The sequence below is a fragment of the Gordonia paraffinivorans genome (genome assembly GCF_900683595.1).
Classification (GTDB): domain Bacteria; phylum Actinomycetota; class Actinomycetes; order Mycobacteriales; family Mycobacteriaceae; genus Gordonia; species Gordonia paraffinivorans.
The window spans coordinates 1090538-1147249 of the sequence record NZ_CAACYD010000006.1; the positions used below are offsets into that span (position 1 = coordinate 1090538).

Below are 56712 nucleotides of genomic sequence, written 5' to 3' on the forward strand. Positions count from 1 at the left end.
CGCACTCTCGCAGTCCACGCTGATCCGGCTGTGCAGCGTCACAGAATCTCTTCTGGCCGCACCGATGTGGCCCTCTCCGCCCTCACGGGGCATGATCGGCACCGTGTACGACGTGACGATCCGCGACGAGTCCATCCGCCTCGGTCAGTTCCTGAAGCTGGCCAATCTCATCGAGTCGGGCGCCGAGGCCAAGGAGGTCATCGCCGATGGCCTGGTGACGGTCAACGGCGAGGTCGAGACCCGACGGGGCCGGCAACTGGCAATCGGCGACGTGGTCGAGATCGGCGGGATGAGCGCCCGGGTCGCAGCGGAATGAGATCCTCCTCGCGACGGTGATCGAAAGCAGAGAGGGCGGCGACCCGTCGTGCGGGTCACCGCCCTCGTCGGCGTCTCGGATTGATCAGGAGCGGACGCCGTAGCGTCTCAGTTCCGCCGGGGTGATCAGGCGCTCGGCCTCCGCGGGGAAGTTGGGTGCGTGTGTGCGGCGTCCGCCGAGTCGCCCCCCGATGAGCGAATTCAGCAGCGATCCCCTGCGGGATGTGTGAAGGGTGTCAGCCAACTTCATGACCAATCACTTCCTGGTGCGATCCACATTCAGTTCAACGGACTCTGACTTTGCTCTACTGTAGCGGCATTTCTCGGCGGCCGGCCCCGGAGATGACGTGGTCTCGGCCACGATCATCCGAAGCCCGCGCCGACATGTGAGTTCACGGCCGCGGCTGGTTCGGGCTGTGATCGCCGTTACACACCGGCTAGATCGATCATGGCACGCGAGGCGTTACATCCCCGGTAGCGACGCGTTCTCTACCAGGAACTATGGTATTCCGCCGGCGGTCGGTCGTATGCCATCCGGTCGGACCACATCCGGCCCGATCCCGGTTCACACGGTCGCGGCGCGGAGTCTGGTGGGTGACCGCCCGATCCAGTAGGTTCACGTGGACCTTCACTGTTCTTGACCGAAAGGCAGCGCCTTGTCCGACATCGACGACCTCTTGTCGCGCCTCCCCTACGGCTCCCTGGCCACGCAGCTCGGCGTCGACGAGGACTCCGCACGCGCAGCCGCTCGGCAGGCGGTGCCCGCTCTGCTCGCCGGCCTGCAGACGCAGACCACCGACGAGGAGGCGGCCCAGAAACTCGTCGGCGCCCTCGCCCAGCACGACAACGATCTCGCCACCGGTGAGATCGACGTCGACCAGGTCGACACGGCCGACGGCTCGAAGATCGTCGCGCACATCTTCGGCGACAAGACCCCGGAGGTCGCGGGCGCCGTCAGCAACCAGGTCCCCGCCGCCGCGGTCGACCCGGGCGTGGTCCAGAAGCTGCTGCCGATCCTCGCGCCGATCGTGCTGAGCTACCTCACCAAGAAGGTTCTCGGCGGAGCCGGCGGCGGCGCCCCGACGCAGGCCGGCAGCGGCGGCCTGGGCGATCGGCTCGGCACCGTGCTCGGCGGCGGCAAGGGCGGCGGTGCCGCCGGCGGGCTCGGCGACCTCCTCGGCGGAATGCTCGGCGGCGCGGCCGGAAGCGGCGCCAAGCAGGGTGGCGGCGATCTCCTCGGCAGCATCCTCGGATCGATCCTGGGCGGCAAGAAGTAGCCCCCGAGGCCACAGACGACGACTCCCGCACACCCGATCGGTGTGCGGGAGTCGTCGGTTTCCGGGGTCGTTCACCGCAGCGCGGCGAGTTGTGGCGGCGGGTTCGGGACGTCCCCGGCCGTCGGCTCAGGCCAGGCCGGCGAGATACCGGTTCGCCCACTGGACGGCGGTCACGCCGGGCTTCACCTGGTCTATGGGCGCACCGGCAGCCGCGTGAGGCGATTGACCCGCCCGCCGATGCACCTCTCGAACCCCGAAAACCACGAACTCCCGCCGACCCTGCACGGGTGCGGCGGGAGTCCGCGATCTCGATGTGTCAGATCAGCGCTGGGCGACCGTGGTCGGCTCGATGGGCGCCGGCAGGAACGAGGTACCGGTCAGGTACTCGTCGGCCGCCGCGGCCGCCGAGCGGCCCTCGGCGATCGCCCACACGATCAGCGACTGGCCACGACCGGCGTCGCCGGCGACGAACACACCCGGCAGTCCGACGGCGGCGAAGTTGTCGTCGCGCTTGACGTTGCCGCGGGCGTCGTAGGCGACGCCGAGCTTGTCGAGCAGGTCCCCGCGCTCCGGGCCGACGAAGCCCATGGCGAGGAGCACCAGGTCGCACTCGAGCTCGAAGTCGGTGCCCTCGACCTTCTCGAAGCGACCGTCGCGCATGACGACCTCGTGCGCCTTGAGCGCCTTGACCTTGCCGTTCTCGTCGCCGATGAACTTCTCGGTGTTCACCGAGTAGACGCGCTCGCCGCCCTCCTCGTGGGCCGAGGAGACGCGGAACATCAGCGGGTAGGTCGGCCACGGGGTCGACTCGGCCCGCTCGATCGGCGGCTTGGGCATGATCTCGAACTGGTGCACGCTCTCCGCGCCCTGGCGCAGCGAGGTGCCCAGGCAGTCGGCGCCGGTGTCGCCGCCGCCGATGATGACGACCTTCTTGCCCTTGGCCGTGATCTGGTTCTCGACGGTGTCGCCGAGCTGGACCCGGTTGGCCTGGGGCAGGAACTCCATCGCCTGGTGGATGCCGTCGAGCTCGCGGCCCGGGATCGGCAGGTCGCGACCGATGGTCGAACCGTTGGCCAGGACGACCGCGTCGAAGTCGGCGCGCAGCTGCTCGGCGGTGATGTCGACGCCCACGTTGAACCCGGTCTTGAAGACGGTGCCCTCGGCCTCCATCTGCGCCAGACGGCGGTCGATGTGGCGCTTCTCCATCTTGAACTCGGGGATGCCGTAGCGCAGCAGGCCGCCGATGCGGTCGGCGCGCTCGAACACGGTCACGTCGTGACCGGCGCGGGTGAGCTGCTGGGCGGCGGCCAGGCCGGCCGGGCCCGAGCCGACGACCGCGACCTTCTTGCCGGTCTTCTTCGACGGCATGACCGGGGTGACCCAGCCGTTGTCGAAGGCGTTGTCGATGAGCTCGACCTCGACCTGCTTGATGGTCACCGCCGGCTGGTTGATGCCGAGCACGCACGACGCCTCACACGGAGCCGGGCACAGGCGACCGGTGAACTCCGGGAAGTTGTTGGTCGCGTGCAGACGCTCGATGCCGTCGCGCCACCGGTCCTTGTAGACCAGGTCGTTCCACTCGGGGATCAGGTTCCCCAGTGGGCAGCCGTTGTGGCAGAACGGGATACCGCAGTCCATGCAGCGGCTGGCCTGCGTCTGGAGGTGGGACCGGTCGAAGTCGGTGTAGACCTCTTTCCAGTCCATCAGGCGCAGGTCCACCGGACGGCGGTCGGGCAGCTCCCGCTCGGTGTGCTTCAGGAATCCTCTGGGGTCAGCCACGTGCGGCCTCCATGATCGCTTCGTTCACGTCTCGCCCGGTCTTCTCCGCTTCGGAGATGGCCAGCAGCACGCGCTTGTAGTCCCGCGGCATGACCTTGGCGAACTTGGTCTGGGCAGTGTCCCAATCGGCGAGCAGCGCTGCGGCGACCGGGGATTCGGTCTCCGCACGATGCTCCTCGATGATGGCGGCGAGGAACTCTACGTCCTCTTCCTCGAGCGGCTCGAGGTCGACCAGCTCGGTGTTGAGGTTGGCCGCGAACTTCTGCTCCGGGTCGTACACGTAGGCGATGCCGCCCGACATGCCGGCCGCGAAATTGCGCCCGGTGTCGCCGAGGACGACGACGCGCCCGCCGGTCATGTACTCACAACCGTGGTCGCCCACGCCCTCGACGACCGCCGTCACGCCCGAGTTGCGGACGCAGAAGCGCTCGCCGACGATGCCGCGCAGGAAGATCTTGCCCGCGGTGGCACCGAAGCCGATGACATTGCCGGCGATGATGTTGTTCTCCGCGACGAAGCCCTCCGGGGCGTTGCGCGCCGGACGGACGACGATGCGGCCGCCCGACAGGCCCTTGCCGACGAAGTCGTTGGCGTCGCCCTCGAGGCGCAGCGTGATGCCCTTCGGGACGAAGGCACCGAAGCTGTTGCCCGCCGAACCGTTGAAGTCGATGATGATCGTCCCGTCCGGGAGTCCCTGGGCGCCATAGGTCTTGGTGACCTCGTGGCCCAGCATCGTGCCGACCGTGCGGTTGACGTTGGTGATCTTCGACGTGAAGGACACGCGGGTCCCGTGGTCGATCGCCTCGCGCGCCTGGGCGATGAGCTGCTGGTCGAGCGCCTTGTCCAGCGAGTGGTCCTGGACGCCCGAGCAGTACAGGTCCTGGTTCATGAACGGCGATTCCGGCATGGTCAGGATCGTCGACAGGTCGAGCTTGCCGGCCTTCTCGTTCTTCCAGTGCGCGATCGCCTTGGAGGTGTCGAGGGCCTCGACGTGGCCGACGGCCTCCTGCAGCGTGCGGAAACCGAGGCGCGCCAGCAGTTCCCGAACCTCTTCGGCGATGAACATGAAGAAGTTCTCGACGAACTCCGGCTTGCCCGAGAAGCGCTCGCGCAGCAGCGGGTTCTGGGTCGCGATGCCGACCGGGCAGGTGTCGAGGTGGCAGACACGCATCATGATGCAGCCCGAGACCACCAGCGGCGCGGTCGCGAAACCGAACTCCTCGCCGCCGAGCAGGGCGGCGATGACGACGTCGCGGCCGGTCTTCATCTGGCCGTCGACCTGGACCACGATGCGATCGCGCAGGCCGTTGAGCAGCAGGGTCTGCTGGGTCTCGGCCAGGCCGATCTCCCACGGCGCGCCGGCGTGCTTGAGCGACGTCAGCGGCGACGCGCCGGTGCCACCGTCGTGGCCCGAGATGAGCACCACGTCGGCGTGTGCCTTCGACACACCCGCGGCGACGGTGCCCACGCCGACCTCGGAGACGAGCTTGACGTGGATGCGCGCCTTCGGGTTCGCGTTCTTCAGGTCGTGGATCAGCTGCGCGAGATCCTCGATCGAGTAGATGTCGTGGTGCGGCGGCGGCGAGATGAGGCCGACGCCCGGCGTCGAGCCGCGCACCTCGGCGACCCACGGGTACACCTTGTGCGGCGGCAGCTGGCCACCCTCACCGGGCTTGGCGCCCTGCGCCATCTTGATCTGGATGTCGGTGCAGTTGCTCAGGTAGTGCGAGGTGACGCCGAAGCGTCCCGACGCGACCTGCTTGATCGCGCTGCGACGCCAGTCGCCGTTCTCGTCGTGATGGAAACGACGCGGATCCTCGCCGCCCTCACCGGAGTTCGAGCGGCCGCCGAGGCGGTTCATGGCGATGGCGAGCGTCTCGTGAGCCTCGGCCGAGATGGAACCGAAGCTCATCGCGCCGGTCGAGAAGCGCTTGACGATCTCGCTGGCCGGCTCGACCTTCTCGATCGGGATCGGGTCGCGATCGCCGAAGTTGAAGTCGAACAGGCCGCGCAGCGTGCCCAGACGGCGCGACTGGTCGTCGACCATCTTGGTGTACTCCTTGAACACCTTGTACTGGCCGGTGCGCGTGGAGTGCTGCAGCTTGAAGACCGTGTCCGGGTTGAACAGGTGGTACTCGCCCTCGCGGCGCCACTGGTACTCGCCGCCGACCTCGAGCTCGCGGTGCGCGCGCTCCGACGGCCGGTCGTTGAAGGCCAGGGCATGGCGCTTGGCGACGTCGGCGGCGATGTCGTCGAGGCCGATGCCGTCGAGCTGGCTGTTGAGGCCGGTGAAGAACTCGTCGACGAGCTCCTGCGACAGGCCGATCACCTGGAAGAGCTGCGCGCCGGTGTAGGAGGCGATGGTCGAGATGCCCATCTTGCTCATCACCTTGAGCACGCCCTTGGAGGCGGCCTTGATGTAGTTCTTCTTCGCGGTCGCGAAGTCGATGTCGCCGAGCACGCCGCGCTCGATCATGTCCTCGATGGTCTCGAAGGCCATGTACGGGTTGACCGCGGCCGCGCCGAAGCCGACCAGGGTCGCGACGTGGTGGACCTCGCGGCAGTCACCGGACTCGATGATCAGGCCGGCGCGGGTGCGCTTGCGCTCGCGCACCAGGTGGTGGTGCACCGCGGCGGTCAGCAGCAGCGACGGGATCGGCGCGTAGGTCTCGTCCGACTCGCGGTCGGACAGGATGATCAGGTTCACGCCCTCGTCGATGGCGGCGCTCGCCTTGGCCCGGATCTCGTCGAGGGCCTTGCGCAGGCCGTCCCCGCCCTCGGCCACCGGGTAGAGGCCGTGGATGTGGATGCTGCGGAAGGCCGGCAGCTTGTCGTTGTCGTTGATCTCGACCAGCTTGGCCAGGGTGTCGTTGTCGATCACCGGCTGGGGCAGCGAGATCTGGCGGCACGACTCGGGGCCGGGGTGCAGCAGGTCGGCCTCGGCGCCGATGGTCGAGCCGACGCTGGTGACGACCTCCTCGCGGATGGCGTCCAGCGGCGGGTTGGTGACCTGCGCGAAGAGCTGCTGGAAGTAGTCGAACAGCATGCGCGGGCGCTTCGACAGCACCGCGATCGGGGTGTCGGTGCCCATCGAGCCGAGCGCCTCCGCGCCGGTCTTGGCCATCGGCGCGATGAGGAGGTTCAGTTCCTCGGTGGTGTAGCCGAAGACCTGCTGACGCAGGGTGACCCGGTCATGCGGCATGTGGATGTGCGGCGGGGCCTCGATGTCGTCGACGGCGACCATGCCCTGCTCGAGCCACTCCGCGTACGGGTGCTCGGCAGCGAGCTCGTCCTTGATCTCCTCGTCGTCGACGATGCGGCCGGCGGCGGTGTCGACCAGGAACATGCGGCCCGGCTGCAGGCGCATCTTCTGCACGACCTGGGAGTGGTCGATGTCGAGGACGCCGACCTCCGAGGCCATGACGACGAGTCCGTCCTCGGTGACCCAGATGCGCGACGGGCGCAGGCCGTTGCGGTCGAGCACGGCGCCGACGACGGTGCCGTCGGTGAAGCAGACCGACGCCGGTCCGTCCCACGGCTCCATGAGCGCCGAGTGGTACTCGTAGAACGCCTTGTGCTCGGGCTTCATCGACTCATGACGCTCCCAGGCCTCCGGGATCATCATCAGCACGGCGTGCGGCAGGCTGCGGCCACCGAGGTGGAGCAGCTCGAGCACCTCGTCGAAGCGCGCGGTGTCCGAGGCGCCGGGGGTGCACACCGGGAAGATCTTCGACGCGGCATCGGGACCGAAGGCGCCGGTGTCGATGAGCGACTCGCGGGCGCGCATCCAGTTCTCGTTGCCGGTGACGGTGTTGATCTCACCGTTGTGCGCGACGCGGCGGAACGGGTGCGCCAGCGGCCACGAGGGGAAGGTGTTGGTGGAGAAGCGCGAGTGGACCAGGCCGAGCGCGCTCTCGACGCGCGAATCCTGCAGGTCCACGTAGAACTCCCGCAGCTGCGGGGTGGTCAGCATGCCCTTGTAGACGAAGGTGCGACCCGACAGCGACGGGAAGTACACGGTCTCGCGGCCCGGGCCGTCGGCGCCGGCACCCTTGTTGCCGAGTTCGTACTGGACGCGCTTGCGCACGACGTAGGCACGGCGCTCGAGCTCCATGCCCTCGGCGCCGCCGATGAAGACCTGGCGGAAGGTCGGCATCGCGTCGCGGGCGAGAGCACCGAGCGAGGTCTCGTTGGTGGGGACCTCGCGCCAGCCGAGGAGGGTCAGGCCCTCGGACTCGATGACCTTCTCGACGCCCTCGCAGGCCTGACGCGCGTCTTCAGAACCCTGCGGCAGGAAGGCGATACCGGTTGCGTAGCTGCCTTCCGGGGGCAGATCGAAGTCGACCGTCTCGCGGAAGAAACGGTCGGGGACCTGGATCATGATGCCCGCGCCGTCGCCGGTGTTCGGCTCGGCGCCGGCGGCACCGCGGTGCTCGAGGTTGACCAGGGCCATGATCGCCTTGTCGACGATGTCGCGACTGCGTCGTCCGTACATGTCGACCACGAACGCCACGCCACACGAGTCGTGCTCGTAACGCGGGTCGTAGAGACCAACCGGTCCCGGAGCCTGCTTCATATTCGCCTCACTTATGCGTGCGGAGGGTGCACGCACTACCCGTCGTAGATGTCTGGGGGGCCACTCGGCCGTGCACGTCGCGGACCTCGATGTCCGCTGACGGTCGTCGTCTTCCACCCCCTGAGGGGCTGACCTGGGCGGAACGACCACAAAGGCGGTGTCCCCGTCAGCGCCGTTGCTGACAGTCCCTTCGGGCCGCATCGTCGGGGCCCGAACACATGCTCGTCGGCGGCGTGCGCGCAGCGCTGGACAGAGCGCCTGCGGGCAACCGCATGAGCATTGTGGGCCATTTTTCCACGTGGGGGGTCCACTCTCGAAATCCGGCTAGCACAATCGCCACGATTCTGCACGTCAAGGGCCGATCCGGCGTGTGCGGACGCCCTGCATATGTCCGCGGCAAGGTAGGAGTCCGCGCCCTTCGGCGATCTCCCGCGGCGGCCGCGACCGAACCCGCGACCGCGGTGTCGGGGTCGCGAGGGCGAGGTTCTCGGGTACCGGTCCGGTCGCAGTCCGGTGTCGTCCCGGGTGATCAGACACATCGGACATCACCCGCGGCTACCGTCGGAGTGATGAGCGTCACCTCGATGGCCGGCGGTGCGCCCGCCGGTGTCCCCGACCCGCGATCCGGAGCCGACCTGCCGTTCGGACCGCTCGGGGTCGACCCGCGCGGTTCCCGCCGATCCCGGGCGGTCAACGCCTACCTCACCCGCGCGACGTGGCCGCTGATGGCCGCGGCGGGCCGCAGCCATCCACGCATCACCGCGCAGATGATCCAGCGGGCCCGGCCCGGCCTCAACCGGACCATCGAGCGGCTCGGTCCCCCGCCCCGAGAGACGCGCGTGCAGCCCGTCCGGGAGTCGTTCCGCGGCGGCCAGGTGCGGGGCGAGTGGGTGGTCGGCCGGCGCGCCCCGCAACCCCGACCCGGCGAGCGGATCGTCTACTACCTCCACGGCAGCGGATACGTCGTGTGCTCCCCGCGAACACACCGCGGACTCGTCGCGCGGATCGGCAATCTCGCCGAGGTCCCCGCGTTCAGCCTCGATTATCGTCTCGCGCCGGAGTATCCGTGGCCCTGCGCGGGAAACGACACCATCCGCGGTTACCGCTGGCTGCTCGAACAGGGATATCGCGCCGAGGACATCGTCATCGCCGGGGACTCCGCGGGCGGGCACCTCGCCCTCGACCTGCTGTACGTCAACCACTGCACGGGCACGCCGCAGCCCGGTTCGATAGTCCTATTCTCCCCGCTGTACGACCCGACCTTCGAGCTGGCCGTGCAGAACCAGCTCGGCGGGGTGCGCGATCCGATCATCAACGCGGTGTCGGCACGCAAGATCCTGAGCCTCTACACCCGCACGGCCGAGGCCGACCACCCGCGCATGCGGGTCCGTCTCCGTCCCGACATGACACTGCCCAAGACGCTCATCCAGTACGGCGCCCTGGAGGTCATGGGTGCCGACGCCCGGGCCCTGCACGGCGAGATCACCTCGGCCGGAGGGCTTTCGGTCCTGCAGGCGTGGCCGGACCAGGGGCACGTCTTCCAGCTGATGCCGCGGTTGTCCTCGGAGGCGCGGCACGCGGTCGAGACCGCGGCCCGCTTCATCACGGTGACGGCGCCGGAGCGTGCCGGCGGCTGAGGCGTCCGCGCCGAAAACCCTCTGCCCGGCAACGCGAGCCGCCGTATCCTCAGACGATGGATTCACTGGTGACCGTGGTCGTCGTCGACGACCACCCGTTCTTCCGGGATGGGGTGTCGCGCGGCTTCACGCAGAGCGGACGCATCCGGGTGGTCGGCGAGGCCTCCGACGGCGCGTCGGGGCTGGAGCTGATCCGCCGGGAGCACCCCGACGTCGCGGTCGTCGACCATCAGATGCCCGGCATGACCGGCGTCGAACTGGCGCACGCGGTCACCCGTGACGAGTTGCCGACCCGCGTGTTGCTGCTGTCAGCGATCACCGACGGCCCGATCGTGTTCCGCGCGCTGCAGGAAGGCGCGGCCGGCTACCTGCCGAAGGACTCCGACCGCGACGAGATCGTCGGCGCGGTGACCCGGGTGGCCAAGGGCGAGACGGTCGTCCCGGCCGCGCTCGCCTCGGCGCTGGCCGGCGAGATCCGCACCCGCACGCAGCCCGACGCCCCCGTCCTGAGCGAACGCGAGCGGCAGGTGCTGACGGGTTTCGCTCGCGGACGGTCGATCCCGCAGATCGCGGCCGAGCTCTACATCGGCGCGGCGACCGTGAAGACCCCACACCCAGCGGCTCTACGAGAAGCTCAGCGTCTCCGACCGGGCCGCGGCGGTGGCGGAGGCGATGCGTCGTGGGCTCCTCGAGTGACCGCGTGGCCCGCAACTCCGATCTCGAGATCGCCGGTCTGACCGTCTATCTCGGCTTCGGGAGGTTTGCCGACGAGCCGCGCATCCATCGGATCCTCGTCGAACACGCGGTGCGCGGCGTTCGCATCCAGGCCCTGCTGCGGGTCTTCCTCGCCGCGTTCGTCCTGCTCACCGTCTGCCTCGACCCGCCCAATTCGGCGATGGCCGTCAGCGTCGTCACCGGAATCCTGTACGCCGCATGGTGTATCGCGGGTTGCTGGGCGGTGATGCGCCACGCGCGATTCGCGGTGCGATGGTCGTGGGTCGGGCTGCCCGTCGACCTGCTGCTGATGACGATCCTGGCGGTCATCGCGAGCATGTCGAACGACGTCAGCTGGACGATCAACGCGCTGATCGCCGGGTTCGCCCTGATGCCGATGATCGCGGCGGTGTCGCTGCAACCGCGGCTGTGCGCGCTGGTCGTCGCCGCGACGGTCGTCGTCTATGCGGTCTCGACCGCGTTGTCCCGGGAGGCCAACGGCGAGCCGTGGTCGGTCGTGGTGCTGCGGGTCCTGGTCATCGCGGCGCTCGCGGTCGGCGCGGTCCTGCTGGCGCAGCTCAACCGCTCCCGGGTCATCACCATCGGCTCACTCGCCGCCGAGCGGGCGCAACTGCTCGACGAGACGATGACGATCGAGGAACGCGAGCGCGGCAACCTCGCCGAGAGTCTCCACGACGGCGCGTTGCAGTACATTCTCGCCGCGCGACAGGAGCTTGCGACACTGCGTGATTCGGCCGACGAGGAGACCCTCGACCGTGTCGACGGCGCCTTGCGCGAGTCGGCCCGGTTGCTTCGGACGACGCTGAGCGAGCTGCATCCGGCGGTCCTCGAACAGGCCGGCCTCGCCGTCGCCCTCACCGACCTCTCGTCCTCGTACGGCAACCGCGCGGGGGCACCCACGATCGCCGTCGACACCGCCGCCTGGCCGTCGGACCTGCGCACCTCCGCGGACTCGCTGCTGTTCGCCACCGCCCGCGAGCTGCTCACCAACGTGATCAAGCACGCCGGAGCCGAGAACGCGGAGGTCACCGCCGAATTCGAGGACAGCGTCGCGCGGCTGGTCGTCCTCGACGACGGCGTCGGCCTGCCCGGAGACGTCGACGTGGAGGATCTGCTGCAGCGGCGTCAGGCGTCGGGCCATATCGGCCTGGCGTCCCGCCGGGTTCGCATCGAGGGCCTCGGCGGCCGGATGCGCCTGGAGAACCGTCCTACCGGCGGTCTCGCGGCGATCGTCGAGATGCCGGCACGGAGGCTGTGAGTTCTTCGCGGCCGATGTCGCAACGGATGCCGTAGGGTCTGCTCGGCGTCACGCGAGTAGAGGCGGGTCGGATTTGGGCGGCACATGGGTGGTGGACGATCGCCGGCTTCTCGGTCCGAAGGCGCTGCTCTCGTCCGCGCTGTTCCTGGTCGGCTCGCTCGTCGGGCTGTACTTCGCCCTCGACATGTGGTTCGAGCCCGACCAGTGTGGCGGCGATCCCATGGGTGTCGACGACCTGTGCCTGCACAAGCGGGCCGGCCGCAGCCACTCCGAGACGCTCCTCCCCGACCTGCGGACGGACCGGGAGTCCTGGCCCTCCGACGGGCAACTGGCGGACCTCTGGGCCCAACGCAGACACAACCGCAAAGAGGGTCGAATCGTCACGCCGATCGCCGTCTGTCTCCTCACCCTCGCGGTCTGGGTGATCGTCCTGCAGGGGCGGGCGCTGATACGCAGGCGGGCGGACAGGCGCCCCTGACCTCGCCCCTCACCAGGGGCGCCGATGCCGTGTCGCCATCCGCTTCGCACACAAGGCGGACACATCCCACGGGCGGTTCTCCGTGCTCGCTACCCGGCCATGTCCACCGATCGGTGGATGCGCGATTCCACCGGTGCATCACCCCGGCGGCGGAGTCCGGGGCAGGCGTTCTCCGAGGAGAGTCAGTGGTGTCGCCGGGAGAGCCCGGAACACCAGATCCCAGAACAGAATCCACCCGGAGAGTCGGAGAACACCATGAAGATCGCATCCCGCCTCGCCCTCGGAACCATCGGCATCCTCGGGATCGCCGGACTCGCCCTCGGCGCCGCCGGCGCAGCCCACGCCGGCACCATGCCGATCGTCCGCCCCGGCGAACCGACCGTGGCGATGACGATCACCAACCACACCAATCAGCCCGAGTACCTGATCGGCTCGAGCGCGGCCGGCGGCGAGTGGGTGAACGCCCCGGCCAAGGTCCTCTACCCCGGCGCGTCCCAGACCATCACCGCCACCGCCCCTCTGAGCGGCCGCCTCGACGTCAACGCCATGTACCGCATCGGCGACGACGGCCCCATCGCCCGGTACCAGGTGAACAACCACCGGGCCGGCACCAACACCGCCATGACCGGGATCTCTGGGCGCCACGCCCAGCGGTACTGGATCAACAGCAAGATCGACACCGGCTTCCCCCAGGCAAACGTCTGTTTCGACCAGTGGTGAGTGGAGGATGATGCCTGCTGACCACCGGAAACGGCCGGGCCCGCGACCACACGTCGGTCGCGGGCCCGGCCGCGTTCGGCTCTTCTCGCCCGTCGTCAGGACGGCAGCACGTTCTCCAGCGAACCGCCGCCACCCCCACCACCGCCGGTCGCCTTGAAGTCGGTGGTGCAGCCGTTGAAGCTGATGCTGTCCACGTTCACCCGGCCCGGCAGGTTGTTCTCGCCCGGATTGCTGGAGATCCCGTAGCAGTCGATCACCGTGTCGCTGCCCGCCTTCGCGTCCTCGAGAGTGGTGTACGTGTTGCGCGTGTACCCCGGAAGGTCTCGGGTCGCCCGCCACGAGGTCGAGTTCGTGGCATCGGCTTTCCCGGCGGTGGAGGGCGCAGACCACACCAGCGTCATGAATCCGTTCTCTCCCGGAACGCCGGTGTCGCGACCTCCGCACAATTCGTCGGCGACACCGGTGCCGCCGACGCGGATGCAGGCGCGAACAGTGCTGCGACCCCGAATGCCACCCCCACGGTGGCAACCCGAACGACGTCGCGGTTCATACGATTGCCTGCCTCCACCATTGTCCCGGCCGGTTCGGTCCGTATTCTCCGTTATCGCCGAAAATACGGGACTAATCGCCCTTTCGGCGGTTCGTTTGGGTGACAAAACATATCAACCCAGAAATCCCGCGATCGCGGAATGATTGCTGACGGAAAAGCACCTCCGATTTCCACCCGCACCGGCAGCGTCGACTCGTATCGTCATCCGCTTCGCCCGTGAGGGCGCTTCCCGGGGGTGCCTTTCCGTGCGCACCACCCGGCCGGGTCCACCGATCGGTGGACACGCGATTCCCCCGGCCCATCATCCCGTCGGCGGAATCCGGGGCGGCCGTTGTCGGAGGAAGGTCATTGGTGTCACCGGGACAGCCCGGAACACCGAGAAACCTTCACCCCCGGCCCACGGGCCGCCCCGCAAGAGATCGGAGACCACCATGAAGAAGATCGCCACCCGCATCGCAGCCGGAACCATCGGCGCCCTCGGTGTCGCCGGAGTCGCATTCGGCGCCGCCGGCGCGGCACACGCAGGCACCATGCCGATCGTCCGACCCGGCGAACCGACCGTCACGATGACGATCTCCAACCACACCGACAAGCCCGAATACCTGGTCGGTTCGAGCGCAGCGGGTGGCGAATGGGTCAACGGGCCGGCGCAGGTCCTGTACCCCGGTGCCACGGAGATCGTCTCTGCCGCCGCCCCGCTCAGCGGCCATCTCGACGTCGGCGCCACCTACCGGATCGGCCTCGGCGGTCCGACCGCCGAGTACCAGATCAGCAATCTCCGCTACGGGGTCGACACCTCGATGACCGGCGTCTCGGGCCGGGGCTCGCAGCAGTACTGGATCAACACGTCGGTCGCCACCGGCTACCCGCAGGCCAACGTGAGCTACGACCTGTGGTGAGTGGAGGACGCCCACTGATCACCGGAAGGAACGGGCCCGCGACCGGAGAAGGATGGTCGCGGGCCCGTTGCGTTCAGGTGTGGCGTCTCGTCATCAGAACGGGAGGATGCCCTCCAGCGAACCGCCACCACCGTCGTTGGTGGCCTTGAAGTTGGTCGTGCAGCCGTTGAAGGAGACGTTGTCGACGTTCACCTTGGCCGGCTGGACGTTGCCCGGATCACTGGAGATGCCGTAGTGGTTGATGACCGTCGTGTGCCCCTCGCTGTTGGCCGCTTCGAGCAGTTGCTCCAGCGTTCCCGGGCTGTCCTGCCTGTTCGGGTGGTTCGGCAGCGGGCGCGTCGCCCACCACTGTCCGGAGTCGGTGGCGTCGTAGGTGCCTGCCGCATCGGGCGCAACCCACACCAAGGTCATGAAACCGTCCCCGGAGCCGGTGTTCGCGCCGGTGACGCGGATCTGCCAGTTGGCCTGGCCTTCAGACTTCTGGAAGGTGAGCCGACGGTCGCCCCCCCCTTCTTGTCGACCAGTTCGGCGAGCGGGAGTCCGCCTGCCTCGTGATAAGACGCCTTCCTCTTCAACTCTTCGGTCGTGTTGAATTCGAGCGAGCCGTCGTCGTCCACGACAGTGGTCGTGACGATCTCGCCGGCCCGACCCGCCTCATCCGGGAAGGTATTTCCCCAGCCGGCAGGGTTCGACGGGGTCGCCACCTTGGCGCAGTTCGTCGGCGACACCCAGTCCCCCGGTGCCGCAGAGGCGGCCGCCGGTGCGAAGATCGCTGCCACCCCCAGGGCGGCTCCAACGGTGGTCACGCGAATGGTATTTCGATTCATACGAAGTCCTGCCTCCACATTCATTTCGGCTGATGGTGTCGTCTGATATTCAATTCGTCGGGATTCAGCGAACGTAACAGAGGAAATAGCGTCGTACCACCCGCGCGTGCTGCACATAGTAACCGTGCACTATCTGCAATAACACATCAAAAAAGGGACAGATCCACCATTTCGTAAAGTGATGGATCTGTCCCCAGAAATGGGGGGTTAATCACTCGATATCCGCACCCCGCCGCGGCGGACAAGCGTCCAACCAGGCATTTTCCTGCTCGTCGAACACGCGGGACCGGGACAGGAACCGCACGCCCTCGGGCGCTTCGAGGCTGAACCCGGCACCCCGGCCCTTCACGACGTCGAGGATCAACTGCGTGTGCTTCCACAGCTCGAACTGGTCGCCGTTGATCCAGACGCGGACCGCCGGAAGTGGTTCCGGCAGCTCGATCTCGCCGACGAGGACGTCGCGTTGGCCGACCCGGTAGTCCCCCACGGGGTAACACATGGGGGCCGAGCCGTCACAGCATCCACCGGACTGGTGGATCATGAGTCCGCCGTGCAGCTCCGACAATTTGGTCAGGAGCTGCACGGCGGCGTCTGTGGCGACCACCCGATCAACGGCGTTGCGTTCGGTGGTCATTCTCAATCACCTTCTGTGACTTGATGAGTGGCTCAGAAGAAGCCCTTCGCGTTCTGAGCGTAGCCGACCAGGAGGTTCTTGGTCTGCTGGTAGTGCTCGAGCATCATCAGGTGGGTCTCGCGGCCGATGCCGGACTGCTTGTAGCCGCCGAAGGCCGCGTGAGCCGGGTAGTCGTGGTAGGTGTTGGTCCACACACGACCGGCCTGGATCTCACGACCGGCGCGGTAGGCGGTCGAGCCGTCGCGGCTCCACACGCCGGCACCGAGGCCGTAGAGGGTGTCGTTGGCGATGTGCATCGCGTCGGCGAAGTCCTTGAAGGTGGTGACCGCGAGGACCGGGCCGAAGATCTCCTCCTGGAAGATGCGCATCTTGTTGTTGCCCTGGAACACCGTCGGCTTGATGTAGTAGCCGCCGGACAGGTCGCCGCCGAGATCGGCCGGTTCGCCGCCGATGAGGACCTCGGCGCCCTCTTCCTTGCCGATGGCCAGGTAGGAGGTGATCTTCTCGAACTGGTCGTTCGACGCCTGGGCACCCATCATGGTGTCGGTGTCGAGCGGGTTGCCCTGCTTGATCTTCGAGACGCGGTCGACGGCCTTGGCGATGAACTCGTCGTAGATGTCCTGCTGGATCAGCGCGCGGCTCGGGCAGGTGCACACCTCGCCCTGGTTGAGCGCGAACATCGAGAAGCCCTCCAGCGCACGGTCGAGGAAGCCGTCGTCGGCCGCCATGACGTCGTTGAAGAAGATGTTCGGGCTCTTGCCGCCGAGCTCGAGGGTGACCGGGATGAGGTTCTCCGACGCGTACTGCATGATCAGGCGGCCGGTGGTGGTCTCACCGGTGAACGCGATCTTGCGGATGCGGTTGCTCGAGGCGAGCGGCTTGCCCGCCTCGACGCCGAAGCCGTTGACGACGTTGAGGACACCCGCGGGCAGCAGGTCGCTGATCAGGCTGACCAGGTAGAGGATCGACGCCGGGGTCTGCTCGGCCGGCTTGAGGACCACCGCGTTGCCGGCGGCGAGGGCCGGGGCCAGCTTCCAGACGGCCATCAGGATCGGGAAGTTCCACGGGATGATCTGGCCGACGACGCCGAGCGGCTCGTGGAAGTGGTAGGCGACGGTGTCCTCGTCGATCTCGGAGATCGAGCCCTCCTGCGCACGCAGCGCACCCGCGAAGTAGCGGAAGTGGTCGATCGCGAGGGGGATGTCGGCGGCGAGGGTCTCGCGGACGGCCTTGCCGTTGTCCCAGGTCTCGGCGACGGCGAGCTTCTCGAGGTTCTCCTCCATGCGGTCGGCGATGCGCAGCAGCGCGAGGGAGCGCTCGGCGACGGAGGTCTTGCCCCAGGCGGGTGCGGCCTTGTGGGCGGCGTCGAGGGCGAGGTCGATGTCCTCTGCGGTCGATCGCGCGACCTCGCAGAAGACCTTGCCGTCGACCGGCGAGGTGTTCTCGAAGTACTGACCCTTCACCGGCGGGGTCCACTGGCCGCCGATCCAGTTGTCGTAGCGCGACTCGTAGCTCATCACCGAGCCTTCGGCACCCGGCTTTGCGTAGACGGTCATGGTCACTCCTTGCGTGTGGGCCTCAGGGGCCGCCTGTACATGTCACACCGGACACCCTGGCGTTCCGATGTGATCTGTTGCACACGGTAGGGGTGCATTCGTTGCACATGGGTTGCAACGAATGCAACGCGCGATGACCTGGGCCTTTCAGAGCCCGTAGCGCTTGTCGAGCAACCTGATGCGACCTCCGGCGAGGGGGCGGTCGGGGTGTCCGACCGGGAGGCGATGCTCCAGCCGGCGCCAGGCGACGAGGTCGTCGCGACCATGCACCGACGACGTCCACTTACGCAGCGCGGCGACGTCGCCGCTCGCGATGAGCCGCGACCGCAGGTCCTCGCGCAGCTCTTCGAAGATCTCCACGATGCCCGGGGCGGTCGACTCGGCCAGGAGCCCGCCGCGGCCCACCTCGTCGACCACGCTCGCCAGGTCGGTGCCCGATTCGATGCGGGTCCGGATGTCCTGGAGGTCCGACGACACGTCGAGCGTGAGGCGATAGGGACGGCTGGCGAGGACGTCGGCACCGAGGTCTCGCCGCAGCCGCGAGATCTCGGCCCGCACGCTGACCGGGTCGAGTCCGTCCTCGGCCAGCTTGAGCGCGAGCTGCTCGGTGTTGAGCCCTTCCGGGAAGGCCTGCAGCAGGACCAGGATCTCCGCGTGACGCGGCGACAGGGTGCGCGCGCTCGACGGGTCGGTGGTGCGCCGCCAGCGGTGCGGGCCGTCGCCGAGGACCGAGAAATGTGCCGCACTGGTGCGCGGACCGCCGAGCGAGAACACCGACGGATCGGCGAGATCAACTGCGCCCGATTGCAGTTCACGTTCGACGGCGGCGACGACGGAACGGACGGCGGCGAGCGCGAAGGGCGCGGCGACCTCGCGGCCGCCGGTCACGTCGATGACGCCGATGACGTGACCGGTGAACGGGTCGTGGACCGGGGCCGCGGCGCAGGACCATTCCTGCACCGGTCCGGCGAAGTGCTCGGGACCCACGACCTGCACACCGCGGTCGACGGCGAGCGCGAGTCCGGGCGCGTTGGTGCCGACGACCTCCTCGGCCCAGACCGACCCCTCGACGAAGTTGATGTGCCCGGCCTTGTCGCGCGCGTCCGAGTCACCCTCGACCCACAGCAGCCGTCCCACCTGGTCGGTGAGCGCCACCACCACACCGGTGTCGGCGATCGCGTCGACCATGAGCGACTGCACCAGCGGCCGCACCGCGGTGATCGGATGGGCCGCCCGGTACTCGGCGAACTCCTCGGCGGACATGGCCGGCACGGTGACGCCCGACGGCAGCTCGTCGACCTGGTGGACGTCGGAGGGGTCGACGCCCCGGCTGAGAGAGCGCGCCCAGGACTCGCGCACGATCGACCGGACCGCATCGGTGGGAGGCATGTTTCCCGAGAGGAACTCCTCGTACGCACGACGGATACGCGTCGCCACTGCAGTCGCGTCTGTCATGCGCCCTCCGTCGCTGTTCATATGGGGACGATTCTGCCTGGCCACGTGTGATTCCGGCAACAATCGGACGTTTCGGGTGACGCGAGAGGGCCGCGGGTGCGCTAGCCGAACCGTCCGGAGAACTCACGCGGGGTCATCCCCGTGACGGCCTTGAAGTCGCGGCCGAGGTGCGCCTCGTCGGCGTAGCCGAGTTCGGCCGCCAGCGCGGCGAGCGTGTCCCCGGGCTCGCGGAGCCGCTCGGCCGCCTCGTGGAGGCGTCGACGCTGGATCAGCCACTTCGGGGTGAGGCCGAGGCGGCGTCGGGTGAGCCGCTGCAGGCTGCGCTCGGTGAGGTGGAAGCCGTCGCAGATCTGCGAGACCGCGGTCACCGACGAGTCGTGCTCGACCCGGTCGACGATCGCGTTGACGAGGTGCCCGTCGTCGTCCATCGGCAGGTACCCGCGCAACCAGGCCTCGACGAGACCGGTCGCCTCCCGCTGGACCGACTCGTCGAGCGGATCGTCGTCCATCACCGCACGCACCCGGCGGGCGAGGTCGGCGCCGGCGTCGCCGAAGACCACCGACAGCTCGTCGTGCCGGTCGGTCCACCGGCCGACGTCGCCGACCAGCAATCCGCCCGCGCCCGGGGTGAGCATCACGCCCACGCCCCACCCGTCACCGGTGAGGACCGTCTCCGACAGTCCGGTGGCCACACCGTAGAAGCGGGCGTAGGTGTCGGTGACGATCATCAGGCAGACCGGGTACTGCAGGACTCGTTGCGGCGACTCCGACCCCGGCGGCACCGACCACACCGGCACCCAGAACCGCCGGACCACGTCCGCGAGATCGGGGCCCGGCCCCCAGCGGCCGATCCGGTAGGTGGCGTCGCGAGGGTCCACGAGATGAGCGCGTTCGACGTCGTCGACGCGCGCGCTCCCCGGATTGTCGGGTTTCATCAATCCCCATCCCGTCCCACGGCGGTTGACTCTCATCATGACCACGACAACCGACAACACACCACTGCTCGACCGCTACAACCGCTACGCCGACGGGTTCTCCGCGGTGATCGAGAGCCTGCCCGCCGACGCCTGGGACAACGCCTCGCCGTGTGAGGGCTGGACCGCACGCGACGTCGTCGGACACGTCATCGAGACGCAACGACAGTTCCTCGACGGCCACGGCATCGACCTCGGTACGGCCCCGCCGCTCGACGACCCGGCCGGCGCCTGGCGGACCCACCGCGACGCCGTCGCCGCTCGACTCACCGATCCGGGCGTCGGCCGGCGACGCTACGACGGCCACTTCGGGCCGACGACCATCGGCGAGACACTGTGCCGCTTCTACGGGTTCGACATGATCGCCCACCGCTGGGACATCGCCGCCGCCGCCGGGATCGCGCACCGGTTCACCGAGGACGAGCTGACCGAGATGGAGAGCGCGGCCGACGGATTCGGCGATGCTCTCTATGCCGAGGGGGTCTGCCGGAGGATCGACGTCCCCGCCGGCGCCGATCGCCAGACGCGGCTACTGGCGAGACTGGGTCGCCTCACATGAGGCGACGGCCCGTCACGGAATCCAGCCGTTGCGCCGCGGGTACCGGACGCGCAGGAGGCTGTAGACGTAGGTGGACACCAGCAGCCCCGCGCCGGCGCCGATCACAGGCCAGAAGTAGTCGTTGACGATCGAGTCGCGGACCGCTGCCGCGGCCCAGCCGAGAACGAGCAGCACGAGGGCGATCGTCGCCACGACGCGCACGACGAGGACCAGTGCGGTGGCCACCGACCACACTGCTTCCCGTGTCCGTTCCGACTGAATCGTCATACCACCATGGTAGGCGCGTGACCAGCACGTTTCCCAGATCGATGCTCGTCACAAAGGTGCACGAGATGTAATGGCGCACACAGCCCGCCGAAGGCCTCGACGGGCGACAATGGACGGATGAAGACCATCCTCAACGTCATCTGGTTGCTGTTGTGCGGCCTGTGGATGGCGATCGGCTATGTCGTCGCCGGGATCATCTGCTGCATCCTCGTCATCACCATCCCGTTCGGCATCGCGTCGTTCCGCATGGCCAACTACGCCCTGTGGCCATTCGGCCGCACGGTGGTCCGCAAGCCGTCGGCGGGCACGCCGTCACTCATCGGCAACATCATCTGGATCGTCGTGGCCGGTCTGTGGCTGGCGATCGGACACATCACCACCGGTCTCGCCATGTGCCTCACGATCATCGGCATCCCCCTCGGCATCGCGAGCTTCAAGATGGTCCCGGTGTCCCTGCTGCCGCTCGGCGCGGAGATCGTCCCGACCGACCAGCCGATGGCCGCTGCCGCCCCGCCGCGCTACTGACCCCCTCCCGGTCACGGCCCAGCGTCCACCCGGGCGGCCATCCGGACGGGCGTCGGGTCCGAACCACATGCATCGAGACAGCACTGTCCGGCGCTGTCCACCGCGAGGACAGCAGCAGCAGGTGAACGCAGTACGACAACGGCAGGAGGGGCGTGATGAGTGAGCATCTCGATCCCGAGGCCGCCGAATTGCTCGAGCTCGCCCCGGTGGTGGGACTCGACGCAGCCTCCGACGACGAACTCCGCGACATCGAGGCCCGCCTCGCCGCGGCCGACGACGAGGTGCGCGAGCTGTTCGCGCGCCAGGTCCGCGCCACCCGGGAGGCGATGGCCGCGGTCAGCGCCGTGACGGCCACACCGGCGCCGCCCTCGTTGCGCGGCCGGGTGCTCGCCGCAGCGCAGGCCGAGGCGGGTCTGACCGGGCCCCGGCCGGCCGCAGCGGACGCCCCGCCGCTTCCGCCGATCGGTGCCGTCGAAGCGGCCTCGATGGGACGTCCCACCGGCGGATCTCCTGCGATCGGGTCGCTCGACGATGTACGCCCGGCAGACCTCGCGAGCAGGCGATCGCGACCCTCGCGACGTCTCACGTTCCTGACGGCGGCGGCCGTCGCCGCGGTGGCGATCGGCGCCGTCGGGTGGGCGGTCGGCCTGTCGGCCGCCGACGACCCGGCCGCTCCCCCGCCGACGGCGTCACCGGCCGAACGCGTGTTCTCCGCCGAGGACCTGCGCTCGACGAGTGCGCAGGTCGCCACCGGCAGCGCAACCGTCTACCTCGCGCCGTCCGCGGACACCGCTGTGCTGGTGATGAACTCGGTTCCCCCGCCCGCACCCGGGACGGTTTACCAGATGTGGCTCGTCGGTCCCGCCGGGACGCGCTCGGCGGGCACCATGTCGGCCGACGACGTCGAGCCGGTGACCACCGCCGTGCTTTCCGGGATCAACGCCGTGGACGCACTGGCCTTCACCGTCGAACCGCCGGGCGGCAGCGAACATCCGACGAGCCCGCCCGTCGCGCAGCTGACGCTGGGCTGAGAGCGCCCGCGCCAGCGTCCACGCACTGTCGTCTCAGACGGCAGATCCCCGATGGATCGAGGTGATCTATCGGGGATCTGCCGCGTGTCCGCCGCTGAAGGCTAGGAGCCTGTCGACCCGAAGGGCGCGGAACGCTCTGGCGTGGTTTTCGGCGCGGCCTTCTTCCATCTGATCGTCCAACTGGCGAGTTGCTCACCCAGCGGGCCTTCGTAGATCACCTGGTTCGGCTCCGGGCCACCGGCCACATCGAGGACGACGGTACCCCGGGTCTTCTGCCCGGCAGGCAGCTCGCCGGAGTGCAACGTGCTGTCCCCCGTCCACGAGTACTCCTACGTGGTTCCGTCGGGTGCTTTCGCGATGAAGTACAGCGGGTTCACCGGTATCCGCCCCTTGGTGGCCTGAATCGTGACATCGACTGTCATCTCTCGACTGTTCAGGCTTGCCCCGTTCAGGGTCACATAGCCGGCCCAGTCACCCTCGTAATTGACGTACACAGGGTCCGACGCGGCCTTCGCAGTGGCCATCGTCGGAGCGAAAAGAGCTAGCACACCCAGGAGGGCAACCACGGCAACGCGTTTCACAAATACCCTTGTTTCTCTTTTTCAGCCAATGGACCAAAGAAATGCCCGGCACTTCGCACCAAATAGGAAGCGCTCTTCCTCAACTGCGCTGAACCTGGAGCACTCTCGAGCCTAGCCTCGATCTTTCGTGAGGTGGCGGTCGTCTGTTGGGTGGCCCGGGTGGGTGGTCTGAGGACCGGATCTCCGGGCGTAGGCCGTGAGAGGTGCCCGACGCGTCGGTGGGCGTCGGGGTTCACGGCCCCGAGGTGGAACGTCCTTTCTGGATCAGAGGTCAGGTTGGCTTGATGTCAGGCAGGTGCGGGAAGTGCTGCGAGTCTTGAGATCCCGTCGAGCAGCAGTCCAACATGTGGTGCGTGGGCGGCAAGCTTCAACCGGGTTCGGCGGGCGTGGCGGCTGATCTTGGCGGCGATCGAGAACACGCGGTGGCGCAGTCGTTTGGGTTCCCACCGGCGAGCGGGATGATCAGCGAAGGCCAGCAGCTGGGTCCAGGCGATCAGCTCGCAAGCGAGCATCACGATGGCACACCAGATGCGGTTCTGATCGAATCCGTGCAACGGAAGATTGGTCAGGCCACAGTCTTTCGCCGTGCGGACCCGGTCCTCGCAGCGTGCGCGTCGCCGGTGACGCAGTTCCAGATCGGCGAGTTGGCCACGAACGGTGTTGGTGGCGAACGCGGTCACCCGCAACCCATCACGATCGGTGAAGCGTAGCTGCGCACCTGGATGCGGGCGCTCCTTGCGCACGATCACTCGCATGCCTTCGGGCCAGCCCGATAGGTCGATCAGCCCGGTCAACTCGGCCACCCACGCCCCGTCGCGCTCGATGCCCTCGGCGTCGTAGGCCGGGGTCCAGGCCTCGGGACTGATCCGGTCGATCGCGGTTGCGGTCGCTTCGGTGAGCCCGAACCCGACCGAGTACGCCAGGCGTCGTCGGGTGAGGTAGTCGACGAACTCGTGGGTGCCGCCGGCCGAGTCGGTGCGCACCAGCACCGACTTGCCAACCCGATAGCCCGCCACGTGCGGTAGCTGCTCGAGTGCGGCGGCGGTGACCGCGATGTGATCGGCAGCGGTATTGGCACCAGCATTACCCGGGCGCAACTCGATCGCTAGGGGTTCGCCGGTGCCGTCGCTGCCGTGATCGACGAACGCACACAGCGGGTGAAAACCGAACCCCCGCTTGTAGGTTGGTGCCGCATCCTGTTTCTCCGAGTGCGCGGTCACCAAAGTGGCGTCGAGGTCGACGATCACCGGGTCAGCGACGTCGGCGTCATGGTCGGGAGCAGTGGCACCGGCTGCTGACCAGCACGCTGCCCGCGCGGCAGCACGCGCGGTCGCAATCGCCGACAGCGCCGCCGGCGCATCATCGGCCAACGTCGAGATCAGGCGCGACACCGTCGGATCAGAGGCGACCTGACCGAACACCGCCGGGTCGGCGCGTAACTGGTTGATGTCGGCCAAACAGTCGCCACCGATCGCGACCGCCACGGCCAGGTCCGAGATGATCTTGCCCGGATCATGAGTCGCCAAAGGTTTGCGCCACGGCGCCAACGCCTCGGATAATCGGCTGGTCAGACCCGTTTTCTCCGCAGCCCGGAGTAACACCGCGGCGCCGGCGTGCGACACGACCCCGGTTCCGGTGCCATCTGCAGACAGCGTGGGGTACGGCGACGTAGACTTGCTCACCTGAATGGTGCTCCTCGATCTGGTCCGATTGATACCTTCGCAAGTTCAATCATCCCAGTTCAGGGCACCATTCTTTATTCACGACACGAATTCAGCGTGAAAGCGCGAGGCTAGACTCGCCGGAGACCGATGACTATCGGCTGGAGGTACGACATTCCTCCACCCGAATCGCGTCTCGCCGACTGCTTCACTTCAGGAGCGCGCGGATCGCCTCGATGCTGTCTGCCTGGGCGGGCGTCTTGTCCGGCCGGTACCGCACGACACGGGCGAATCGCAGTGCCACGCCGCCCGGGTAGCGCGAACTACGCTGGGCGCCATCGAGTTCGATCTCGACGACGATCTCCGGCCGTAGGTACACGGTGTGGGAGTCACGGCGGGTCTCGTGCTTCGGGAACTCCGCTGTCTGCCACTGCAGGAGTTCGTCGGTGAGGCCCTTGAACGTCTTGCCGACCATGATGGCCTCACCGGTGTCCGGATCACGCGCGCCCAGATGCAGATTCGACAACCAGCCGGTGCGGCGACCCGACCCCCACTCGGCGGCCAGCACCACCAGGTCGAAGGTGTGCGTGGGTTTGACCTTCTGCCAGGCCTTTCCGCGACGACCCGCGACGTAGCGGCCGTCGAGGGACTTGACCATCACGCCCTCGTGACCGTCGGCGAGTGCGGCGTCGAAGTGGCGCCGGGCCTCCTCCGGGGTGGGTCTGGTGACCGCGGGGATCCGCAGATGCGGTGCGATGGAATCGATCGCGGCGAGGCGATCGCTCAGCGGACGGTCGATGAGGTCGTCGCCGTCGAGGTGCAGGCAGTCGAAGAAAAACGGCTTCAGCAGTCGTTCGGCGTCGTCGGCGGCGGTGGGCCCGGACCCGAACCGGCTCATCGTGTCCTGGAAGGAACGCGGGCGACCGTCGTCGGCGAGCATCAGCGTCTCGCCGTCGAGGATGACCGAGTCGCACGGCAGTCTTGCGACGACCTCGACCAGATCGGGCACGTTGGCGGTGACCTCGCGCAGGGTGCGGGTGTACACCGCGATCTCGTCGCCGTTGCGATGCACCTGGATGCGGGCGCCGTCGAGCTTGTAGTCGACGACGAGGTCCGGGCCGAGCAGTCCCAGCGCCGCGTCGAGATCGTCGGCCGGGGTCGCGAGCATCGGCGCGACCGCGCGCCCCACCTCGAGTCCCACCCCGGAGAGCGCATCGGCTCCGGCGCGGGCCAGCGCCGCGGTCTCCGGCAGCGACCCGGTGAGCATGTGGGCCCGGCGGACGGCGGTGAGCGCCTGCCCGTTCGCCTTCGCGATGGCGTCGGTCATCACTCCCGCGAGCGCACCCTGCCGCAGTTCCCCGGTGAGGAGTGCGACGAGGAACCTCTGCTCCGGTTCGGTCGCGGCGCCGAACATCGACGCGAGGATGTCGGCGCGTCGCCGCGTGGAACCCGGTCCGTTCGCCGACGCGAGCGCCGAGAACGCGGCATCCACCTGCGCCACCTCGAGGGAAGGCTCGGACGCCGGGACGGGCGCCGCCTTCGACAGCGAGCGCCATCCGACGCCGAGCCGACCCTGGGGGATCTCACCCGAGAGCCAGGCGACGACGATCGGGAGTTCGGCGTCGCCGGCACCGCCGAGCAGCCCGGCCAGCACCTCGGTCTTGCGCGTGCGGGACCGATCGCGCGCGACGTCGGCCGACGTCTGCACCACTTCGATCAGCCTCACGCGTCCGACGGTACGCCGGGCGCCCGACGGTCCGGCTCCGAACGGAGCCGATCAGATCTGCGTGAGGTCCACCGTCTTGGTCTCGCGCACGCTCAGCAATGCGGTGAACGTCGTGCACGCCGCGACCGCCAGGTAGACGCCCACCCAGCCGACGCCGAAGTCGGCCACGATCCACGTCGCGATGAAGGGGGCGACCGCCGCGCCGATGATCGACGAGACGTTGTAGGAGATGCCGGAACCGGTGTAGCGGACGTTGGTCGGGAACAGCTCCGGCAGGATCGCGCTCATCGGGCCGAACGTGAGGCCCATCAGGGTCATGCCGAGGATCAGGAACAGCAGCATGACGCCGTTGTTCATCGTCGACGGGTCGAGGATCCACTTGAAGCAGAGGCCGAAGACGATGATCAGCGCGGTCACCACGAGGAGGAAGGCGCGCCGCCCGAATCGATCGGCCATCCGTCCCGAGACCATGACGAACACGGCGAAGAACAACACCGCCAGGATCTGCAGCTCCAGGAAGTCGGAGTAGCTGAACGAGAGCTTCTCGCCGGACGCGTCGCTCACCTTGCCGGTGCCGTAGGAGACGATCCACGTGGTGACGATGTAGAATAGCGTGTACGTGGCGACCATGATGAATGTTCCGGCGATCAGCTGGCGCCAGCTGCTGCGGACGACCTCGGCCAGCGGCGCCTTGACCTTCTTGCCCTCCTGCACCGCCTTCGCGAAGACCGGGGTCTCGGTGAGCTTGAGGCGCACGTAGAGGCCGACGATGACGATGATCGCGCTGGCCAGGAACGGGATTCGCCAGCCCCAGGTGAGGAACGCGTGGTCGGCGGGCGAGGTCTTGGCGTCGAAGTCGAGGGTGTAGATCAGCAGCAGGAACAAGCCGTTGGCGAAGAAGAAGCCGATCGGCGCACCGAGTTGGGGCCACATCGCCGCCCACGCCCGCTTGCCCTTCTCGGCGGTCTCGGTCGCGAGAAGCGCTGCGCCGGACCATTCTCCGCCGAGTCCGAGACCCTGGCAGAAGCGCATCAACGCCAGCAACGCCGGCGCCAGATATCCGACCTGGTCGAAGGTCGGCAGCAGGCCGATGATGAAGGTGGCTATACCCATCGTGAGCAGTGAGCCGACGAGCGTCGCCTTGCGCCCGATCCGATCACCGAAGTGGCCGAACAGAACCGAGCCGATCGGTCGCGCGACGAAGGCGAGACCGAAGGTCGCGAACGACGACAACAGCGCGGCGGTGTCGTCGCCGGACGGGAAGAACAGTTTCGGGAAGACGAGGACCGCGGCGGTGGCGTAGATGTAGAAATCGAAGAACTCGATACTCGTACCGACCATCGAGGCGATGACGATTCGGCTACGGGGCACCGGCGGTTGATCGGGATGGTCGATGTTGCGAACCGCGGATTGGATCATTCGTCGCAGATTACGCCTGACTGCTGCGTCACGTGGTCCGGAGTCCCTGGAAACCCAGCGTGGGGGTGCAGCAGATTCGGAGCCCCGCCTTTTGGGTATGCGATCTCATCCCGATCCCCGCCCCGAGGAGGCCCGAAATGGATACCGCGATCTGGATCGTCGTCGGCGTGGTCGTCGTGCTGATCCTGCTTGCCGTCGCGCTGATGCTGATGCGCCGCCAACAGGAAGCCAGACGATCGAAGGCCCATCAGATTCGCGAGACCGCGACCGAAAAGGCCTCTGAGCTGCGCAAACGCGAGGCGGTCGCGGACGAAGCGGACGCGCGAGCCCGTCAGGTGCAGGCCGAGGCCGACGCCAAGGCCGCCGAGGCCCGTCGTCTGGGCGAAGATGCCCGCTCACATCAGGGAGTGGCCTCCGAGACCCGGGAGGAAGTGGAGCGCAAGCTCGCCGAGGCCGACCGCCTCGACCCCGACGTGCGGCCCCGCGGCAAGACTCGGGACGGCGAGAGCGCATTGCGCGACAACGCATTGCGCGACAACACTCCCCATGGCCGGCACGAGCCGCCGGCCGGGATCTGAGAAGCCCGGAGCACGAAGAAACCCGGCGCGGGCGCCCGATGGCGGCCCGCGCCGGGTCGTCTCATGCCCGGGATCTCGTATGTGGCGTCAGTGGCCGCGCTTGATCCACTCTTCGAGGTGCGGCGCCTCGGCGGCGATCGTCGTGCCGTCGCCGTGGCCGGTGTAGACCTTCGTCTCGGGGTCGAGGGTGAAGATCTTCTCCTTGATCGAGGAGATGATGGTCGGGAAGCTCGAGAAGGAGCGACCGGTGGCACCCGGCCCGCCCTGGAACAGGGTGTCGCCGGAGAACAGCACACCCGCCTCGGGCAAGTGGATCACCGACGAGCCCGGTGAGTGGCCGGGGGTGTTGATGACCGTCAGCTCGGTGCGGGCGACGGAGATCTTCTGACCGTCCTCGAGATCCTCGTGCGCGACCCCTGGATGCGTGTCGTTCCAGAGCATGTCGTCGCCCGGATGCAGATAGACCGGCGCACCCGTCTCCTTCGACAGTTCCGGCGCCACGGTCACGTGGTCGTTGTGGCCGTGGGTCAGCACGATCGCCTTGACGGTGCGGTCGCCGACGCCCTCGAGGATCGGCGCCGCCGAATGCGCGGCATCGATGATGATGACCTCGTCGTCGTCACCGACGATCCAGACGTTGTTGTCGACGTCCCACGTCCCGCCGTCGAGGCTGAACGTGCCGGAGGTGACGACCTTCTCGACGCGCAGGTCCCCCGACATCAGAGCACCACCACCGAGCGCAGCACCTTGCCGGCCTCCATGGCCGAGAACGCGGCCTCGACGTCCTCGATGCCGATGCGTTCGGTGACGAACTTGTCCAGCGGCAGGCGGCCCTGCTCGTAGAGGTCGATGAGCATCGGGAAGTCGCGCTCGGGCAGGCAGTCGCCGTACCAGGACGACTTGAGCGCGCCGCCGCGGGAGAAGAAGTCCACAAGCGGCATCTCGAGCTTCATCTCCGGCGTCGGAACGCCGACGAGGACGACGACGCCGGCGAGGTCGCGGGCGTAGAAGGCCTGCTTGTAGGTCTCCGGCCGGCCGACCGCGTCGATGACGACGTCGGCGCCGTTGCCGTCGGTGAGGTCCTGGACCGCCGTGACCACGTCCTCGACCTCGGTGGCGTTGATGGTGTGGGTGGCCCCGAGTTCCTTGGCCCACTGCAGCTTTCCGGGGTCACGGTCGATGGCGATGATCGTGGTCGCCCCGGCGAGGCGGGCACCCGCGATCGCGGCGTCGCCCACGCCGCCACAGCCGATGACGGCGACCGAGTCACCGCGTCCGACGTTGCCGGTGTTGACCGCGGCGCCGAGGCCGGCCATCACACCGCAGCCGAGCAGGCCGGCGACGGCCGGATCGGTGTCGGGATTGACCTTGGTGCACTGCAATTCGTGGATGAGGGTCTTCTCGGCGAAGGCCCCGATGCCCAGGGCCGGGGTCAGCTCGGTGCCGTCGGCGAGGGTCATCGGCTTGCTGGCGTTGAAGGTGTCGAAGCAGTACCACGGACGACCCCGCTTGCAGGCGCGACACTCGCCGCAGACCGCGCGCCAGTTGAGGATGACGAAGTCGCCGACCTCGACGTGCGAGACGTCCGAACCGACCGATTCGACGACACCCGCCGCCTCGTGTCCCAGGAGGAAGGGGTACTCGTCGTTGATGCCGCCCTCGCGGTAGGCGAGGTCGGTGTGGCAGACCCCGCAGGCCTTGATCGAGACGACCACGTCCCGGGGTCCGGGATCGGGGATCACGATGTCCACGACCTCCGTCGGCGCCTTCTTGCTGCGCGAGATCACTCCCTTGACCGTCTGAGACATGCGTTGTTCCTTCCGCAATTGCTTTGTGGCGACACCGTGTTCGCGCCTTGTCGATCCGTGTCCGTCCGCCGGTCGTCGTGCGGGGTCGGTCGTGGCGGACACATCGTCACAACCTTATCCGCGGTCCCACAGGTGGTCCACTCGTAGTCAACGACGTTCACTACAAGTGGTTCGGGCCGCGGGCGACGGACGTGCACAACCGTAGGCACGGGGTCGTCTCGCGCGAGCGGGTTTCGCGGCATCGGAAAGCGGGCACCCCGTCGGAGATCGACCACAGACGTGGACCGTCGTCGAATCGAAGGAGGCGACCGTGGCGGAGAAGAAGCGCGACCCCGGCCCGTCGGTCAAGGACGACGAGCTGTACGAGAAGCTGCGCGACGAGGGCAACTCGAAGGAGAAGTCCGCACGCATCGCCAACGCGGCGGCCAACAGCTCACGGTCGGAGGTGGGCCACAGCGGCGGCACCTCGGGCTCCTACGAGGACTGGACCGTCGACGAGTTGAAGAAGCGGGCCAAGGAGCTCGACATCAGCGGCTACTCGGATCTGAAGAAGGACGAGTTGATCGAGAAGCTGCGCAACCACTGAGCCGGAACGCACTCATCCGGATCCGCACGAAGACCGAAGCCGCCGTCCCTTGTGGGGTCGGCGGCTTCGGTACGTGTGGACGATGCCGGTCAATGCGCCTCTCGGCGAGTGGCCGCTCGAAGCGGCGAAGGGGTGAGGCCCGGGGCTTGAATCCGCCACCGCCGGGTCTGTCAACGGCACCCGCGCCGGATCTATTCCGATGCCGCCGACGTGATCTCCGACACGGCGATCGTAGAAGGAACACGCGCCATGACCCGTTGTTCGCTACGAATCGCCGGAGGGTCAGGGCAGTAGGCCCGATCGGCGGGCGGTCACGACGGCCTCGAGCCTCGACGACGCGCCCAGCTTGCGCATCGCGTCCTTCATGTAGCCCTTGACCGTGTGGACGGTGATGCCCAGCGTCTCGGCGATGCGCGCGTTGGGATACCCGAGTGCGGCCAGCGACAGCACGTCCTGCTCCCGTCCGGTGAGTTCGACCGTGGGCTCCTCTGCGGGTTCCTCTCCCGCGATCAGCACCCGGGTGATGGCCTCGAGTTCTTCGGCGATGCGCGCGTCGTCGACCGTGCCGGCCAGGTCGCGCAGCCGGGCGAACGCCGCGGTCATGCGGTCGCGCATCTCGTTCTCGCCCTCGGCGGCGTGTTCCATCCGCGCCCGGGCGGCCACGATCTCCTGCTCGACCGCTCGCGCCTCACTCGCGAGGGCGTCGAGCATGCGTCCGCCGATCGGCGTCGGCGTGTGCATCGCCCCGTAGATCACCGCGACCGGCGAGCGGTCGACGATGACCGGTGCGGCCATGACCGCCCGCAGTCCCTCGCGCTCGATGAGCGTGTTGTAGCGGTGGGTGATCTGCGGGGTGCGCAGGTAGTCGTCGACGGCGAGGAGCCTGTTCAGGGCGACGACCTTGCCGCCCAGACCGTGTCCGACGTCGACCGACAGTCCGCTCAGCGCGCCCACGTGCTGACCGACGAAGTGCTGCAGCCGCAGGGTCGTCGGACCGGTGACCACCCCCGCGAACGCCAACGGCACCCCGCTCGAGGTGCGCACGCGACGGATGGCGTCGGCGACGATACCGTTCACCTTCTCGGGCATCTCACCTCGCTCTCCCCCTCTTCGGAGGGTGGTAGGGCCTCACAGGGCTGGGCACACTGTGATCCAGCTTACCCAGTTCACAGCGAGGTTCACGATGACACAGGCCACCCTGTCCCCGACCGACATGATCGACCGTTGGTTGGGAATCTACGGCGCCGCCGACGCCGATGCCGCTGCGCTCCTCGTCGATCGTCACGATCCCGACGCGGTCGCGTTCACCGTGATCGAGGTCGAGGACTCGGCCGACGCAGATGCGGCGCCGAAGCCGATCACCACCGACATCACCTACGGCGAGCTGGCCGAGCGCTCCAAGCGCTTCGCGGCCGCCCTCGCCGAGCTGGGCGTGGGCCGCGGCGACACCGTCGGCGTCCTGATGGGCAAGCGCGAGGAGCTCGTCGTCTCGCTGCTGGCCATCGCCCGCCTCGGCGCGGTCTACATCCCGCTGTTCACCGCGTTCGCCACCCCCGCCATCGAGATGCGCCTGCGGTCGGGCAACGCGAAGGTCGTCATCACCGAGCCGAGCCAGGCGGCCAAGCTCGACGGGGTCGACGGCATCGAGAAGATCGTCGCCGGCTCCGCCGCCGGGAGCGAGGCGAGCGGGCCGGATTCGGCACTGCGGTTCGAGGACCTGATCAGCTCGCACGAGCCGGTCTCCGAGTCGGTCGCCGTCGGCGGCGACGGCGCGCTGATCCTGCTGTTCACCAGCGGGACCACCGGCGCCCCCAAGGGCGTGCCGGTGCCGCTGAAGGCGCTCGCCTCGTTCGAGGCCTACATGCACTACGGCCTCGACGTGCGCGAGGACGACGTGTTCTGGAACGCCGCCGACCCGGGCTGGGCCTACGGCCTCTACTACGGCGTCCTCGGACCGCTGGTCACCGGTCGACGGAACCTGCTGCTGCACGCGGGCTTCTCCCCCGAGCTGACCGCGCAGATCCTCGGCGACCTCGGCGTCACCAACTTCGCCGCCGCACCCACCGTCTACCGCTCGCTCAGCAAGGACCCGCGGATCTCCGGCTTCACCCTGCGCCGCGCGTCGTCGGCCGGCGAGCCGCTGACCCCCGACGTGATCGGCTGGGCCAAGGAGGCCCTCGGCACCGAGGTCCGCGACCACTACGGGCAGACCGAGCACGGCATGTTCATCAACAACCACTGGCACGACGACGTCCGCGAGGAGCTCGTCCCCGGTTCGATGGGCAAGCCGATGCCGGGCTTCGCCACCGGCATCGTCGACGGCCAGATCGCCATCGAGGTCGCGGCGAGCCCTCTGATGTGGTTCTCCGGCTATCTCGACGCCCCGGACAAGACCGCCGCCCGGTTCACCGAGGACGGACGCTGGTACCTGACCGGCGACACCGGTCGCGCCGACGAGGCCGGCCGCTACTACTTCAACGCACGCGACGACGACGTGATCATCATGGCCGGCTACCGGATCGGCCCGTTCGACGTGGAGAGCGTGCTCATCACCCATCCGTCGGTCGTCGACGTGGCGGTGGTCGGTCGTCCCGACGAGCTGCGCGGCGAGGTCATCGAGGCGTTCGTCGTCCTCGCCGACGGCGTCGAGGGCACCGAAGAGCTCGAGAAGGAACTGCAGCAGCTGGTCAAGACCGAGTTCGCCGCCCACGCCTACCCGCGCACGGTGCACTTCGTCGACGCCCTGCCGAAGACCCCCAGCGGCAAGATCCAGCGATTCGTGCTGCGCAAGGGATGAGAACCTGCCGTGCCCCGGTGATCCCGGGGCACGGCACCTTGACACGCGGCTCGCCGAGAGCCCCCCACCTGCGGGCCGCGTCACTCGTCGAACACCCCGGCCGGGTAGTCGCAAACCGGCCCTTCCGGGTGTCTCGACCGAGGTTCGCAATGACGCGAACGACTCGGCCGGCGGACCGTGCCCCCCCTGAGGTCCGCCGGCCGAGTGCTCTATCGTCTCGTCGAATCCACCAGCGCCAGCACCGAATCCGGCGGCGTCTCGCCGGAGTGCGTGACCGGCGGGTCGTACACGGTCCGCATCGGCACCACGCCCGTCCACTCCGTCGACGGCGAACTCGGGCCGCCCTGGCGCCCCTTCACGATCCACTGCCCGTCGACGATCGGGAGTCGTAGCGCCATCGTCGCCGCGAGCTCCTTGGACGTCATGTCCCGCACCTCGGCGACGCGGCCCGGGATCAGCTTGTCCGACAACACCTCGAGGACCGCCTTCGCGTCGTCGGCGGGTTCGAGCGCCCCCGCACGACCGCCGACCGGTAGTTGGCGGAGTGATCGAACAGGCTGTCCGCCACCACGAGTCCGTCCATCGCGAACACGGTGAAGGTGACCGGTGCCCCGGCGGCCACATGCCGCAATGCCCCGGCACCGGTGGAGCCGTGCAGCAGGATGGCGTCGCCGTCGCGCGCGAAGAGCATCGGGACCGACCAGGGTAGCCCGTCGACGACCGTGCTGAGCGTGCCGACCTTCACCTCGTCGAGCAGGGCGTCGAGCATGGCGCGGTCACCCGCGCGGTCGGGTTTCCGGGTGAGGGCGTTCAGCACTGAGGTCATGGAGTGCATTGTCGACGCGAAAAGCTCGCCCCGCAAACGGATTTCACCAACCGTCAGGCCCATTTCCGGACGCAAATGGTTCACGGGGAGAACAGAGGAGAACGAGGACCGAAGATGTCCCCGTTGGCTCGTAGCGTGGCATTCACCAGCCAGAACACCACCTCAGGGAGCACACCATGGCCACCTACACCACCCCCGAACTCGGCGTCGACGTCAGCGGCGAGAAGCGCGAACTGCTGACGCTCCTGCAGGACCAGCGGAACATGCTGAGGGTCGCCGCCCGGAACCTGACCGACGACCAGGCGCGCAAGCAGACCACGGTCAGCGCCCTGACCATCGGAGCCCTCGTCAAGCACCTCGCCCGCGGCGAGGAGAACGCCGCACGCGTCATCGTCGAACGGGACGAGAACGCCGAGTTCGACATGAGCCGCCTGGCGGGCGAATACGAACTCGGCACCGACGAGACGCTCGACGGATGGCTGGAGGCCTACGAACGCAACGCGGCCGGCTTCGACCGGGTGATCGCCGAGGCCGCCGACCTCGACGACCTCATCCCGCAACCGACGGCGCCGTGGCAGCCGGAGCGCGAGTGGGCGAGCATCCGGACGATGATCCTGAACCTCCTCCGCGAGACCGCCCACCACTGCGGACACGCCGACATCATCCGCGAGGCGCTCGACGGCCAGACCACGATGGGCGCCATCTCCGAAGGGCAGGCCTGGGCCGAGGGCGAGTGGTGGGAACAGAGCTGATCCGCTCCCGTCGGCCGGTCACCCATCCGGTTCGGACACGGCGGCGAATGCGCTTGTGAGGCTGGGCGTACCCGCACAGCCGAACCTCTCCAAGAGACAAGGATCAACGATGATCAAGCGTGTTCCCCGTGTGGCCGGAGCGGTGACCGGTCTGGTCCTCGCCGTCGGCGTGATCGCCGGATGCTCGAGCGACGACACCGACTCGTCCACCACGACCACCAGCGCGGCAAGCGGGATGACCTCGATGAGCGAGACCGCCGCCGATCCGGCCGCGAACCTCGTCGGTCCCGGCTGCGCCGCCTACGCCGAGGCCAACCCCACCGGACCGGCCTCGATCGCCGGCATGGCCACCGTGCCGGTCGCCACCGCCGCGTCGAACAACCCCGAGCTCACCACCCTGACCGCGGCGCTCTCCGGCAAGCTGAACCCGGACGTGAACCTCGTCGAGACGCTGAACACCGGCGAGTACACCGTCTTCGCGCCGACCGACGACGCCTTCGCGAAGCTGCCGCCGGAGACCGTCGAGCAGCTGAAGACCGACACGGACCTGCTCACCAAGATCCTCACCTACCACGTGGTCGACGGCCAGGCGACCCCCGACAAGGCGCTCGGCGAGCACACCACCCTCGAGGGCCAGAAGCTCACCGTCAGCGGCGAGGGCGACAACCTGAAGGTCAACGACGCCGGCATCGTCTGCGGTGGGGTCACCACCTCCAACGCTCAGGTGTACCTGATCGACGCCGTGCTCATGCCGCCGGCGGAGTGACGCCGACCCCGACTGTCCCCGAACAGGTTTGACCCGCCCACCGGGCGGGTACCAACCGATCGCATCCGGTCAGGCCCCGAACGCGGAAGAGCACATTCTCCGAAGTCGGGATGACGCACCGATGCACCCACGCCGACGGACCTGATCGGCGAGACCTGCCGGCTCTCCGGCCCCGCGACGTCGCGGAACCCGGGAGCCGGCTTTCTCGCGTCATCGCACGTTCCCCACCCGCACGCCGACGGCCGCGACCTCGTGCCCGCGACCTTTCGAAGTGATTCCGTTCACACCGGGCAACGTTTGTTGCATGATGACCACCGAGCCACCCCACCGAGGCGAGGAGGTCCGCGTGACCGAGATCGACGCCATCGACGACACCCGGTCCGGCGAGAAGCCCGAGACCCCACTGCGGGACGTCATCATCATCGGCGCCGGACTCTCCGGCATCGACTGCGCATACCGCCTGCGCGAAGAGAACCCCGACGTCGACTACCTGATCCTCGAACGCCGGGAGCGGATCGGCGGCACCTGGGACCTCTTCCGCTACCCCGGTGTGCGGTCCGACAGCGACATCTACTCGCTCAGTTACCCGTTCGAGCCGTGGCCGAAGGTCGCGGCGCTCGCCGAGGGCGCCGACATCCGGGACTACATCGAGCACACCGCCGACAAGTACGGCATCACCGACCACATCCGGTTCTCCCGGCATGTCCTGGGCGCCGACTGGGATTCGACGACCGACACCTGGACGTTCGACGTCGAGGTCGGCGAGGGCGAGGGCAAGCGCCGCGAGACCCACCGCAGCCGGTTCGTCGTCTTTGCCACCGGCTACTACGACTACGACAACCCGTACACGCCGCGGTTCGCCGGCGCCGAGGATTTCAGCGGCACGATCGTGCATCCCCAGCACTGGCCGGAGGACCTCGACTACCGCGGCAAGCGGATCATCGTCATCGGCAGCGGGGCGACCGCGGTCAGCCTCGTCCCGAACCTGGCCGAGCAGGCCGCGCACGTGACGATGCTGCAGCGCTCGCCGTCCTACATCTTCTCCTCGAAGCAGAAGCAGTACCTCGCGCCGTTCCTCAAGAAGGTCCTGCCGCCCAAGGCCGCCCACCAGGCGATCCGATTCCGCTACTCGACGCAGACCGCGGCGATCGTGCACCTGACCCACAAGTTCCCGAAGCTCGGGCGCAAACTGCTGCGTCTCAACGTCGCCGCCAACCTGCCCGACGACTATCCGATCGACGTGCACTTCAACCCGACCTACAACCCGTGGGACCAGCGGATGTGCCTGGTGCCCGATGCGGATCTGTTCAACGGGATCACCGAGGGCTCGATCGAGATGGTCACCGACCACATCGACCGCTTCGACGAGACCGGCATCCGACTGGCCTCGGGCCGGCATCTCGACGCCGACATCATCGTCACCGCGACCGGCCTGCAACTGCTCGGCTTCGGCGGCACGCGACTCCGCGTCGACGGCGACGAGGTCAAGCCCCACGACCGGTTCGTGTTCAAGAGCCACCTGCTCGAGGACGTCCCCAACCTCGCCTGGTCGGTGGGCTACACGAACGCGTCGTGGACGCTGCGCGCCGACATGACCGCGCGCGCGGTGGCGAACCTGGTCCGGTACATGCGGGAGAACGGCTACACACACGCCTATCCGCATCTCGGTCCGGAGCCGATGCCGGCGCAACCGCTGTGGGATCTCAAGGCCGGCTACGTGGAGCGGTCGCCGGACGCGCTCCCCAAGTCGGGCACGCGCGGCCACTGGAAGGTACGGCACAACTACTACCGCGACGCCATCGACCACCACCTCGGCAAGGTCGAGGACTCCATGGTCTTCGGTCGCGTCTGACACCGGCGGATCCGACACCCGCGGTACTGACGCCTGCGGCTCGGTCGCGCCGCGGCACCGGTCGCCGCCACCGCGGCAAGGTCCGTGGCCCGGCCGGCCGCGGCGTACGTCCGATCGGATCATTCTCGCTGGTCAGCGCTTGCCGGGTGCCGACCACCTGCTGATACTTGGGCCGAGCGGGCCGCTCCGCTCGCCATGATCGGGCCGTGACGCCCGGCGCATCGGCAGGAGGAGTTCGTGCCATGACCCATCCGCCCGGTCCCCCGACCCCGCCCGACTTCACCGCGCCGTTCGCTGCGAACGGTCCGCAGCCCGACAACCGGCGCACTCTGACGATCGCCCTCGCCGCGGTCGTCGTCGTGCTGGCCCTCGTGCTTGCGGCGGGAATCGTCTTCGTGGTCAAGGCCCGCAAGGGTGACATCTAGATCCCGGGGCTGACCCTCACCGCCGCCAACGATCCCGGGATCGCCCCGTTCACCGACCCCGTGGTCGCCGCCGGCGCCGGAGAACTCCCGGGCAACGTCGCGCTGACCGCGAACGTCGGGGCGCCCGACATGGGCGGCCGCGCGGTCAACGGCACCGAACCCGGGCTCTACGCGACGGGCGACTCGGCCGCCTGCGACACCGCCGCACTCAGCAACCGCCTGATGGCCGATCCCGCCGCCGCAGCGGCCTGGGCCGGTGTCTTCGGGATCAGCACCGCGTCGATCCCCTACTACCTCAACACGCTGACCCCGGTGGTCCTCACCGCCGACACCTGGGTCACCAACCACACCTTCGCCTCGGGCCGCGCCAATCCGTTCCAGGCGATCCTGCAGCGGGGCACCGCCGTCTACGTCGACGCCGCCGGCGTGCCGCGCGCGGTCTGCTCGTGCAGCAATCCGCTGGCCCCGCCGGCGGCCGCGCCGGTCCTGCAGGTGCTGAACTTCCTGACCGGACTCCTCGTCGAGCTGCCGGCCGGCGGATCACTCGACCTCTCCGGGCTGCCTCCGCTGACCGAGCCGCTGCCGACGCCGGCGTCGCTGAACACCCCGTTCGCGGCCGAGACCGAGGACGACGCCGAACGCAACGGCCTCGCCGCGGCGCACAACCCGGCCGCCGCACCGGCCGTCGAGCAGCGGTCCGTCGAGGACGGTGGGCTGCCGGTCGGCGCGCCCGAGTCCGATGTCCCTGCCTCCGGTGCCGATGGCACCGACCCCTCGGCTCCCGCGGCCGGCGCCGAGAGCGGCGCCCCGGGTGCCGAGCCGTCGGCACCCCAGAGCCCGGCCGCCGGGTCCGTTCCCGGTGGTTCGGAGGTTCCCGGCGCGCCCTCGGCCTCGGGAGCACCGCCGGCGCCCACCCCGACCGCCTTCAGCGGAACCGGCGACCTGATCGGGAGCTTCGAGTTCCGCGACGCCGGGGCGTCCGTCGGCTGCACCGTCCCCGCGGACGGGACCGGGACGGTCACGCTCACCTGTGGCGACGGGGTCCCGCAAACCGTCGACATGTCGGCGCTGCTCCGCCCTGCGGTCCTGGCCGCGACCGATCCGGGCGGCGTCTGGACGCTCACCCTGTCGGGGCCGGCGGGGTGCGCAACCCGTGGCGGTCGTGGCAGCATCGTGGATCGTCCCGCCGCCGGCGGTCACCACGACGACGCCCCCGCCCGCGGGGACCGAGGAGGCCCCGGCTCCGGAGGAGACCCCTGCGGAATCCCCCGCCACCTCCGAGACACCGCCGACGTCCGAGATGCCGTCGACGTCCGAGGCACCCGCACCCGAGTCCCCCGCGGCGCCGGAACCTCCCGCGGATTCCCCTCCTGCGGACCCCTCGAACTGAGCGGCGCACCGCCCGTGAGCTGCGGTTCTTCCCCGGCGCCCGGGAGAACCGTTTTCTGACTCGGACGTAAGCCCGACACCGGGGTACCGTTCGATCAGAGGATCATCGTTCGGGTCTGATCAACCGACCGACGATGTCGTCCCGGTCACCTAACCTGAACACGAGGCAGCTTCGCCCGTCGGCCATCGTGCGCCCCATCCCCGAGGAATCGCATCGACGCCCCGACACACCGCCGCTCCCCTGCGGCGCCCGCACACACCCCGCAGCACTGCGCGAACCCGCACCACCCGCGCAGGAGAAAGGAAGTCGCATGACGCCCGACTTCACCGTGGACTCGAACATCGACGACTCCTGGCGGCGTTTCCAGCACCATGTCGGCGACCGCCTCTCCGGGCTCGAGCCCGGCTCGACCCTGACCATCCAGCAGGATCCCGACATCCCCGAGGGTCCCCACGGCAGGCTCACGTTCACCGTCACCGGGGCCAACCGCCTGCGGTGCACGATCCGCGACTCCGACCTGCACCCGACCGAGGAGTACTTCACCGAGCATCTGCAGATGCTCGACGAACTCGGCTGGCGGCGACTGCGCAACGGCACCCACATCTACGAGGTGGGCCGGCGCCGCGTGGACGAACTCGCCCACGTCGCGGTGGCCACCCTCCGCCGGGTCTGGGAGGTCGTCCACCCGGCCTTCCTCGACCACTCGCCCTCGGCGCGGGCCGAGCCGCAGATCGAGGTCGCGGTCCAGCCACACGACATCGATCACCTGCGCGCGCTCCTCGTCAGCTCTCTGGAGGACCTGACCGGCTGCGAGATCCGAACCGACGCCGACGGCGACATCGCCCTGCCGACCAAGCCGGTGTCGTCGTGGCTGAGCCCGCGATCGGACTCGCCTCGTCTGGAGTTCTTCGCACGCCTGGCCGGCGACATCGCCGACACCCGGCATGCCGCCGACATCGTGGCCGCGCAGCCGACCATGGGGTCGGCGGTGCGCCTGCACCTGCTCAACGACGAGGTGTTCGCGACGCTCACGCTCGAGTGCGCCGTCTACCACCCGCACAACCTGAGCGCGTCTCTCGCCGAGTGGTTCAGCTTCCTCGCCGACTGCGCGCCGAAGATCATCGAGCAGATCACGCAGACCGAGCCGGTCCGGGCCGAGACCGACGAGCGGCTCCCGGACGCGCTGCAGACACTCCTCGAACTCGACCCCGACGGCCGATCGCTGAGTGCCCGGGAGGTCGCCAAGATCTGCCGGTACAGCCAGGCCGACATCCTGTCCTACATCCACACCTGCGAGGAGCAGTACCTCACGTGGCGTCGCTCCGCGGTCGACGCCGCAGCGGCGGCCGATTCCGCCGAGGCCGACGCCTGCCGTCACGAGGCCGACGCCTGGCGGGCGACGACGCACAACCTCCGCGCGGCGCTGCGCGTCGTCGTGCTCTCCGACGACGCACCCGATCGTCGGCCCTCCACCAAGTGACGGCCGGTGGGGTGGGCCCACGACGGGCGATCCCCCCGGTGACCGATCGCCCGGCGTCGTCCATCCGCTGAGGTAGTCCGCACGGACGATTCCGGTCCGGAGCCCGGACCGGGGCGCGTCGATTCCGCTATATCGGTAGGGAACCGGCCTCGTGGCGACCACGCGTCACCGATCGGAGGATCGCATGACCCTCATCACCGACCGACGAGCCCTCACGTTCGCGTTCCCGGATCTCGGTTCCGACGCCCGCCTGCACGTGACGTTCCGGCGCACGCCGCGCACGGCCGATCTCGACGACCTCCCCCGGCTCACCTCCGACACCACGCTGCCCCTGGCACAGGGTTCCCCCACCGGCGACGCCGACGCGGTGCTCCCGATGTGGCAGTCGGAGGCGATGTGGATCGATTTCTCCTCCCCGCACCTGCACCCGTTCCTGGTCATGATCGGCGTCGACGGCGTCAACGCCATCACCGGCACGCCGTTCACCGGCGAACCCGACTTCGACGCCGACGACTACATCGAGGTGCCGACGCAGCAGGCACTCGCCACGCACCGCCGCCCGTACGGAGATCTTCGTCAGTTCGTCCCGCCGTCCGTCCACGTCGGCCCGGACGCCGCATCCCAGGGGCACCTCCTTCAGTTCACCGTCACGCCGATGCGCGCCGAGGCGTGGGCCCGACGGCGACACCACGCCGCCGACCGCCCGGACTGCGTGCTGTGTGACATCTCGCGGGCCGAACGGATGCGAGCCGTGCCGCGGGCCACCCCCTCGCGGGTGCTCGGGCCGCTGGAGTCGCCCGACACCTGGCAACCGTCGCTCTCGCGCTCCGGCGCCGTCCTGGTCGTGAACTCGGCCACGTGGCGCGAGCTCACCGGCGGGTCCCCTCGGCACCACCCGCTGACCTCGACGGACTACGACGCCCACCGCCTCCGGTGGCATCCCACCTACAGTGAGACACCGATGCTCTCGTCGCCCATCTGACGAGGGTCGGGGCCCTCCGCGGATCTCACGTGGGTGTCAGGAAGGCGTCGTAGTATTCGGTTTCCACGCGTGTGCCGGACGGCGTTCGACCCGCCGGACACCGATCGCCGAGAAGCCCCGGAAGCCACGAAAAGCCCGGAAGCGCCGAAGACCACACACAACGAGGAGCACGGATGTCCCCCGATTTCGATGCCGTCGTCGAAGCGGCATGGCGGGACTTCACCGACACCCTGGCCGATCGCGTCCTCCAGCTCGTCCCCGGACAGACCCTCACCGTGATGGAGGCCGCCGCCGGCGGTTGGCGTCGGCGTATGACCTTCGCCGTCGCGGGTCCCGACCGGCTCCGGTGCACCATCTCCGCGGGCGACCTGACATGGACCGACAAGGACCGGTGGATGCGTCAGGCGACCCACATCGTCGACCGCGGCTGGTGCCGCCTCGAGGGCCGCAGCTCGTTCTGCTACGAGGTCGACACACGGGTCCACGGCGACCTCGCGCGGGCGGCGGTGCGCGCGCTGCGCGATGTGTGGGGCGTCATCCACCCGACCTTCGTGAGCATCGGGGATCCGTCCTATGCCCGGCACCAGTTGACGCCGACCCCCGATCTGGAGGCCACCGACCCGGAGGCCACCGGTCCCGTCGACACCGGCGCCATCGCCCGCGAGGCCCGGCGTGGCGGAGCACACGCCCTCGACCCGGAGTCACCCACCGCCGACACGATCCGATTCCAGCCCCTGCCCCGGCCCTCCGACGGACCGGTCGACAGCGGGGTCGTGCCCAGGTCCAAGAAGCACCTCGTCGAACTGGTCCGCGCGGCGATGGAGGCGGCGGGCCGGCCGGTGGTGATCAGTCCCCGCAACACGATCTCCCTGCGTACGTCGGTGACCACCCTCATGCGTCCCGCACACAACCTGAAGGCCCTGGAGATCGTCACCATCCTCAGTTCGTCGGTCCCGCCGCCGTCGGTGCTGGGGCTGCTCGTCACCGAGTTCTCGCCGCGCTGGCCGGAGATCTCGGTGGTCGTGAAAAACGGCCTCGTCTACGCGCAGCGACTCCTCGACGTCGCGGTGTTCAGTCCCGTCAATCTCGAAGCGGCGCTGCGCCACTGGGAGAGGTTCGTGCAGACCGCACGGACCGAGATGATCGAGCGGATCGAGGGCGGCCGGCATGCCGCGGTGCGGTGCCGGGGCGAGGAGCTGCCCATCGTGCTGCGCCTGCTGGTCGAATCGAAGCGCAACAACCCGAACTCCCCGCTGACGACGAACACGATCCTCGCCGCCTGCCGGCGCGATCCCCACCGCGTCTACGAGTACTTCGACATCTGCGCCGCCGAGATGCGCGAATGGATGGACAATCTCGAGGCCGCCCGGAAGAACGAGCTCGGCGAGGAGGAGATCGCGGCCTGCATCGCCGAGCACCGCGCCTACGCCGAGGTGGCACAGCTGCTGCTCAGTGCGATGGAGCTCATCTGACGCGGATTCCCCTGTCCGGCAACCGTCGTCGCGGCGATCACGAAAGCCGCCCCGCGCGCGTGTGGTTCCACTAGGGTTCGGCGCAACGGGTATCGCGACGACGCGTCTCGCCGAGGAGGTTCACGACCGATGGCCACCGTCCATACCGTGACCGGACCGATCGACTCCGCAGACCTCGGGAAGGTCCTGGTCCACGAGCACATCTTCATCGTGGGCGAGGAGTTCCGGCAGAACTATCAGGACGACTGGGACGAGGACGAGAAGGTCGCCGAGGCCGTGACCGCCCTGACCGAGCTCGAGCAGCTGGGTATCGACACGATCCTCGATCCGACCGTGCTCGGTCTCGGCCGCTACATCCCGCGGATACAGCGGATCGCCGAGCAGGTCGAGCTGAACATCGTGGTCGCGACCGGGCTGTACACCTACAACGACATCCCGTTCCAGTTCCACTACGCCGGCCCCGGACTGCTGTTCGACGTCCCCGAACCGCTGGTCACCCTGTTCACCAAGGACCTCACCGAGGGCATCGCCGACACCGGCGTGCGCGCGGCGTTCCTCAAGTGCGCGATCGAGGAGCAGGGGCTGACGCCCGGCGTCGAGCGGGTGATGCGCGCGGTCGGGCGGACCAGCGCCGAGACAGGGGCACCGATCACCGTGCACACAAATCCGCACACGCAGTCCGGACTCGTCGCCCAGAAGATCCTCGCCGAGGAGGGCGCGGATCTCACCAAGGTGGTCATCGGGCACTCCGGCGACAGCGTCGACCTCGACTACCTGATGAAGCTGGCCGACGCCGGATCGATCCTCGGGATGGACCGCTTCGGCCTGGACCTGTTGCTGCCGTTCGAGAATCGAGTCGACACCGTCGCCGAGCTCTGCCGGCGCGGCTACGCCGACCGGATGGCGCTGGCCCACGACGCGTCGTGCTTCATCGACTGGTTCGACCACGACGCCAAGGTCGCGGCGCTGCCGAAGTGGAACTACCGCCACATCAGCGAGGACGTGCTGCCCGCCCTGCGCGAGCGCGGGGTCTCCGACGCCGACATCACGACGATGCTCGTCGACGTCCCGCGCCGCTACTTCGACTAGGACCGCGAGCGGGCTACCCCTTCAGCGAGCGCTGGTAACGGCGCATGCCGCGCAGCCAGCGGTCGTAGTCGGCGCCCTTCTGCCGGTACATGTCGAGCACCTCGGGATGCGGCAGGATGAGGAACCGCTCCTCGGCGACGGCCTCGAGCACGATCGCGGCGACCTCGTCCGTGGTGAGCACCGCGCCGGCGGTCTCCACGGCCTTCTGCATCAACTGCTGGTCGGGGTTGACCTCTTCGGCCTCCGGCCGCAGCAGTTTGGTGTCGACGCCCATCGGGCACAGGCAGCTGACGCGCACACCGTCGTCGCCGTGGGTGATGTTGAGCCACTCCGCGAAACCGACCGAGGCGTGCTTGGTCACCGAGTAGGGCACGTTGCCGATCTGGGTGAGCAGGCCGGCGGCGGAGGCGGTGCTGACGAAGTAGCCGCTCCCCCGCTCGATCCACTCGGGAACCAGGCGCCGCGCCGCGCGGACGTGGCTGCGCAGGTTGACGTCGAGCACGAGATCCCACAGCGACTCGTCGGTGTCGAGGCCGCCGCCGCGGCCGATGCCCGCGTTCGCGAAGTACATGTCGACCGGGCCGAACTCCTTCTCGGCGAGGCGGACCGTCGCGTCGATGTGCTCGTCGCTGGAGGCGTCGCCCGCGATCGCGACCGCGGACTCGCCGAGCGAGTCGGCCACCTGCTGTGCCGACGGGGCGTCGAGGTCGGTGACCACGACCTTCGCGCCCGCTTCCACCAGTGCGCGTGCGAGCGCACCACCGATTCCGCCTCCACCACCGGTGACGATGGCGACCTTGCCCGCGACGTCCATGCGCTCTCCCTCGATCGTTCGGTTCTGTACAGACCTACCAGACTCCTCCGGGCCCGCTGCCACCGGGCCGAGCGAACGGTCGGTCGGTCGATGTTCGGTTCCGCCCGGCGAGCGCTTCCGACGCGGGGCACGAGCTGCGAGCCGGCGTGCCCGAACCCGTGCTGATCAGCGCCGATCTGCCCGAATCCGGGCCGGAGATCGTATGGCGGTGTCACACTGGCCCGATGACGGGTCCGACCTCGACCTCTCCCCACACCACGTCTCTGGGTCGCGCCGCCCCGGCCTTCGAGAACGACCTGGGCAGTGTGCAGGTCGTCGACGCGGAGACGCTCCCGATCCTGCGCCGCCTCTCGGCGAAGCGGATCGTGCTGCGTCCGGGGGGCGATGCGGGAACCGCAGTGGAACGTCGACGCCAACCAACTCGCCTACGTGGTCCGCGGACAGGTGCTCGTCGCGATGCTCGGCGACGTCGACGAGTTCAGCTCGTTCATCGTGGAGCCCGGGCAGATGTACCACGTGCCGTCCGGCGCGGTCTATCACATCGAGAACGTCGGCGACGAGACGGCCGAGATCGTCCTCGCGCTGAGGAGCGAACGCCCCCATCACTTCTCATTGCGGGACAGCATGTCCGCGATGACCGACGCGGTACTGGGCAACACCTACGACCTGCCGGCGTCGGCGTTCTCCGCCTTCGCGCGGCCACCGGCCGAACAGATCGTGTCCCGGCGCAGCGGCACCACACCCACGGTGACCGATCGGCTGCCCAACGCCCATCTGTTCGACGTCGAGGGGCAGAACGCGCCGCTGTCCTACGCCTACGGCTCGGCGCACCTGGCCCGCCGGCAGTTCTGGGCGGCGCTCGACGACATCTCCATGTACTCGCTGCGAATCGCCGACGACGGCATGCGCGAACCGCACTGGCATCCGGTCACCGCGGAGATGGGGATACGTGGTCAGCGGGGCGGCTCGGATGCGCGTCCTCGCCCCGGACCTGACGTGCGACGACTACGAACTGCACCCGGGCGACGTGTATTTCGTGCCGCGCGCCTACCCCCACCACATCGAGGTGCTCGGCGCCGAGGGCTTCCACTTCGTCATCTTCTTCGATCGGCCCACACCCGGCGACATTCGGCTACCGCGCGACCGCGAGCGCGTTCTCCCGCGAAGTCCTCGCCGCCACGTTCGACATCCCGGAACGGGAGCTGCCCGAGTTCCCGTTCACCCCGATCGACCCGCTGATCGTGCAGCGCCGCAACAGATGACGGTGAACCGGCGGTCCCGTGGGCGGGCCGCCGCACTCACCCCTGGACGTCGTCGACGTCGTCGATGTCGGCCGCCGACGCATCGGTGATGATGTCGAGGACCTTCGGGTACTCGGGCGCGGTCGAGGTGACCACGGACCCGTGGTCGCCGTTCGGGATCAGCACGGCCTTCGCCTCGCCGCCCTTCTTCTGCACGGCGGCGACGTAGCGGCGCGAGTTCTCCGGCGACACCATCCGATCGGCGGTGCCGTGGATGGCGATGACCGGGGTGTCGGGGTCGATGTTCTGGATCGGGTCGACCGAGGTGTACCGGTCGGGAACCTGTTTCGGCGTCCCGCCGAGGACCTTCACGATGCGGTCGTCGCCGTGGGTGGCGGCGTACACCATGTCGAGCGGCCCGGCGAGCGAGACCACGCGCGTCGGCCGGAAGGCCGGCCGCGAACCGACCTCGTCGTCCTCCAGCTTGTGCCGGGTGCCTCCCCACACGGCGAGCTGGGCGCCGGCGCTGTGCCCGACCACGAGCTCGTCGTCGGTGGTCAGCTGCGGGAAACGGCGGTCGACGGCGACGACATGGTCCAGGGCGTTGGCGACATCGCGGAACGTCGTCGGCCACCCGCCGCCGGACCCGACGCGGCGGTATTCGACGTTGTACACGGCCATCCCGCGGCCGGCGAGGTCGCGCGCCAGCGGCTCGAAGATCTGCGCACCCAACTGGCTCTGCCAGGCGCCGCCGTGGATCAGCACCACCAGCGGGATCGAGTCCACCCGCTGCTCACCGGCCGGCAGGTACAGGTCGGCCCAGTTCTGCTCCGGGTCGGCGTCCTCGGTCGGGTACTGGATGCGCTGGACGGTCACCTCGTCGAGGACCTCGACCTTCTCCGAGGTCGTGGGGTTCGCGGCGGCCGAATCCCCGGCGCGAGGCGCGGCCGGCGCCGGGTCCTCGCCACCGCATGCGGTCAGTCCGAGAAGCGCGAGCGACACCGCGCCCACGACGCCGTAGGCCACCGACGGGCGGCGATCACGTCGAGATCTGCGAAATGTCAACGAGGGGAACAAATCCGTGCCTGCCTCTCCGGCCAACAGGCCGTTTCCGTCTGCATACCCTAAGGTAAAGCGAACGCAATACCAGGGGAAACTCGATTGATCAGTATGCGCGACACGCGGACGATCGCAACAACTGCCGTCGCCGCGGTTCTCTCTCTGTTCCTCGCCGGCTGTGCGACATCGGCCCATTCGGCCGTCAGCGAGTCGACCCCGAGCATCCAGACCAGCACCTCGCCGGCCCCGCCGCCTCCGCCGACCCGTCTCGCGTCGAACGTGCCGATGAAGCGTCTCGCCCCAGGTGAGAAGCCACCCCAGTTCATCTTGTTCTCGTTCGACGGGGTGGGCGTGTCGAAGAACTGGGATCTCTTCCTGCGCACGGCAGCCGAGTCCGATGCGCGTTTCACGGCCCTGATGACGGGCCTGTATTTCCTCACCGACGCGAACAGACGCGAGTACCAGGGTCCCGGTTATCAGCCCGGCGAGGCCGCGATCGCCTTCGGCGGCACCAAGAAGAACGTGATCGAGCAGATCACCTATCTCAACCGGACCTGGTACGGCGGACACGAGATGGGAACCCATTTCGTGGGTCATTTCTGTGCCGGGACCCGCAATCCGGGCAAGTCCTGGACCAGCGCCGAATGGCGTCACGAACTGGCGCAGTTCTTCCGGCTCATGACCCAGTGGCGCGCGCTGAACGGCATCCGCACCGGACCCGACCTCGCGTTCGGTCCCGAGGTCGTGAAGGGCGCCCGCACACAGTGTCTGGAGGGGTCCATGAAGACCATCTTCCCGGCACTGCGCGCCTTCGACATGACCTGGGATTCGTCGATGCCGGCATCCCGGCCGGGCGTGTACTGGCCGACCAAGATCAACGGCATCTGGGAGTTCCCGGTGCCCTATGTGTGGTCGCCGGCGCTCAAGCAGCGACAGACCGCGCTCGACTACAACTTCTGGTATAGCGTCAACCAGGCCACCGACCGGCCCGCCGACCGCAAGCGGATCGCCCACGTCGTCACGAGCACATACGACTACATGCTCCGGCGCGCCTACGAGGGCAATCGTGCCCCACTGGTCATCGCCAACCATCTGAACACGTGGAACGGCAACGCCTTCAACCCCGCGACCGCCGCGTTCATGAAGCGTGCCTGCACCAAGCCGGACGTCATCTGCGCGACGCACCAGGACGTCATCGCGTGGATGGAGCTGCAGGACCCCGCGGTCCTCAAGAAGTGGCGGTCGATGGCGCCGGTGGCGGTGGACGCCCACCGATAGGCCACCCGGCACGTCGTCGTCGCCGACCCTCACCCGGCGCGTCCCCCGGCGCGACGGCCTCACTTCATCGTCAGCGGCACGATCGTGGTGGAATTGCCCGCGCGCACCGTGGCGGCGATCGGGTTCCAGCCGGTCCACAGGTTCACCGGGACATCGACCTTCGCCCCCGGCCGCAGGGTGATCGGGGCCCGCGTGACGGCGTTCCGGTCGGCGATGGTGTCGCTGCGCTCCACGGCGATCGAGACCTTCTGGGCGCGTCCCTGCGTCTGCAGGGTGACACCCGTCAGGGAGTTCGCGCCAACGGAGACCGCGGAACCGGGACCGATCGCCAGTTGCGAGGTGTCCACCGAGACCGAGCGCAGCGAATCCTCCGTCGCCACCTCGAAGTCGGCGGTCGTCGGGGCCGAGGAGGTCACCCGGACCGAGTGGCGCACCGGGTCGATGTCGAGAGCCGCCGTGGCCCCGGAGGGGACCTCGAGGTCGCCGACGCCGACCGCGCCGCCGGCGCTCATCGCCACGGCCCGGATGTCCGCGGTCTTCCCGGCCTCGACGCCGTCGACGACGACCCGGAATTTCTTGCCGGCCGGCACCGTGAACTGCGCCGCGTTGTCGTTGTTGAGCAGCACTCGCTGTTCGACCCCGCGGATGGGGTTGCCCGACAGGTCGGTCACCCGGACCTTCCAGTCGACGTCACCCGCGCCTCGGGCGCCGCCGTTGGTGTCGGTCACCATGACGAACGTGTCGTCGCTGCTCAGGTCGGGGTCGTGGTGGCGGGCGAGCGCCGAGGCCACCGGGATCAGGATCAGCCTGTTCTTCTGCGATCCCTGGAACAGCAGTGTCGGCTCCGACGGGTTGGTGGCCGTCGAGTAGTACCAGGTGTCGGCGGCGGGATCGACGACGACCATCTTCTCCTGGCCCGGGAAGTTGTTGTCGTAGACCACGATCCCGTACTTGCCGTCACGCAGGTCGCGGATGGCGATCGGATTGATCGCATGCCCCGCGGTGCGCTCGTCGTCGGTGTACACGGCCAGGATGTAGTTGTCGTTGCGTTTCCAGGCCGCCCGGAGCTTGCTCAGCGCCTCCGAGACGCCGACCCCGTCCTCGTACTGGTCGCTGGGCGGGAAACCCTGGGTGACGAACATGCGGGCGATCAGCTCGTCCAGCGGCGCCGACGGCGGCATGCTGTAGACGGTCTGCCAGGGCATCGCCAACGGGAACTTGTCGAGGCGTTTGGTGGCGTAGAGACCTGCCAGGGCGGCCATGCCGTAGCAGTGGCCGCCGGTCATCATGTCGTTGTACACGTCTTGCACGAGCTCGGAGACCGTGGTCGGGGAACAGATGCCGAGCACGATGCGGGCGCACACCTCGTCGCCGAACACCGCACGCATACCGTCGATGGTGAGGCCCCGCCGGTGCAGCGGACCGTTGTCTCCCCAGTTCTCGAAGGAGAACCCGTCGCGCCTGACGTCGAACCCGCTGTGTGCGACGACCTTTCCGGCGGTCGGGTCGACGACGGGTGCGGCGTCGGCGGCCCCGGTCTCGGTGACGGTGAGGGTCGCGGCCGCGGCCAACGCCAGGCCTGCGGCAGAAAGACGAACCGACGGCCGCGAATGCAACTTTCCGATGCGCATTGCCGAACATTAACCGACTTATGCGGCAAATCGTTCAGGGCTTCACGAATCTGACTTTCTCCCGGACATTCTCGTCCCGGAATTGTCGGTATGAAATACGGCCACATTTCCCCGACGAGCACGCTGTCGCCACAGGCGCGACGATCACTCCCCGGCCCCGTGCCCGCACCCGCCCGCCGGTATGAAGAATCGGTGTCCGCACGCAGCACCGCCCACCCGTCGGCTTCGGCCCCCACCGCCGGGAGCGGACCTCTCCGTATCGTCGTGGTGGGCGCCGGTGCCGCCGGATCGCTCGTGGTCTTCCATATCGCCCGACTCGTCGCCGCCGGCAGCGCCGGCAACAGCAACACCGCCGGCAACAGCAACACCGCCGGCAGCGGCGGCGACCGGCCGTCCGTCGACGTCACGGTCGTGGACCCGCTCGACCCCGTGTCGGGCCCCGCGTTCGGGACGGCCGACGCCGCGCACCTGCTCAACGTGCCCGCGTCGGGGATGTCGGTGGTGCCCGGCGAGCGCTTCGACTTCGTGACGTGGTGCGTCGACGAGGGCCTGACGTCCCCCGACGATGCAATGTACTTCTTCGCGCCCCGGAACCGCTGGGCGCGGTACCTGCGCACCCGGCTCGACGAGGCCCGTGCCGCCACCGGCGACCGGTTGCGGGTCACGCACGTGCGCTCCACCGCGACCGGGATATCCGTCGACGCATCCGGCGTCCGGGTGACCACTGCCGACGGTTCGGCCGTCGTCGGCGACCGCCTGGTCCTGGCGACCGGACTCCCCGGCGTCGGCGACGGGTGGTCGCCGTGCGACTGAGTGATCAACCCCGCTATGTCGGCGACCCGTGGCGGCCGGGTGCCCTCGACGAGGTGCTGGCCGACGACGGCGACGTGCTCGTCATCGGCACCGGCCTCACCATGGTCGATGTCGCGATCAGCCTGCTGAGGTCCGGCGCCGACCGTCGTGTGGAGGCGATCTCCCGCAACGGGCGCCTGCCCCGCAGGCACGCCGACCGCTACCTCGGCGAGGTCGTCCCCGACATCGCGACCTGGGGCGAGAGCCTCGACGAGATCCGGGCCGCGGTCGCCACCCATGTCGCGAGGGTCGAGCGGCTCCTGGGCAACTGGCGGCCCGGCGTCGACGGGGTGCGTTACCGGGTCGCCGAGCTGTGGGGCCGGCTGGGCCACGACGATCGCGCCCTGTTCGTCCGAGAACTGGCCGGGCGCTGGGGAATCCACCGGCACCGGATGCCGCCGTCGAGCGGCGTCCTCGTCGACGAGGCGCGTGCGGCGGGACGCCTGGTGATTCGCGCCGGACGCATCACCGGCGTCGAGCCGGGACCCGACGGCATCACGATTCGCACCGCCGACGACGTGCGCACCCATTCGTGGGTCGTCAACTGCACCGGGCCGCAGTCCGATCTGCGGCGCCTGGGAAACCCGGTGCTCGACTCCCTGTTCGCCAACGACCTGGCCAGGACCGACGCCCTCGGGCTCGGCCTGCTCACCGACGGCGGGCAGGTGCTCGACGCCGACGGGCGGCCCGGACCGATCTGGGCGCTCGGCTCGCTGCGCCGAGGTGAGTTGTGGGAGACCACCGCGGTCCCGGAGATCCGGGAGCAGGCGCGCGTCGTGGCGGAGTCCCTCCTCGACGACGGGCGTCGCTGAGGGACTCCGCCACGACACGGTGATCCGTCGCGCCGGTGCTCAGGTGGCGCTGATCAACACCGCGACGCCGAGCCAGATCAGCGCCGCGACCTTCACCACCTCGATCGCCACATAGACCAGATGTGCCGAGCTGCGCGGCCCCTCGTGCCCGGCCAGCACGGCATCCGAACGCCGGGTCAGCGCGGGGCGCACCGCGACGAGCTGCACGAGCAGCGCGCCGACGGCGATCCCCGCGGCGACGGGCACGGCCGGCCCCGCCCACGAACCGACGATCACCGCGACCACGACGATGACCGCCCACACGGCCTCGGCGGCGTTGAGTGCGCGGAAGACCAGGCGGCCGATCCCCAGCCCGAGCGGGAGGGTGATCCCGGGTGCCCGGAACTTCAGCGGCGCCTCCAGGAACGAGATGGCGAGCACCATGCCGAGCCACACGAACGTGACGGCCGTGACCACCGCTCCTACGGAGCTCATCGCGCACCCGCCCGCAGGAGTTCCGGACCGAAGGTCTCGTAGTGGATGCGGGTCTCGTCGACGTCGCGGTCGAGCAGGGCGTCTCGCATCGACGTCAGGAATCCGCCGGGACCGCAGAGCATGACACGGGATTCGGGGTGGATCTCGATGTCGTCCAGCGACATCCGCCCGACCCGGATGGTGTCGGAGACGATGTGCGGCGAGGTGTTCTCATACCACTGGACCAGTCGTGCGTCGGGCAGCGAATCCACCAGTGCCGCCAGCATTCCGCGGTGCGGTTGCCGGTTGCGCGAGCGGTCGGCGTGCAGCACGGTGACCGGCCGGTCGTCCCTGCGCTCGCTCAGCGCGGTCAGCAGGCCGATGACCGGCGTGCAGCCGATGCCGGCGGAGGCGAGCAGCAACGGCGCATCGTCGTCGGGCAGGACGAGATCGCCGAACGGCGTGCTCACATCGAGGACGTCGCCTTCGAAGACGTGTTCGTGCAGGTGCTCGGACACCTCGCCGGCGAGCTTGACGCTGAACCTCCAGGTGGGCTCGGCGGGCGATCCGGTGAGGCTGTACTGACGGATCTGGCGAGCGCCGTCGGCGAGCGGCACCTGGACCGAGATGTACTGTCCCGGACGGAAACCCGGCAGGTCATCGGCGACGCCGGAGAGAGTGAGGGCGATCGTGTCCGGGGAGACCTGGGTCCGGTCGGTCACGCGTGCCTTCCGCCAGACGTCACCGGCGGGCACGCCGGCGTCGGCGTAGAGCCCGGCCTCCTCGGCGATCAGCAGATCGGCCATGTCCCAGTACAACTGATCCCACGCGTCGGCGACCTCGGGGGTGACCGCCTCGCCGAGGACGTCGACGATGGCCGCGAACAGATGCTCGTGGACGACGTCGTACTGGGCGGCCGTCACGCCGAGCGAGGCGTGCTTGTGCGCGATCCGCCCGAGGATGAACCGCTGGCGGCGGACGTCGGGCTCGAGCTGGAGCCGCGCGAAGGCGGCGATCGATCCGGCCAGGGCCTGCGGCTGCTCGCCCGACTTCTGGTGCGTCCGGTTGAAGAGGTTGTCGAGCAGGTCCGGATGCGCGGTGAACAGGCCTTCGTAGAAGCGGGGCGTGATCTGCGGGAGGGCGCCTTCGACGGCGGGCAGGGTGGCCGCGATGGTGGCACGTTGGGTGTCGGACAGCATGAGAACTCCTTTGTTCACTGCTCGTGGGTGATGACTCGGCGGTCGCCGGAAGTCTTGGGAGTGGCTACGAGTCGGCTGCCGGCATCGCGCCGGTCGAGCCCGGTCCGTCGCCGCCGGTCGGGCCCGTCGGGACCCTCGGTGACAACGACAGCAGCACGGCCGAGGTCGGCTCCTGCGCCAGCTCGGCGACGGTCAGGCCGTCGAGGCTCTCGTAGAAGGCCTGCGCCGCGCGGGCGAGCGCTCCGCGCAACCGGCAACCGTGCCGAAGCGGACACGGCTGCGGCCCCTCGCAGTCGACGACCTCCCCGTCCCCTTCGAGGGAACGGGCGAGCCGGCCCACCCGCGCCTCGCGTCCGAGTTCGGTGATGGTGAGCCCACCCGACCGTCCTCGGCGCGCGTGCACGACGCCCATCTCCGACAGCCTGCCGACGACCTTGGCGACATGCGTGTAAGGGACGGACAGTTCGGCCGCGAGGTCCTTGGTGGTGAGAACGACCGGGGCAGAGGTCTGTTCGGCAGCCACCGCAAGCCGCATCACGACCCGGAGGCCGATGTCGGTGAAACGGGTCAGCTGCATGCCGCAAGTAAAACACAAATTGGTACTGGTGATACCAATTAATGAGACGTGTTCTGCCTCACTGCGATACCGGCGGCACGGGCGCGGGTGATCAGCGTCTTGGCGTTGTCAACGGCGGCACACCCGGGATCGTTGTTGACGTAGACGTAGACGTCGGCGTCCTCGTCGAAGACCTCCGTGAGCCGTCCGAGCCAGGCGTCGAGGGCACGCGCGCCGTAGCTCATCCGACGACGCGCGGTGCCCTCGTGGAGACGGAGGTAACCGCAGTCGGCAGTCCGCCACAGCGGGGTGAGGACCCGGTTGCGGCGGTCGGCCCAACAGAGCGCGGCATTGTGCCGGACCAGGACCTCCTCGACCCCGTCGGTCCACCAGGACTCGTGACGGGGTTCGACAGCGACGCGGACGTGGGGTGGGAAGAGCCCGAGCGTCGCCTCGAGGGCCTCGACCCGCGCCGGCAGATCGGGCGGGAGCTGGATCAGGACCGGACCGAGGCGGTCGTCGAGGCCGGCGGCGCGGGTCAGGAACCGATCGACCGGTTCCGCCGGATCGCGCAGGCGTTTGATGTGCGTGAGGTAACGGCTCATCGTCACTGCCATCCGGAAGCCGGCGGGCACGGTCTCCGCCCAGGTCTCGAACACCTGCTTCTCGGGTAGGCGGTAGAAGGTGTTGTTCACCTCGGCCGTGGTGAAGTGCCGGGCATAGAAGTCCAGCCACTGCTTCTGCGGCAGCTTCTCGACGCGCCGCGCCAGTCCTTGTACTGCCGGCCTGAGGTGCCGATATGGAGCACCTCGCCGATACTACGCAGATATGCCGTTGACAGACGCAACGTCTTTCCGTGACCATCGTCGACGTGCTTCTGGAGATGTCGTCGCCCACCGGGCGTGAGGAGGTCGTCGGCGCCGTGCGCGCCGACGCTTGAGTGACCTGCCCCGACAGGCGCGAGTGACCGCACCACGGCCCGCGCCGGTCGACGCGCACCCTCATTTCCTCCCACGACACCAGAGGTGTTCTCCCATGCATGCCCTCAGCGAATCCGCGATCCGCGGATCCTTCGTCAACGTGACCCTGCGCGAACGCAAGGCACTGGCACTCCCATCCGACCTCGACGAGTTGGATTGGGGGCGACTCGATTTCCTCGGCTGGCGCGACCCACGGCAGCCGCAGATCGGTTACCTCGTGATCCCCGTCGACGACGAGGCCGTGGGCGTCATGCTGCGGCTCGGCGGACGCCAGCCGCGCAACCGCCAGCTCTGCTCGTTCTGCGAGGACGTCTTCCTGCCCAGCGACGTCGCCTTCTTCAGCGCGAAGCTCGCCGGCCCCGCCGGCCGCAAGGGCGACACCATCGGCACCCTCGTCTGCTCGGACTTCGCGTGTTCGAAGCACGTCCGGATGAAGCCGCCCGCCCACATGGCCGGCTCGGACCCGGAAGCCCTTCGGCAGGAGCGGATCCTGACCCTGCAGCTTCACCTCGAGGGCTTCGCCCGGCGGGTGCTGGATCGGTAGGTCGCGGTGGATCCGGTGGTGTCCGACCCGGATTATCGGGCACGGGCGCGACCGGATCGCCCGGTCTACTCCGGTTGTGCGGCAGCGTGATCCCGCAACAGCTCCGCCAGGTGAGTCCGCGCGCGGTTGAGTCTCGACTTGATCGTCGCGACCGGAACCCCCTGATGCGCGGCGATGTCGGCGTAGCTCATGTCACCGTACTCCCGCAGGACGACGGCCTCCCGCTGGTCTTCGGACAGTCTGCCGAGCGCCTGGCGGACCGCGTCGCGCAGGGCGATCCTCTCGTCGAACCGGTCACCGCCGTCGTCGTCGACGAGCTGCACCGGCTGGTCCGGGTCGGTGAAATCGGTGATCCGGGTGTTGGGCTTGCGCTTGCGCACCACCATGAGCGCGTTGTTCGCGGCGACGCGGTGCAGCCAGGTGGAGAACCGGGACTCGCCCCGGAACTTGTGCAGGTTCTGCCACGCCGCGACCAGCGTGTTCTGGAGCGCGTCCTCGGCGTCGTGCTGGTCGGTGCAGATGTTGAGGCACACCGCCCACACATGGGTGCGGTGCGCGCCGACGAGTTGCGCGAAGGCGCGCTGGTCGCCGTTGCGGGCGGCCAGGAGCAGGGCGGTCTCGTCGATCGCCGGTGTCGTCGTGTCCATCAGAGGTCATGACCTCCGGCGCCGGGGTCGTCGCCCGGGTCGTCGAGCCACACCGATCCCGACTCGGCGCCGCCGACGTCCTCGGACAGGTCCGTCCCGGCGTCGTCGATGCCGCCGAGGTCCACCGCCTCCGATTCCACACCTGCGCCGGGAACCGTCGACAGGTCGTCGGGCGCGTCGGCCGCGAGTTGCAGGCCGTCCTCGTCGGGCAGGGTGTCGTCCATCTCCGGAACGGTGTCGGGATCGGCGGTCGCGTGCGGGTCGAACGCCGCGGCGAGGGCGGCCTCCCAGACGTCCGACGGCGGCTCCGGCAGCGCCCCGGCGTCGACACCGAACGAGGCCAGGATGGCCGACTCGTCGTCGTGCATGGTCACAGCTCCAATCGTGTGCGGGAGGTCCCGCGC

The 56712-nt window shown here is 68.8% G+C and carries 51 protein-coding genes and 4 pseudogenes; 28 read left to right on the forward strand and 27 right to left on the reverse strand.

Annotated features, from left to right (window positions below; genetic code table 11):
* Positions 1 to 91: 91 nt before the first annotated feature.
* The gene (locus E1P53_RS11955; RefSeq protein ID WP_006901891.1) at positions 92 to 316 is read left to right on the forward strand and encodes an RNA-binding S4 domain-containing protein; all 225 of its coding nucleotides are present in this window, start codon (positions 92 to 94) and stop codon (positions 314 to 316) included.
* Between the two features lie 655 nt (positions 317 to 971).
* Positions 972 to 1592, forward strand: coding sequence for a DUF937 domain-containing protein (locus E1P53_RS11960; protein WP_131734413.1), 621 nt, complete (start codon positions 972 to 974; stop codon positions 1590 to 1592).
* A gap of 321 nt (positions 1593 to 1913) precedes the next feature.
* Here the strand turns inward: E1P53_RS11960 and E1P53_RS11965 are convergent, their stop codons facing one another.
* Positions 1914 to 3371: a glutamate synthase subunit beta gene (locus E1P53_RS11965; protein ID WP_131734414.1), complete on the reverse strand. Its 1458-nt coding sequence runs from the start codon at positions 3369 to 3371 to the stop codon at positions 1914 to 1916.
* Positions 3364 to 7947, reverse strand: coding sequence for a glutamate synthase large subunit (gene gltB, locus E1P53_RS11970; RefSeq protein ID WP_131734415.1), 4584 nt, complete (start codon positions 7945 to 7947; stop codon positions 3364 to 3366). The genes E1P53_RS11965 and gltB overlap by 8 nt, the downstream gene beginning before the upstream one ends.
* A gap of 569 nt (positions 7948 to 8516) precedes the next feature.
* On the opposite strand from gltB, the gene E1P53_RS11975 reads away from it, so the two are divergent.
* The 5 genes and pseudogenes from E1P53_RS11975 (at position 8517) to E1P53_RS11995 (ending at position 12775) form a co-directional block, all read left to right on the forward strand.
* Positions 8517 to 9584, forward strand: a complete 1068-nt coding sequence (locus tag E1P53_RS11975) for an alpha/beta hydrolase fold domain-containing protein (protein WP_131734416.1) — start codon at positions 8517 to 8519, stop codon at positions 9582 to 9584.
* Positions 9585 to 9640: 56 nt separating this feature from the next.
* Positions 9641 to 10280, forward strand: a pseudogene (locus tag E1P53_RS11980) (response regulator).
* Positions 10264 to 11577 carry a sensor histidine kinase gene (locus E1P53_RS11985; protein WP_131734417.1) on the forward strand — a complete coding sequence of 438 codons (1314 nt, stop codon included), beginning with the start codon at positions 10264 to 10266 and terminating at the stop codon, positions 11575 to 11577. The pseudogene E1P53_RS11980 and the gene E1P53_RS11985 overlap by 17 nt, the downstream one beginning before the upstream one ends.
* Before the next feature lie 73 nt (positions 11578 to 11650).
* On the forward strand, positions 11651 to 12055 hold the full coding sequence (locus tag E1P53_RS11990) for a hypothetical protein (RefSeq protein ID WP_131734418.1): 405 nt from the start codon (positions 11651 to 11653) through the stop codon (positions 12053 to 12055).
* A 255-nt stretch (positions 12056 to 12310) separates the two neighbouring features.
* A complete protein-coding gene (locus E1P53_RS11995; RefSeq protein WP_109239044.1) occupies positions 12311 to 12775 on the forward strand; it encodes a hypothetical protein in 465 nt (154 codons plus the stop codon).
* A 95-nt stretch (positions 12776 to 12870) separates the two neighbouring features.
* Here E1P53_RS11995 and E1P53_RS12000 read toward each other — a convergent pair whose 3' ends face one another.
* Entirely contained in the window at positions 12871 to 13176 is a 306-nt protein-coding gene (locus E1P53_RS12000; RefSeq protein WP_006901903.1) for a hypothetical protein, read from the reverse strand.
* 580 nt (positions 13177 to 13756) lie between these two features.
* Here E1P53_RS12000 and E1P53_RS12005 point away from each other — a divergent pair.
* Positions 13757 to 14224 (forward strand): hypothetical protein, encoded by a 468-nt coding sequence (locus E1P53_RS12005; protein ID WP_131734419.1) that lies wholly within the window; start codon positions 13757 to 13759, stop codon positions 14222 to 14224.
* Between the two features lie 93 nt (positions 14225 to 14317).
* On the opposite strand, the gene E1P53_RS20760 is transcribed toward E1P53_RS12005, so the two are convergent.
* The 6 genes from E1P53_RS20760 to E1P53_RS12030 all read right to left on the reverse strand — a co-directional run bounded on the left by E1P53_RS20760 (position 14318) and on the right by E1P53_RS12030 (position 19631).
* On the reverse strand, positions 14318 to 14635 hold the full coding sequence (locus E1P53_RS20760; protein WP_244941168.1) for a hypothetical protein: 318 nt from the start codon (positions 14633 to 14635) through the stop codon (positions 14318 to 14320).
* Positions 14632 to 15075, reverse strand: a complete 444-nt coding sequence (locus E1P53_RS20765) for a hypothetical protein (RefSeq protein ID WP_244941169.1) — start codon at positions 15073 to 15075, stop codon at positions 14632 to 14634. The genes E1P53_RS20760 and E1P53_RS20765 overlap by 4 nt, the downstream gene beginning before the upstream one ends.
* A 187-nt stretch (positions 15076 to 15262) precedes the next feature.
* Positions 15263 to 15685, reverse strand: a complete 423-nt coding sequence (locus E1P53_RS12015) for a DUF779 domain-containing protein (RefSeq protein WP_006901906.1) — start codon at positions 15683 to 15685, stop codon at positions 15263 to 15265.
* A 32-nt stretch (positions 15686 to 15717) separates the two neighbouring features.
* The gene (adh, locus tag E1P53_RS12020) at positions 15718 to 17241 is read right to left on the reverse strand and encodes an aldehyde dehydrogenase (protein ID WP_006901909.1); all 1524 of its coding nucleotides are present in this window, start codon (positions 17239 to 17241) and stop codon (positions 15718 to 15720) included.
* 147 nt (positions 17242 to 17388) lie between these two features.
* Positions 17389 to 18696 (reverse strand): GAF domain-containing protein, encoded by a 1308-nt coding sequence (locus E1P53_RS12025; protein WP_006901910.1) that lies wholly within the window; start codon positions 18694 to 18696, stop codon positions 17389 to 17391.
* A gap of 101 nt (positions 18697 to 18797) precedes the next feature.
* The gene (locus E1P53_RS12030) at positions 18798 to 19631 is read right to left on the reverse strand and encodes a helix-turn-helix domain-containing protein (RefSeq protein WP_006901911.1); all 834 of its coding nucleotides are present in this window, start codon (positions 19629 to 19631) and stop codon (positions 18798 to 18800) included.
* A gap of 37 nt (positions 19632 to 19668) precedes the next feature.
* Between E1P53_RS12030 and E1P53_RS12035 the strand changes: the two genes are divergently transcribed.
* Complete coding sequence (locus E1P53_RS12035) at positions 19669 to 20229, forward strand: maleylpyruvate isomerase family mycothiol-dependent enzyme (RefSeq protein ID WP_040527365.1); 561 nt, start codon at positions 19669 to 19671, stop codon at positions 20227 to 20229.
* A gap of 12 nt (positions 20230 to 20241) precedes the next feature.
* Here E1P53_RS12035 and E1P53_RS12040 read toward each other — a convergent pair whose 3' ends face one another.
* Entirely contained in the window at positions 20242 to 20496 is a 255-nt protein-coding gene (locus E1P53_RS12040) for a hypothetical protein (protein WP_040527366.1), read from the reverse strand.
* A 117-nt stretch (positions 20497 to 20613) separates the two neighbouring features.
* Between E1P53_RS12040 and E1P53_RS12045 the strand changes: the two genes are divergently transcribed.
* Together E1P53_RS12045 and E1P53_RS12050 are read left to right on the forward strand one after the other, a co-directional pair.
* A complete protein-coding gene (locus E1P53_RS12045; protein WP_006901914.1) occupies positions 20614 to 21021 on the forward strand; it encodes a YccF domain-containing protein in 408 nt (135 codons plus the stop codon).
* 155 nt (positions 21022 to 21176) lie between these two features.
* Entirely contained in the window at positions 21177 to 22052 is an 876-nt protein-coding gene (locus tag E1P53_RS12050) for an anti-sigma factor (protein WP_131734420.1), read from the forward strand.
* 329 nt (positions 22053 to 22381) lie between these two features.
* Here the strand turns inward: E1P53_RS12050 and E1P53_RS12055 are convergent, their stop codons facing one another.
* The 4 genes from E1P53_RS12055 to E1P53_RS12070 all read right to left on the reverse strand — a co-directional run bounded on the left by E1P53_RS12055 (position 22382) and on the right by E1P53_RS12070 (position 27439).
* Positions 22382 to 22576 (reverse strand): hypothetical protein, encoded by a 195-nt coding sequence (locus E1P53_RS12055; RefSeq protein ID WP_131734421.1) that lies wholly within the window; start codon positions 22574 to 22576, stop codon positions 22382 to 22384.
* A 344-nt stretch (positions 22577 to 22920) separates the two neighbouring features.
* The gene (locus E1P53_RS12060; protein ID WP_131733946.1) at positions 22921 to 24315 is read right to left on the reverse strand and encodes an IS1380 family transposase; all 1395 of its coding nucleotides are present in this window, start codon (positions 24313 to 24315) and stop codon (positions 22921 to 22923) included.
* 187 nt (positions 24316 to 24502) lie between these two features.
* The gene (locus E1P53_RS12065) at positions 24503 to 26020 is read right to left on the reverse strand and encodes an ATP-dependent DNA ligase (RefSeq protein ID WP_109237868.1); all 1518 of its coding nucleotides are present in this window, start codon (positions 26018 to 26020) and stop codon (positions 24503 to 24505) included.
* Between the two features lie 51 nt (positions 26021 to 26071).
* The gene (locus E1P53_RS12070) at positions 26072 to 27439 is read right to left on the reverse strand and encodes an MFS transporter (protein ID WP_006900307.1); all 1368 of its coding nucleotides are present in this window, start codon (positions 27437 to 27439) and stop codon (positions 26072 to 26074) included.
* 137 nt (positions 27440 to 27576) lie between these two features.
* Between E1P53_RS12070 and E1P53_RS12075 the strand changes: the two genes are divergently transcribed.
* Entirely contained in the window at positions 27577 to 28017 is a 441-nt protein-coding gene (locus E1P53_RS12075; RefSeq protein ID WP_131734422.1) for a hypothetical protein, read from the forward strand.
* 87 nt (positions 28018 to 28104) lie between these two features.
* On the opposite strand, the gene E1P53_RS12080 is transcribed toward E1P53_RS12075, so the two are convergent.
* Both E1P53_RS12080 and E1P53_RS12085 read right to left on the reverse strand, forming a co-directional pair.
* Complete coding sequence (locus E1P53_RS12080) at positions 28105 to 28737, reverse strand: MBL fold metallo-hydrolase (RefSeq protein WP_131734423.1); 633 nt, start codon at positions 28735 to 28737, stop codon at positions 28105 to 28107.
* Positions 28737 to 29825, reverse strand: coding sequence for an S-(hydroxymethyl)mycothiol dehydrogenase (locus tag E1P53_RS12085; protein ID WP_006900304.1), 1089 nt, complete (start codon positions 29823 to 29825; stop codon positions 28737 to 28739). Before E1P53_RS12085 ends, E1P53_RS12080 begins: the two co-directional genes overlap by 1 nt.
* 310 nt (positions 29826 to 30135) lie before the next feature.
* Between E1P53_RS12085 and E1P53_RS12090 the strand changes: the two genes are divergently transcribed.
* Complete coding sequence (locus E1P53_RS12090; RefSeq protein WP_006900303.1) at positions 30136 to 30411, forward strand: DUF7218 family protein; 276 nt, start codon at positions 30136 to 30138, stop codon at positions 30409 to 30411.
* Positions 30412 to 30693: 282 nt separating this feature from the next.
* Here E1P53_RS12090 and E1P53_RS12095 read toward each other — a convergent pair whose 3' ends face one another.
* Positions 30694 to 31500 carry a helix-turn-helix transcriptional regulator gene (locus E1P53_RS12095; protein ID WP_006900302.1) on the reverse strand — a complete coding sequence of 269 codons (807 nt, stop codon included), beginning with the start codon at positions 31498 to 31500 and terminating at the stop codon, positions 30694 to 30696.
* A gap of 94 nt (positions 31501 to 31594) precedes the next feature.
* Here E1P53_RS12095 and E1P53_RS12100 point away from each other — a divergent pair, with 94 nt between their 5' ends.
* On the forward strand, positions 31595 to 33208 hold the full coding sequence (locus E1P53_RS12100) for an AMP-binding protein (protein WP_131734424.1): 1614 nt from the start codon (positions 31595 to 31597) through the stop codon (positions 33206 to 33208).
* A 209-nt stretch (positions 33209 to 33417) separates the two neighbouring features.
* On the opposite strand, the pseudogene E1P53_RS12105 reads toward E1P53_RS12100, so the two are convergent.
* Positions 33418 to 34034: pseudogene (locus tag E1P53_RS12105) on the reverse strand (pyridoxamine 5'-phosphate oxidase family protein).
* Positions 34035 to 34210: 176 nt separating this feature from the next.
* Between E1P53_RS12105 and E1P53_RS12110 the strand changes: the two are divergent.
* From E1P53_RS12110 to E1P53_RS12145, 9 genes are all read left to right on the forward strand, one after another.
* Positions 34211 to 34786, forward strand: a complete 576-nt coding sequence (locus E1P53_RS12110) for a mycothiol transferase (protein WP_131734425.1) — start codon at positions 34211 to 34213, stop codon at positions 34784 to 34786.
* Positions 34787 to 34895: 109 nt separating this feature from the next.
* Positions 34896 to 35552: a fasciclin domain-containing protein gene (locus E1P53_RS12115; RefSeq protein WP_006900298.1), complete on the forward strand. Its 657-nt coding sequence runs from the start codon at positions 34896 to 34898 to the stop codon at positions 35550 to 35552.
* 346 nt (positions 35553 to 35898) lie between these two features.
* Positions 35899 to 37404 (forward strand): flavin-containing monooxygenase, encoded by a 1506-nt coding sequence (locus E1P53_RS12120; RefSeq protein ID WP_006900297.1) that lies wholly within the window; start codon positions 35899 to 35901, stop codon positions 37402 to 37404.
* A gap of 242 nt (positions 37405 to 37646) precedes the next feature.
* Positions 37647 to 37829: a hypothetical protein gene (locus tag E1P53_RS20985; protein ID WP_006900296.1), complete on the forward strand. Its 183-nt coding sequence runs from the start codon at positions 37647 to 37649 to the stop codon at positions 37827 to 37829.
* 60 nt (positions 37830 to 37889) lie between these two features.
* On the forward strand, positions 37890 to 39278 hold the full coding sequence (locus tag E1P53_RS12125) for a DUF6777 domain-containing protein (protein ID WP_312029296.1): 1389 nt from the start codon (positions 37890 to 37892) through the stop codon (positions 39276 to 39278).
* Between the two features lie 251 nt (positions 39279 to 39529).
* A complete protein-coding gene (locus E1P53_RS12130) occupies positions 39530 to 40699 on the forward strand; it encodes a TY-Chap domain-containing protein (protein WP_006900293.1) in 1170 nt (389 codons plus the stop codon).
* A 184-nt stretch (positions 40700 to 40883) separates the two neighbouring features.
* The gene (locus tag E1P53_RS12135) at positions 40884 to 41681 is read left to right on the forward strand and encodes a hypothetical protein (RefSeq protein WP_131734426.1); all 798 of its coding nucleotides are present in this window, start codon (positions 40884 to 40886) and stop codon (positions 41679 to 41681) included.
* Between the two features lie 173 nt (positions 41682 to 41854).
* Positions 41855 to 43153, forward strand: a complete 1299-nt coding sequence (locus E1P53_RS12140) for a TY-Chap domain-containing protein (protein WP_006900291.1) — start codon at positions 41855 to 41857, stop codon at positions 43151 to 43153.
* A 129-nt stretch (positions 43154 to 43282) separates the two neighbouring features.
* Positions 43283 to 44242 carry a phosphotriesterase family protein gene (locus E1P53_RS12145; RefSeq protein WP_131734427.1) on the forward strand — a complete coding sequence of 320 codons (960 nt, stop codon included), beginning with the start codon at positions 43283 to 43285 and terminating at the stop codon, positions 44240 to 44242.
* Between the two features lie 13 nt (positions 44243 to 44255).
* Here the strand turns inward: E1P53_RS12145 and E1P53_RS12150 are convergent, their stop codons facing one another.
* Positions 44256 to 45056, reverse strand: coding sequence for an SDR family oxidoreductase (locus E1P53_RS12150; RefSeq protein WP_006900289.1), 801 nt, complete (start codon positions 45054 to 45056; stop codon positions 44256 to 44258).
* Between the two features lie 224 nt (positions 45057 to 45280).
* Here E1P53_RS12150 and E1P53_RS21135 point away from each other — a divergent pair.
* Positions 45281 to 46318: pseudogene (locus tag E1P53_RS21135) on the forward strand (cupin domain-containing protein).
* Between the two features lie 36 nt (positions 46319 to 46354).
* Here E1P53_RS21135 and E1P53_RS12160 read toward each other — a convergent pair.
* On the reverse strand, positions 46355 to 47323 hold the full coding sequence (locus tag E1P53_RS12160) for an alpha/beta hydrolase family protein (protein WP_006900287.1): 969 nt from the start codon (positions 47321 to 47323) through the stop codon (positions 46355 to 46357).
* 144 nt (positions 47324 to 47467) lie between these two features.
* Here E1P53_RS12160 and E1P53_RS12165 point away from each other — a divergent pair, with 144 nt between their 5' ends.
* Positions 47468 to 48634: a polysaccharide deacetylase family protein gene (locus tag E1P53_RS12165; RefSeq protein WP_131734428.1), complete on the forward strand. Its 1167-nt coding sequence runs from the start codon at positions 47468 to 47470 to the stop codon at positions 48632 to 48634.
* Positions 48635 to 48693: 59 nt separating this feature from the next.
* Here the strand turns inward: E1P53_RS12165 and E1P53_RS12170 are convergent, their stop codons facing one another.
* Positions 48694 to 50265, reverse strand: a complete 1572-nt coding sequence (locus E1P53_RS12170) for a hypothetical protein (protein WP_006900285.1) — start codon at positions 50263 to 50265, stop codon at positions 48694 to 48696.
* 192 nt (positions 50266 to 50457) lie between these two features.
* Between E1P53_RS12170 and E1P53_RS20770 the strand changes: the two genes are divergently transcribed.
* Together E1P53_RS20770 and E1P53_RS20775 are read left to right on the forward strand one after the other, a co-directional pair.
* Positions 50458 to 51078 (forward strand): FAD/NAD(P)-binding protein, encoded by a 621-nt coding sequence (locus E1P53_RS20770; protein ID WP_244941170.1) that lies wholly within the window; start codon positions 50458 to 50460, stop codon positions 51076 to 51078.
* Complete coding sequence (locus E1P53_RS20775; protein ID WP_244941171.1) at positions 51069 to 51929, forward strand: FAD/NAD(P)-binding protein; 861 nt, start codon at positions 51069 to 51071, stop codon at positions 51927 to 51929. Before E1P53_RS20770 ends, E1P53_RS20775 begins: the two co-directional genes overlap by 10 nt.
* Positions 51930 to 51968: 39 nt before the next feature.
* On the opposite strand, the gene E1P53_RS12180 is transcribed toward E1P53_RS20775, so the two are convergent.
* The 4 genes and pseudogenes from E1P53_RS12180 to E1P53_RS12195 all read right to left on the reverse strand — a co-directional run bounded on the left by E1P53_RS12180 (position 51969) and on the right by E1P53_RS12195 (position 54945).
* Positions 51969 to 52403: a hypothetical protein gene (locus E1P53_RS12180; RefSeq protein ID WP_040526698.1), complete on the reverse strand. Its 435-nt coding sequence runs from the start codon at positions 52401 to 52403 to the stop codon at positions 51969 to 51971.
* Positions 52400 to 53581 carry a globin domain-containing protein gene (locus E1P53_RS12185; protein WP_006900281.1) on the reverse strand — a complete coding sequence of 394 codons (1182 nt, stop codon included), beginning with the start codon at positions 53579 to 53581 and terminating at the stop codon, positions 52400 to 52402. The genes E1P53_RS12180 and E1P53_RS12185 overlap by 4 nt, the downstream gene beginning before the upstream one ends.
* Before the next feature lie 64 nt (positions 53582 to 53645).
* Positions 53646 to 54158, reverse strand: coding sequence for an RrF2 family transcriptional regulator (locus E1P53_RS12190; protein WP_131734429.1), 513 nt, complete (start codon positions 54156 to 54158; stop codon positions 53646 to 53648).
* 38 nt (positions 54159 to 54196) lie between these two features.
* A pseudogene (locus tag E1P53_RS12195) lies at positions 54197 to 54945 on the reverse strand (DUF72 domain-containing protein).
* Positions 54946 to 55172: 227 nt separating this feature from the next.
* Between E1P53_RS12195 and E1P53_RS12200 the strand changes: the two are divergent.
* Complete coding sequence (locus E1P53_RS12200) at positions 55173 to 55661, forward strand: FBP domain-containing protein (RefSeq protein ID WP_006900278.1); 489 nt, start codon at positions 55173 to 55175, stop codon at positions 55659 to 55661.
* A gap of 65 nt (positions 55662 to 55726) precedes the next feature.
* On the opposite strand, the gene E1P53_RS12205 is transcribed toward E1P53_RS12200, so the two are convergent.
* Together E1P53_RS12205 and E1P53_RS12210 are read right to left on the reverse strand one after the other, a co-directional pair.
* Positions 55727 to 56308, reverse strand: coding sequence for an RNA polymerase sigma factor (locus tag E1P53_RS12205; protein WP_131734430.1), 582 nt, complete (start codon positions 56306 to 56308; stop codon positions 55727 to 55729).
* Positions 56308 to 56682, reverse strand: a complete 375-nt coding sequence (locus E1P53_RS12210; protein WP_131734431.1) for a hypothetical protein — start codon at positions 56680 to 56682, stop codon at positions 56308 to 56310. Before E1P53_RS12210 ends, E1P53_RS12205 begins: the two co-directional genes overlap by 1 nt.
* Positions 56683 to 56712: the final 30 nt, after the last annotated feature.

What these genes read in the sequence shown, in the direction of transcription:
- E1P53_RS20760 (WP_244941168.1), bottom strand. Translation starts at nt 14,635, where the DNA reads ATGACCTTGGTGTGGGTTGCGCCCGATGCGGCAGGCACCTACGACGCC.
- E1P53_RS12140 (WP_006900291.1), top strand. Translation starts at nt 41,855, where the DNA reads ATGTCCCCCGATTTCGATGCCGTCGTCGAAGCGGCATGGCGGGACTTC.
- E1P53_RS12185 (WP_006900281.1), bottom strand. Translation starts at nt 53,581, where the DNA reads ATGCTGTCCGACACCCAACGTGCCACCATCGCGGCCACCCTGCCCGCC.
- E1P53_RS12200 (WP_006900278.1), top strand. Translation starts at nt 55,173, where the DNA reads ATGCATGCCCTCAGCGAATCCGCGATCCGCGGATCCTTCGTCAACGTG.
- E1P53_RS12095 (WP_006900302.1), bottom strand. Translation starts at nt 31,500, where the DNA reads ATGCCCGAGAAGGTGAACGGTATCGTCGCCGACGCCATCCGTCGCGTG.
- E1P53_RS12030 (WP_006901911.1), bottom strand. Translation starts at nt 19,631, where the DNA reads ATGAAACCCGACAATCCGGGGAGCGCGCGCGTCGACGACGTCGAACGC.
- E1P53_RS12110 (WP_131734425.1), top strand. Translation starts at nt 34,211, where the DNA reads ATGGCCACCTACACCACCCCCGAACTCGGCGTCGACGTCAGCGGCGAG.
- E1P53_RS12170 (WP_006900285.1), bottom strand. Translation starts at nt 50,265, where the DNA reads ATGCGCATCGGAAAGTTGCATTCGCGGCCGTCGGTTCGTCTTTCTGCC.
- E1P53_RS12135 (WP_131734426.1), top strand. Translation starts at nt 40,884, where the DNA reads ATGACCCTCATCACCGACCGACGAGCCCTCACGTTCGCGTTCCCGGAT.
- E1P53_RS12075 (WP_131734422.1), top strand. Translation starts at nt 27,577, where the DNA reads ATGGATACCGCGATCTGGATCGTCGTCGGCGTGGTCGTCGTGCTGATC.
- E1P53_RS12045 (WP_006901914.1), top strand. Translation starts at nt 20,614, where the DNA reads ATGAAGACCATCCTCAACGTCATCTGGTTGCTGTTGTGCGGCCTGTGG.
- E1P53_RS12150 (WP_006900289.1), bottom strand. Translation starts at nt 45,056, where the DNA reads ATGGACGTCGCGGGCAAGGTCGCCATCGTCACCGGTGGTGGAGGCGGA.
- E1P53_RS11995 (WP_109239044.1), top strand. Translation starts at nt 12,311, where the DNA reads ATGAAGATCGCATCCCGCCTCGCCCTCGGAACCATCGGCATCCTCGGG.
- E1P53_RS20765 (WP_244941169.1), bottom strand. Translation starts at nt 15,075, where the DNA reads ATGAATGTGGAGGCAGGACTTCGTATGAATCGAAATACCATTCGCGTG.
- E1P53_RS12145 (WP_131734427.1), top strand. Translation starts at nt 43,283, where the DNA reads ATGGCCACCGTCCATACCGTGACCGGACCGATCGACTCCGCAGACCTC.
- E1P53_RS12005 (WP_131734419.1), top strand. Translation starts at nt 13,757, where the DNA reads ATGAAGAAGATCGCCACCCGCATCGCAGCCGGAACCATCGGCGCCCTC.
- E1P53_RS12205 (WP_131734430.1), bottom strand. Translation starts at nt 56,308, where the DNA reads ATGGACACGACGACACCGGCGATCGACGAGACCGCCCTGCTCCTGGCC.
- E1P53_RS12190 (WP_131734429.1), bottom strand. Translation starts at nt 54,158, where the DNA reads ATGCAGCTGACCCGTTTCACCGACATCGGCCTCCGGGTCGTGATGCGG.
- E1P53_RS11955 (WP_006901891.1), top strand. Translation starts at nt 92, where the DNA reads ATGATCGGCACCGTGTACGACGTGACGATCCGCGACGAGTCCATCCGC.
- E1P53_RS12035 (WP_040527365.1), top strand. Translation starts at nt 19,669, where the DNA reads ATGACCACGACAACCGACAACACACCACTGCTCGACCGCTACAACCGC.
- E1P53_RS12070 (WP_006900307.1), bottom strand. Translation starts at nt 27,439, where the DNA reads ATGATCCAATCCGCGGTTCGCAACATCGACCATCCCGATCAACCGCCG.
- E1P53_RS12180 (WP_040526698.1), bottom strand. Translation starts at nt 52,403, where the DNA reads ATGAGCTCCGTAGGAGCGGTGGTCACGGCCGTCACGTTCGTGTGGCTC.
- E1P53_RS12040 (WP_040527366.1), bottom strand. Translation starts at nt 20,496, where the DNA reads ATGACGATTCAGTCGGAACGGACACGGGAAGCAGTGTGGTCGGTGGCC.
- E1P53_RS12000 (WP_006901903.1), bottom strand. Translation starts at nt 13,176, where the DNA reads ATGACGCTGGTGTGGTCTGCGCCCTCCACCGCCGGGAAAGCCGATGCC.
- E1P53_RS12080 (WP_131734423.1), bottom strand. Translation starts at nt 28,737, where the DNA reads ATGTCGGGGGACCTGCGCGTCGAGAAGGTCGTCACCTCCGGCACGTTC.
- E1P53_RS12055 (WP_131734421.1), bottom strand. Translation starts at nt 22,576, where the DNA reads ATGGCCACTGCGAAGGCCGCGTCGGACCCTGTGTACGTCAATTACGAG.
- adh (WP_006901909.1), bottom strand. Translation starts at nt 17,241, where the DNA reads ATGACCGTCTACGCAAAGCCGGGTGCCGAAGGCTCGGTGATGAGCTAC.
- E1P53_RS12025 (WP_006901910.1), bottom strand. Translation starts at nt 18,696, where the DNA reads ATGACAGACGCGACTGCAGTGGCGACGCGTATCCGTCGTGCGTACGAG.
- gltB (WP_131734415.1), bottom strand. Translation starts at nt 7,947, where the DNA reads ATGAAGCAGGCTCCGGGACCGGTTGGTCTCTACGACCCGCGTTACGAG.
- E1P53_RS12085 (WP_006900304.1), bottom strand. Translation starts at nt 29,825, where the DNA reads ATGTCTCAGACGGTCAAGGGAGTGATCTCGCGCAGCAAGAAGGCGCCG.
- E1P53_RS12100 (WP_131734424.1), top strand. Translation starts at nt 31,595, where the DNA reads ATGACACAGGCCACCCTGTCCCCGACCGACATGATCGACCGTTGGTTG.
- E1P53_RS11975 (WP_131734416.1), top strand. Translation starts at nt 8,517, where the DNA reads ATGAGCGTCACCTCGATGGCCGGCGGTGCGCCCGCCGGTGTCCCCGAC.
- E1P53_RS12015 (WP_006901906.1), bottom strand. Translation starts at nt 15,685, where the DNA reads ATGACCACCGAACGCAACGCCGTTGATCGGGTGGTCGCCACAGACGCC.
- E1P53_RS12050 (WP_131734420.1), top strand. Translation starts at nt 21,177, where the DNA reads ATGAGTGAGCATCTCGATCCCGAGGCCGCCGAATTGCTCGAGCTCGCC.
- E1P53_RS20985 (WP_006900296.1), top strand. Translation starts at nt 37,647, where the DNA reads ATGACCCATCCGCCCGGTCCCCCGACCCCGCCCGACTTCACCGCGCCG.
- E1P53_RS12165 (WP_131734428.1), top strand. Translation starts at nt 47,468, where the DNA reads ATGCGCGACACGCGGACGATCGCAACAACTGCCGTCGCCGCGGTTCTC.
- E1P53_RS12130 (WP_006900293.1), top strand. Translation starts at nt 39,530, where the DNA reads ATGACGCCCGACTTCACCGTGGACTCGAACATCGACGACTCCTGGCGG.
- E1P53_RS12115 (WP_006900298.1), top strand. Translation starts at nt 34,896, where the DNA reads ATGATCAAGCGTGTTCCCCGTGTGGCCGGAGCGGTGACCGGTCTGGTC.